The sequence below is a fragment of the Nocardia ignorata NBRC 108230 genome (assembly GCF_001612905.1).
Classification (GTDB): Bacteria; Actinomycetota; Actinomycetes; order Mycobacteriales; family Mycobacteriaceae; genus Nocardia; species Nocardia ignorata.
This window is the reverse complement of record NZ_BDBI01000011.1, coordinates 283002-340021: the sequence shown is the minus strand read 5'-3', so window position 1 is coordinate 340021 and position 57020 is coordinate 283002. Positions and strand designations below refer to the sequence as shown.

General features: G+C 67.7%; 58 protein-coding genes and 1 tRNA gene (2 of these 59 cut by a window edge). 22 read left to right on the top strand and 37 right to left on the bottom strand.

The features are described 5' to 3' along the window. Positions 1-123, bottom strand: partial view of an AMP-binding protein gene (locus tag NI2_RS10990; protein ID WP_067489053.1) — the 5' end (the start) only. It extends 1530 nt beyond the left edge of the window; 123 of the gene's 1653 nt are visible here — the first part of the coding sequence; its start codon is at positions 121-123; its stop codon lies beyond the left edge, outside the window. Between the two features lie 214 nt (positions 124-337). Between NI2_RS10990 and NI2_RS10985 the strand changes: the two genes are divergently transcribed. Genes NI2_RS10985 through NI2_RS10970 form a run of 4 tightly spaced genes read left to right on the top strand, consistent with a single transcriptional unit; the run spans position 338 to position 5357 of the window. Continuing rightward, positions 338-1576 carry a cytochrome P450 gene (locus NI2_RS10985; RefSeq protein WP_067489051.1) on the top strand — a complete coding sequence of 413 codons (1239 nt, stop codon included), beginning with the start codon at positions 338-340 and terminating at the stop codon, positions 1574-1576. After that, complete coding sequence (locus NI2_RS10980; protein WP_067489049.1) at positions 1573-2796, top strand: cytochrome P450; 1224 nt, start codon at positions 1573-1575, stop codon at positions 2794-2796. Before NI2_RS10985 ends, NI2_RS10980 begins: the two co-directional genes overlap by 4 nt. Further along, the gene (locus tag NI2_RS10975; protein WP_067489046.1) at positions 2793-4085 is read left to right on the top strand and encodes an NAD(P)/FAD-dependent oxidoreductase; all 1293 of its coding nucleotides are present in this window, start codon (positions 2793-2795) and stop codon (positions 4083-4085) included. Before NI2_RS10980 ends, NI2_RS10975 begins: the two co-directional genes overlap by 4 nt. A 24-nt stretch (positions 4086-4109) precedes the next feature. Then, positions 4110-5357, top strand: coding sequence for a cytochrome P450 (locus tag NI2_RS10970; protein WP_067489044.1), 1248 nt, complete (start codon positions 4110-4112; stop codon positions 5355-5357). Positions 5358-5376: 19 nt separating this feature from the next. Here the strand turns inward: NI2_RS10970 and NI2_RS10965 are convergent, their stop codons facing one another. Next, a complete protein-coding gene (locus tag NI2_RS10965; RefSeq protein WP_067489042.1) occupies positions 5377-5994 on the bottom strand; it encodes a dienelactone hydrolase family protein in 618 nt (205 codons plus the stop codon). Positions 5995-6225: 231 nt separating this feature from the next. After that, positions 6226-7089, bottom strand: a complete 864-nt coding sequence (locus tag NI2_RS10960) for an NAD(P)-dependent oxidoreductase (RefSeq protein WP_067489040.1) — start codon at positions 7087-7089, stop codon at positions 6226-6228. A 150-nt stretch (positions 7090-7239) separates the two neighbouring features. On the opposite strand from NI2_RS10960, the gene NI2_RS10955 reads away from it, so the two are divergent. The 3 genes from NI2_RS10955 to NI2_RS10945 all read left to right on the top strand — a co-directional run bounded on the left by NI2_RS10955 (position 7240) and on the right by NI2_RS10945 (position 10168). Next, the gene (locus NI2_RS10955; RefSeq protein WP_067489038.1) at positions 7240-7539 is read left to right on the top strand and encodes a winged helix-turn-helix transcriptional regulator; all 300 of its coding nucleotides are present in this window, start codon (positions 7240-7242) and stop codon (positions 7537-7539) included. A gap of 154 nt (positions 7540-7693) precedes the next feature. Further along, complete coding sequence (locus NI2_RS10950; protein ID WP_067489036.1) at positions 7694-9115, top strand: cytochrome ubiquinol oxidase subunit I; 1422 nt, start codon at positions 7694-7696, stop codon at positions 9113-9115. A 3-nt stretch (positions 9116-9118) separates the two neighbouring features. Beyond that, positions 9119-10168 (top strand): cytochrome d ubiquinol oxidase subunit II, encoded by a 1050-nt coding sequence (locus NI2_RS10945; protein ID WP_067489034.1) that lies wholly within the window; start codon positions 9119-9121, stop codon positions 10166-10168. Here NI2_RS10945 and NI2_RS10940 read toward each other — a convergent pair. Further along, the gene (locus NI2_RS10940) at positions 10157-10720 is read right to left on the bottom strand and encodes a DUF6968 family protein (protein ID WP_067489032.1); all 564 of its coding nucleotides are present in this window, start codon (positions 10718-10720) and stop codon (positions 10157-10159) included. The genes NI2_RS10945 and NI2_RS10940 overlap by 12 nt on opposite strands. A gap of 136 nt (positions 10721-10856) precedes the next feature. Next, entirely contained in the window at positions 10857-11888 is a 1032-nt protein-coding gene (locus NI2_RS10935; RefSeq protein ID WP_243749971.1) for an alpha/beta hydrolase, read from the bottom strand. Positions 11889-12232: 344 nt separating this feature from the next. Between NI2_RS10935 and NI2_RS10930 the strand changes: the two genes are divergently transcribed. Continuing rightward, on the top strand, positions 12233-12904 hold the full coding sequence (locus NI2_RS10930) for a nuclease-related domain-containing protein (protein ID WP_166655791.1): 672 nt from the start codon (positions 12233-12235) through the stop codon (positions 12902-12904). A 108-nt stretch (positions 12905-13012) separates the two neighbouring features. On the opposite strand, the gene NI2_RS10925 is transcribed toward NI2_RS10930, so the two are convergent. Further along, on the bottom strand, positions 13013-14146 hold the full coding sequence (locus tag NI2_RS10925; protein ID WP_243749969.1) for a metallophosphoesterase: 1134 nt from the start codon (positions 14144-14146) through the stop codon (positions 13013-13015). Between the two features lie 116 nt (positions 14147-14262). Between NI2_RS10925 and NI2_RS35090 the strand changes: the two genes are divergently transcribed. Beyond that, a complete protein-coding gene (locus NI2_RS35090) occupies positions 14263-14385 on the top strand; it encodes a hypothetical protein (protein ID WP_255284011.1) in 123 nt (40 codons plus the stop codon). Continuing rightward, entirely contained in the window at positions 14382-15695 is a 1314-nt protein-coding gene (locus tag NI2_RS10920; protein WP_208115365.1) for a replication-associated recombination protein A, read from the top strand. The genes NI2_RS35090 and NI2_RS10920 overlap by 4 nt, the downstream gene beginning before the upstream one ends. A 158-nt stretch (positions 15696-15853) precedes the next feature. On the opposite strand, the gene NI2_RS10915 is transcribed toward NI2_RS10920, so the two are convergent. The 9 genes from NI2_RS10915 to NI2_RS10875 form a co-directional block, all read right to left on the bottom strand. Then, positions 15854-17164 (bottom strand): FAD-binding oxidoreductase, encoded by a 1311-nt coding sequence (locus NI2_RS10915; RefSeq protein ID WP_067489026.1) that lies wholly within the window; start codon positions 17162-17164, stop codon positions 15854-15856. Between the two features lie 178 nt (positions 17165-17342). Beyond that, a complete protein-coding gene (locus tag NI2_RS10910) occupies positions 17343-18683 on the bottom strand; it encodes a UDP-glucose dehydrogenase family protein (protein WP_067489024.1) in 1341 nt (446 codons plus the stop codon). Beyond that, positions 18676-19626, bottom strand: a complete 951-nt coding sequence (locus tag NI2_RS10905; protein ID WP_067489022.1) for a glycosyltransferase family 9 protein — start codon at positions 19624-19626, stop codon at positions 18676-18678. Before NI2_RS10905 ends, NI2_RS10910 begins: the two co-directional genes overlap by 8 nt. Before the next feature lie 64 nt (positions 19627-19690). Further along, positions 19691-20254, bottom strand: a complete 564-nt coding sequence (locus NI2_RS10900; protein ID WP_067489020.1) for a D-sedoheptulose-7-phosphate isomerase — start codon at positions 20252-20254, stop codon at positions 19691-19693. Positions 20255-20257: 3 nt separating this feature from the next. Next, positions 20258-21355, bottom strand: coding sequence for a glycosyltransferase family 2 protein (locus NI2_RS10895; protein ID WP_084476352.1), 1098 nt, complete (start codon positions 21353-21355; stop codon positions 20258-20260). Continuing rightward, positions 21352-22974: a carbamoyltransferase family protein gene (locus NI2_RS10890; RefSeq protein ID WP_067489016.1), complete on the bottom strand. Its 1623-nt coding sequence runs from the start codon at positions 22972-22974 to the stop codon at positions 21352-21354. The genes NI2_RS10895 and NI2_RS10890 overlap by 4 nt, the downstream gene beginning before the upstream one ends. An 80-nt stretch (positions 22975-23054) precedes the next feature. Beyond that, the gene (locus NI2_RS10885; RefSeq protein ID WP_067489015.1) at positions 23055-24017 is read right to left on the bottom strand and encodes a UDP-glucuronic acid decarboxylase family protein; all 963 of its coding nucleotides are present in this window, start codon (positions 24015-24017) and stop codon (positions 23055-23057) included. Beyond that, entirely contained in the window at positions 24014-25225 is a 1212-nt protein-coding gene (locus NI2_RS10880) for a glycosyltransferase (RefSeq protein ID WP_067489013.1), read from the bottom strand. The genes NI2_RS10885 and NI2_RS10880 overlap by 4 nt, the downstream gene beginning before the upstream one ends. Before the next feature lie 30 nt (positions 25226-25255). Continuing rightward, positions 25256-26224, bottom strand: coding sequence for a glycosyltransferase (locus NI2_RS10875; protein WP_067489232.1), 969 nt, complete (start codon positions 26222-26224; stop codon positions 25256-25258). Between the two features lie 177 nt (positions 26225-26401). Between NI2_RS10875 and NI2_RS10870 the strand changes: the two genes are divergently transcribed. The 4 genes from NI2_RS10870 (at position 26402) to NI2_RS10855 (ending at position 30073) form a co-directional block, all read left to right on the top strand. Further along, a complete protein-coding gene (locus NI2_RS10870) occupies positions 26402-27277 on the top strand; it encodes a glycosyltransferase family 2 protein (protein ID WP_067489011.1) in 876 nt (291 codons plus the stop codon). 3 nt (positions 27278-27280) lie between these two features. Continuing rightward, positions 27281-28177 (top strand): glycosyltransferase family 2 protein, encoded by an 897-nt coding sequence (locus tag NI2_RS10865; protein WP_067489009.1) that lies wholly within the window; start codon positions 27281-27283, stop codon positions 28175-28177. Positions 28178-28281: 104 nt separating this feature from the next. Then, a complete protein-coding gene (locus NI2_RS10860) occupies positions 28282-28467 on the top strand; it encodes a DUF2795 domain-containing protein (protein WP_067489007.1) in 186 nt (61 codons plus the stop codon). Positions 28468-28915: 448 nt separating this feature from the next. After that, positions 28916-30073 (top strand): hypothetical protein, encoded by a 1158-nt coding sequence (locus tag NI2_RS10855; protein WP_067489005.1) that lies wholly within the window; start codon positions 28916-28918, stop codon positions 30071-30073. Here the strand turns inward: NI2_RS10855 and NI2_RS10850 are convergent. The 8 genes from NI2_RS10850 to NI2_RS34405 form a co-directional block, all read right to left on the bottom strand. Further along, a complete protein-coding gene (locus NI2_RS10850; protein ID WP_133734092.1) occupies positions 30048-30587 on the bottom strand; it encodes a hypothetical protein in 540 nt (179 codons plus the stop codon). The two genes, NI2_RS10855 and NI2_RS10850, sit on opposite strands and share 26 nt — an antisense overlap. A gap of 352 nt (positions 30588-30939) precedes the next feature. Next, a tRNA-Pro gene (locus tag NI2_RS10845) sits at positions 30940-31013 on the bottom strand. 57 nt (positions 31014-31070) lie between these two features. After that, the gene (locus NI2_RS10840) at positions 31071-32162 is read right to left on the bottom strand and encodes a mechanosensitive ion channel family protein (protein ID WP_067489002.1); all 1092 of its coding nucleotides are present in this window, start codon (positions 32160-32162) and stop codon (positions 31071-31073) included. A gap of 43 nt (positions 32163-32205) precedes the next feature. After that, positions 32206-32526: an LLM class oxidoreductase gene (locus NI2_RS34640; protein WP_174552195.1), complete on the bottom strand. Its 321-nt coding sequence runs from the start codon at positions 32524-32526 to the stop codon at positions 32206-32208. 328 nt (positions 32527-32854) lie between these two features. Continuing rightward, positions 32855-33265 carry a DUF3592 domain-containing protein gene (locus tag NI2_RS10830; protein WP_067488998.1) on the bottom strand — a complete coding sequence of 137 codons (411 nt, stop codon included), beginning with the start codon at positions 33263-33265 and terminating at the stop codon, positions 32855-32857. 80 nt (positions 33266-33345) lie between these two features. Continuing rightward, complete coding sequence (locus NI2_RS10825; protein WP_067488996.1) at positions 33346-34284, bottom strand: alpha/beta hydrolase; 939 nt, start codon at positions 34282-34284, stop codon at positions 33346-33348. A gap of 181 nt (positions 34285-34465) precedes the next feature. Continuing rightward, positions 34466-35728, bottom strand: coding sequence for a PucR family transcriptional regulator (locus tag NI2_RS10820; protein WP_067488994.1), 1263 nt, complete (start codon positions 35726-35728; stop codon positions 34466-34468). A gap of 194 nt (positions 35729-35922) precedes the next feature. Beyond that, a complete protein-coding gene (locus NI2_RS34405) occupies positions 35923-36084 on the bottom strand; it encodes a hypothetical protein (protein WP_166655790.1) in 162 nt (53 codons plus the stop codon). Positions 36085-36436: 352 nt separating this feature from the next. On the opposite strand from NI2_RS34405, the gene NI2_RS10810 reads away from it, so the two are divergent. After that, positions 36437-37990, top strand: a complete 1554-nt coding sequence (locus NI2_RS10810) for an acyl-CoA carboxylase subunit beta (RefSeq protein ID WP_067489229.1) — start codon at positions 36437-36439, stop codon at positions 37988-37990. A gap of 54 nt (positions 37991-38044) precedes the next feature. Here NI2_RS10810 and NI2_RS10805 read toward each other — a convergent pair whose 3' ends face one another. Further along, positions 38045-38416: an STAS domain-containing protein gene (locus NI2_RS10805; protein ID WP_067488991.1), complete on the bottom strand. Its 372-nt coding sequence runs from the start codon at positions 38414-38416 to the stop codon at positions 38045-38047. A gap of 163 nt (positions 38417-38579) precedes the next feature. Here NI2_RS10805 and NI2_RS10800 point away from each other — a divergent pair, with 163 nt between their 5' ends. After that, positions 38580-39026, top strand: a complete 447-nt coding sequence (locus tag NI2_RS10800; protein WP_084476323.1) for an ATP-binding protein — start codon at positions 38580-38582, stop codon at positions 39024-39026. A gap of 6 nt (positions 39027-39032) precedes the next feature. Here NI2_RS10800 and NI2_RS10795 read toward each other — a convergent pair whose 3' ends face one another. The 6 genes from NI2_RS10795 to NI2_RS10770 all read right to left on the bottom strand — a co-directional run bounded on the left by NI2_RS10795 (position 39033) and on the right by NI2_RS10770 (position 45152). Then, a complete protein-coding gene (locus tag NI2_RS10795; RefSeq protein ID WP_067488980.1) occupies positions 39033-39476 on the bottom strand; it encodes a response regulator in 444 nt (147 codons plus the stop codon). Continuing rightward, the gene (locus tag NI2_RS10790; protein WP_067489226.1) at positions 39473-41026 is read right to left on the bottom strand and encodes a sensor histidine kinase; all 1554 of its coding nucleotides are present in this window, start codon (positions 41024-41026) and stop codon (positions 39473-39475) included. Before NI2_RS10790 ends, NI2_RS10795 begins: the two co-directional genes overlap by 4 nt. Positions 41027-41064: 38 nt before the next feature. Continuing rightward, complete coding sequence (locus tag NI2_RS10785) at positions 41065-42267, bottom strand: PP2C family protein-serine/threonine phosphatase (protein WP_371851959.1); 1203 nt, start codon at positions 42265-42267, stop codon at positions 41065-41067. A gap of 266 nt (positions 42268-42533) precedes the next feature. After that, positions 42534-43454 carry a LysR family transcriptional regulator gene (locus NI2_RS10780; RefSeq protein ID WP_067488978.1) on the bottom strand — a complete coding sequence of 307 codons (921 nt, stop codon included), beginning with the start codon at positions 43452-43454 and terminating at the stop codon, positions 42534-42536. A 34-nt stretch (positions 43455-43488) separates the two neighbouring features. Further along, positions 43489-44574, bottom strand: a complete 1086-nt coding sequence (locus tag NI2_RS10775) for a PE-PPE domain-containing protein (protein ID WP_067488976.1) — start codon at positions 44572-44574, stop codon at positions 43489-43491. Between the two features lie 32 nt (positions 44575-44606). Continuing rightward, positions 44607-45152, bottom strand: coding sequence for a DUF4822 domain-containing protein (locus NI2_RS10770; protein WP_067488974.1), 546 nt, complete (start codon positions 45150-45152; stop codon positions 44607-44609). Positions 45153-45315: 163 nt separating this feature from the next. Here NI2_RS10770 and NI2_RS10765 point away from each other — a divergent pair, with 163 nt between their 5' ends. Then, complete coding sequence (locus NI2_RS10765; RefSeq protein WP_067488972.1) at positions 45316-46086, top strand: ankyrin repeat domain-containing protein; 771 nt, start codon at positions 45316-45318, stop codon at positions 46084-46086. 129 nt (positions 46087-46215) lie between these two features. Beyond that, positions 46216-46455, top strand: a complete 240-nt coding sequence (locus tag NI2_RS33010) for a hypothetical protein (protein ID WP_084476315.1) — start codon at positions 46216-46218, stop codon at positions 46453-46455. 2 nt (positions 46456-46457) lie between these two features. Here NI2_RS33010 and NI2_RS10760 read toward each other — a convergent pair whose 3' ends face one another. Next, positions 46458-46814 (bottom strand): Rv0313 family protein, encoded by a 357-nt coding sequence (locus tag NI2_RS10760; protein WP_067489220.1) that lies wholly within the window; start codon positions 46812-46814, stop codon positions 46458-46460. Positions 46815-46921: 107 nt separating this feature from the next. Between NI2_RS10760 and NI2_RS10755 the strand changes: the two genes are divergently transcribed. Beyond that, positions 46922-47608 carry a ZIP family metal transporter gene (locus tag NI2_RS10755; protein WP_067488970.1) on the top strand — a complete coding sequence of 229 codons (687 nt, stop codon included), beginning with the start codon at positions 46922-46924 and terminating at the stop codon, positions 47606-47608. Between the two features lie 4 nt (positions 47609-47612). Here the strand turns inward: NI2_RS10755 and NI2_RS10750 are convergent, their stop codons facing one another. Then, a complete protein-coding gene (locus NI2_RS10750; protein ID WP_084476313.1) occupies positions 47613-49661 on the bottom strand; it encodes a heavy metal translocating P-type ATPase in 2049 nt (682 codons plus the stop codon). A gap of 89 nt (positions 49662-49750) precedes the next feature. Continuing rightward, a complete protein-coding gene (locus NI2_RS10745) occupies positions 49751-50074 on the bottom strand; it encodes a hypothetical protein (protein WP_243749967.1) in 324 nt (107 codons plus the stop codon). 138 nt (positions 50075-50212) lie between these two features. Here NI2_RS10745 and NI2_RS10740 point away from each other — a divergent pair, with 138 nt between their 5' ends. Then, positions 50213-50905, top strand: coding sequence for an LmeA family phospholipid-binding protein (locus NI2_RS10740; RefSeq protein ID WP_067489214.1), 693 nt, complete (start codon positions 50213-50215; stop codon positions 50903-50905). On the opposite strand, the gene rph is transcribed toward NI2_RS10740, so the two are convergent. The 4 genes from rph to NI2_RS10720 all read right to left on the bottom strand — a co-directional run bounded on the left by rph (position 50902) and on the right by NI2_RS10720 (position 56004). Then, entirely contained in the window at positions 50902-53487 is a 2586-nt protein-coding gene (gene rph / locus NI2_RS10735) for a rifamycin-inactivating phosphotransferase (RefSeq protein WP_067488966.1), read from the bottom strand. The two genes, NI2_RS10740 and rph, sit on opposite strands and share 4 nt — an antisense overlap. Before the next feature lie 233 nt (positions 53488-53720). Further along, a complete protein-coding gene (locus NI2_RS10730) occupies positions 53721-54755 on the bottom strand; it encodes a medium chain dehydrogenase/reductase family protein (protein WP_067488964.1) in 1035 nt (344 codons plus the stop codon). 72 nt (positions 54756-54827) lie between these two features. Further along, positions 54828-55397, bottom strand: a complete 570-nt coding sequence (locus NI2_RS10725; RefSeq protein WP_067488962.1) for a TetR/AcrR family transcriptional regulator — start codon at positions 55395-55397, stop codon at positions 54828-54830. Between the two features lie 94 nt (positions 55398-55491). Next, complete coding sequence (locus NI2_RS10720; RefSeq protein WP_067488960.1) at positions 55492-56004, bottom strand: ArsI/CadI family heavy metal resistance metalloenzyme; 513 nt, start codon at positions 56002-56004, stop codon at positions 55492-55494. 99 nt (positions 56005-56103) lie between these two features. Here NI2_RS10720 and NI2_RS10715 point away from each other — a divergent pair, with 99 nt between their 5' ends. Together NI2_RS10715 and NI2_RS10710 are read left to right on the top strand one after the other, a co-directional pair. Then, entirely contained in the window at positions 56104-56463 is a 360-nt protein-coding gene (locus NI2_RS10715) for an Rv2640c family ArsR-like transcriptional regulator (RefSeq protein WP_067488958.1), read from the top strand. A 149-nt stretch (positions 56464-56612) separates the two neighbouring features. Next, on the top strand, positions 56613-57020 hold the 5' portion of the coding sequence (locus NI2_RS10710; protein WP_243749966.1) for a cutinase family protein. 264 nt of this gene lie beyond the right edge of the window; only the first 408 of its 672 coding nucleotides appear in the window; its start codon is at positions 56613-56615; the stop codon falls past the right edge of the window.

Genomic DNA, 57020 nt, shown 5'->3' with positions numbered 1-57020 from the left:
CTGCATCTCGGCGTTGTCCAACTGCTCCGACACCGACCAGAACGTCGCCGTGACGCGCGGCCGTTCGGCGGCGACCCCGGCCAGCAGGGTGATGAGCGTGTCGCTCGAACGCGAGGAATTCATGCCGGAAACGACAACAGTGCCAGCTGACATCGCGTTGAACGAATAACGAATTACGCGCGCCGATAATCACCGTCGATCGTCCAATTGCCCTGCCTGATAAAGATATTCGGCTATCGCCCGATCGGAGCAGGCAATACTGCGCGAATTCAGGGCCACCGCGCGACGACGATGAGCGGCGAAATCCCCGCACCGAAATCGCCCCTAGGAGCTGCCGGTGACTTCCGATCATGTCGCGGTCGACGACCCGACCCCGGTGCAGATCGCGGTGTTGGAGAGCGTCGCGCCGCACTGCCGCCACGACCCGTATCCCAGCTACGAAACCCTGCGTGCCGCAGGGCCGTTCGTGCCGGGCCCGCGCGAAACGCACCTGGTGCCCCGACACGCGCAGGCCCAGGCGATCCTGAGTGATCCGCGCTGGAGCCACGCCGAGGAACCGGACCTGCTGCACGGCGACAGCGAGGTGGAGCTGCCCGGCTCGTTCCTGTGGATGGAACCGCCGGACCACACCCGTCTGCGCGGCCTGGTCGGCAAGGCGTTCACCGCCCGCACCGTCGCCGGCCTGCACGAGCGCGCCGACCGGCTCGTCGACGGGCTGCTCACGGCGATGCTGGCCGAGGGTGAGACCGACGTGCTCGAGGCGCTGGCCTACCCCGTGCCGCTGACCCTGATCTGCGAACTGCTCGGCGTCCCCGCCGAAGCCCACGCCCACGTGCGGGAGATCTCCGCCCACATCGCGCGCGGCCTCGACCCCGACACCCTGCTGAGCCCCGAGGAGCTGGCCGCGCGCACCGAGGCGGTGCACGCGTTCGACGCGTTCTTCGGCGAGCTGGTCGCCCAACGCCGCGCCGATCCGCGCGACGATCTGATCACCGCGCTGGTGCACGCGGAGGAGGCCGGGGTCCGGCTGACCAGGACCGAACTGATCGGCACCCTGCTCATCCTGGTGGTGGCCGGGCACGAGACCACGGTCAATCTCATCGGCAACGGACTGCTCGCCCTGATCCGCCATCCCGACCAGTTCCGGCGGCTGCGCGAGGACCCCGCACTGTGCGCGCCCGCCGTCGACGAGGTGCTGCGCTACGACCCACCCGTGCACCTGACCACCCGCACCGCTCGGCACGAGATCGAGCTCGCCGGAAAGACTTTCGCGCCCGGCGACGCGGTGATCGTGCTGATCGGCTCGGCCGCCCGCGACCCCGAAGCCTTTCCCGAGGCCGACCGCTTCGACATCGGCCGCTACCTGCCGGGCAAGCGACCCGAACGGCACCTGTCGTTCGGTCTCGGCCTGCACTACTGCCTCGGCGCGCCGCTGGCCCGCCTCGAGATGCAGGCGGTGCTGCGCGCTGTCGCCACCCGGGTCGAGCGGATGCACCTGCTCGCCGAACCGCCGTACCGCCCGAACGTGGTCGTGCGCGGCATGTCCGAACTGCGAATCAGCCTGGAGGGCCGATGAGTACCGCTGTCCCCGCCGACCTCACCTTCGACGCCTTCGCGCCCGACCACCGCGCCGACCCGTATCCCGCCTACGCCCGGGTCCGCACCGCCACCCCGCTGTTCCCGTACGAGCTCGGCGAGGTGCCGGTGCGCCTGGTGACCCGCTACGAGGAGTGCGCGGCGGTGCTCACCGGCGCCGACTGGGGTCACGGCTACGCGGCGGGCATCAGTCCCTTCCGGGACACCAGCGCCGCCATCCCCGGCTCGTTCGTCCGCATGGACCCGCCCGAGCACGGCCGCTACCGCAAGCTGGTGGCCAAGGCGTTCACCCCGAAGATGATCGGCGAGATGGCACCGGTGGCCGGCACGGTGGTCGACGGCCTGGTCGACGCGGCACTCGAGCGCGGCGAACTAGACGTGCTCGAGGATCTGGCGGTCCCGCTGGCCGTCGCCATGGTCGCGGTCCGGCTGCTCGGCGCCGACGCCGCCGACGGCCCCAGCTTCCGCGCCTGGCAGCTGGCCATCGCGCGCGGCAGCGACCCCGACTCGCTGCTCGGTCCCGACGACATCAGCGCCCGCACCGACGCGGCCATCGCGTGCATGGGCCATTTCGCCGGACTCATCGCCGAGAAGAAGCAGCGGCCCGGCACCGACCTGCTCAGCGAACTGGTCGCGGCCAGCGTGGACGGCGACTTCCTCACCGAGCCCGAGGTGATCGGGATGTCGCTGCTGCTGCTCGTGGCGGGCATGGAGACCTCGATCAACCTGATCGGCAACGGCATGCTCGCCCTGCTGCGCCATCCCGATCAGCTCGCGCTGCTGCGCGCACAGCCCGAACTGATCGGGCCCGCCATCGACGAGATGCTGCGCTACGACGCGCCCACCCAGTTCACGATCCGGGTCGCGCTGGCCGACACCCGGGTCGGCGAGCACAGCTTCCGCCGCGGCGACGGCGTCGTCGTGCTCACCGGCTCGGCCAATCGCGACGAACGGGTCTACCACGACCCCGACACCTTCGACATCACCCGCTTCACCGGAAACCGCCCGCCGCGTAAGCATCTGGGCTTCAGCCTCGGCATCCACTACTGCGTCGGCGCGCCGCTGGCCCGCATCGAGGCCGAGGCCGCGATCCGCACCCTGCTCGACCGGGCGCCCGAGCTGGCGCTGGCCGAGCATTCGATCGAGTACCGGCCCAGCCTGATCCACCGCGGCGTCCGCCACCTCCCGGTGACCCTGTGACCGCGCCGCGGCAGCACGCGCTCGTCATCGGCGCCGGGGTCGCCGGGCTGCTGGCGGCGCGGGTGCTCGCCGAGCGTTTCGACCGGGTCACCGTGGTGGAACGCGACGAGCTTGACGCGAAAGAGGCTGTGCGCCGCGGTGTTCCGCAGGCCTGGCATCTGCACGGCCTGCTCGACCGGGGCCGCCGGATCATGGAGGAGCTGTATCCGGGCTTCACCGAGGAGGCCGTCGCAGACGGCGCGACCGTTGCCGAGGTGCTCGTCGGCACCCGCTGGTATGTCGGCGGTTCCCGGCTGGCGGCGGGCGCGACCGGACTCACCTCGCTGATCGCGACCCGGTCGCTGCTCGAAACCGTGCTGCGCAGGCGCACCCTGCGGATGCGTGGCATCGAACTGCTGACCAGGACGACCGTGCAGGGCCTGATCGGCGATGCCCAGCGCGTGCGCGCCGTCCGGGTGACCGGCCCGGCGGGGGAGCAGACCCTGGCCGCCGATCTGATCGTCGACGCCAGCGGCCGCGGCTCACGAATCACCCTGTGGCTCACCGCGATCGGTGCGGAGGTGCCCGACGAAGAACGACTGGAGGTCGATCTCGGCTACGCGTCGCGGTTCTTCCGGCACCGGCCGGGCCAGCTCGACGGCCAGGCCTCGGTGATCGTGTCGACCGGCGCGGACGGGCGCGGTGGCGGCGCGGTGCGGGTGGAGGGCGACCGCTGGCACGTCACCCTCGCCGGGATGCTCGGCGATCATCCACCGACCGACGAGCAGGGCTTCCGCGCGTATGCCGCGTCGCTGTCGGCGCCCGATATCCACACCATCGTCGTCGGCTCCGACCCGCTCGGCGAACCGGTCCCGTACCGCTTCCGCACCGCCGTGCGCCGACGCTTCGACCGCCAGCGTGCCGCGCCCGCGGGGCTGCTCGTGCTCGGTGACGCCCAGTGCGCGTTCAACCCGCTCTACGCCCAGGGCATGACCGTGGCCGCGCTGCAAGCCGCCGCCCTGCGGGACTGCCTCGACGCCGACGACCTGCCTGCACGCTTCTACGCGGCCGCCGCCGACGCCGTCGCGGTGGCCTGGCAGTTGGCCGCCGGCTCGGATCTGCGCAATCCGGGCGTCGAGGGCAGGCGCACCCTGCGCACCCGGCTCACCGACGTCTTCGTGGCAAGGGTGCAGCGCGTGGCCCACCGCGATCCGCGCGTGGCCAGGACCTTCCTGCGCGTCGCCCACCTGGTCGACGCACCCGCCGCGCTCACCGCGCCGGGCACGCTGCGCCGCATCCTCCTGCCCTGACCACCCCCACGAGGAGACCAACCCATGACCTCCACGATCGACACCGACGCCGTCCAGACCGCCCTGATCCAGCTGTTCGGCCCCGACGGCCGCGCCGACCCCTACAGCCCCGCCCGCGTACTGCGGGAAGCGGGCCCGATCCACCAGACCCCACTCGGCCACCACGTGCTCACCCGCTACGAGGACTGCGCGGCGGTGCTGTCGACCACCGCGTGGAGCCACGCCGAGGAAGCGGCGATGATGCACCCGACGGTCTCGCCGGAGAACGCCCCCGAGGAACTGCCCACCTCGTTCCTGTGGATGGAGCCGCCGGACCACACCCGCCTGCGCAACCTCGTCACCAAGGGCTTCACCCCGCGCATGGTGACCCGGCTGCGCCCGCGGATCGAGCAGCTGTGCGAGCAGCTCGTCGACGACGCCGTGGCCGCGGGCGAATTCGACCTCGTCGAGCTGATCGCCTACCCGCTGCCGTTGATCATCGCCTGCGAACTGATCGGTGTGCCGAAGGAGGCCTACGACCAGGTGCACCGCTGGTCGCAGGACCTGGCCCGCGGCTTCGATCACGACTACACACTGCCCGAGGAATGCCTGCGGGCGCGCAGCGCGGCCTCGCGCGGATTCATGGGCTACTTCCGTGAGCTGCTCAACGAACGCCGCGTCAGCCCGCGCGACGATCTGCTCAGCGCGCTGTCCCAGGTCGAGGATCGCGGTGACGTGCTCTCCGAACAGGAGCTGCTCGCCACCTGCATCACCACCTTCGTCGCCGGGCACGAGACCACCGCCAATCTCATCGGCACCGGCATGCTGCGCCTGCTGCGCAACCCCGACCAGATCCAGGTGCTGCGTGAACGTCCCGAGATGCTCGCCCACGCACCCGACGAACTGCTGCGTCTCGACCCGTCGGTGCAGATCACCACGCGCGCCGCGACCCGGCCGATCACCGTCGCCGGCCACCGGTTCGAGCAGGGCGAAGGTGTTGTGGTGCTGATCAATTCGAGCAACCACGACCCCGCCGCCTTCCCCGACCCGGAGCGGCTGGACGTGACCCGCTACTCCGATCCGAAGAACCCGGCCAAGAAGCACCTGGGCTTCAGTCTCGGCATCCACTACTGCCTCGGCGCCCCGCTGGCACTGCTCGAGATGGAGATCCTGCTCGACGTGCTGTTGCGCAAGGTCGGCTCGCTGGAACTGCGCAGCGACAATCCGCCGTTCAAGCCGAATGTGGTCATCCGCGGCCTGGAATCGCTGCCGGTGGCGGTCACCCCGGCCTGAACGACGAGTTGGTCGGCGACTACCGGGAGCCGCCACCGTTGCCCAGCGCGCGGCCGAGGAGGGGGAGCAGCCGGTCCCAATGACGTCGCAGTGCGGAGGGATCGAAGTCGTCGGTGTCGGACATGGTGAAGCCGTGGACGGTGCCGGGGTAGATCTCGGAGGTGTATTCGACGCCCGCGGCAGCCAATGCCTGGTCGAGCCGACGGAGATCCTGGGGCGTCAGATCGGTTTCGGCGTGGCCGAAATGGACTTCGGCGGCGAGTTCGGAGAGTTTGTCGAGTCCGTCGGCGCCTACGGGGGCGTGGAATGCGGCGAGGGCGGCCACCCGGCCGGGGTGGGCTACAGCGGTGTGCACCGCCAGTAGCCCGCCTATGCAATAACCCGTCACTGCGACGGGTCCGGCGCTGACCTCGGGTCGGGTGGTGAGGAACTCGAGGTAGGCGTCGGCGTCGCGGAGCGCACGTTCGGCGGTGTCGTGCCCGGCCAGTTCCTCGGCCATCTCCCGCAGCGCGGGCCGTATACCGAAACCGTCCGGGTACATCAGTACGCCCGGATACTGCTCCCCGGAGTCGGGGAAGGCGGCGAACGCGTCCGCGTGGCCATCGAGGGTAGGGATCTGCAGCGTCTTGGTATGCATGGATTCTCCTGTCGCGGTTGATGTGTGGAGCCTGTGATCAACACGAAGGAGGCGGAGCCCGCGCAGCGGCGCTGGATCTTCGATCGGACATCGGGCCACGGGCCCGTGCGGTGCTCAGAAGAGCGCCGGGTCACCGATCCGTGGGTGGCGCAAGGCCGTCCCGGTAGTCATCGACACGAACTATGGCCCCACGGGAACAGTCGCCGCCGCGCACCGACAGGAGCCGCTCGATCAGCGGCGTAGGAGGTCGACGACGCCGGTGGTCGACTCCTTCCCGCCGCCCTCGGCGACTCGACGTTCCATCAGTGTCATGAAGGGCTCGAGAAGTTCCGGGCTGACGCGCTGTTCCAGGGCGGTACGTCGCAGTGTGTCGTTCGTCGTGGCCATCATCGCCAGGTTCGACTCCACGTCCTGCGTGTAGTCCCCGCTCGCCAGCTGCGCGGCCGTGCCGAAGGCGTAGCCGGCCATCGCCTGCTGGTAGGCCACCATGAGTGGCGCGAATTCGACCGGTGAGATGTTCTCGCCACCGATGAGAGCGAACGCGTGTGTGGCGCCCGCGAACATGCCCCACATCGCACTGAGCAGCGCGATGTCGTACAGCGCTGCGAAGCCGGCGTCGGTGCCGACGTAGGTGACACCGGCGGGCACCGCCAAGGCCTCGGAATGGGTCTCGTGCAGCCGCGCCGAACCGCTGTAGAAGACGTACGCACCCGAGTCGGCTGCGCCGATCATGGAGGGGACGGCCATGATCCCGCCGTCCAGGAAATTCCCGCCGCGCGCGGTGATCCACTCGGCGAGCGCACGGGCCTCGGCGGGTGTGCTCGTGGTCAGGTTGACGATGTCGCGGCCGGTCAGATCGACGCCGTCGAGCGTCGCGCGCACCGACGCGTCGTCGAGGAGACACACCACCACGAGCGCGTTCGCGCCGACGGCATCGGCAACGGTCGCGGCGACCGCCGCCCCCACCGGGGCCCGCCGGGGACTGCGGTTCCACACGGTGACGGTGTATCCCGCCGCGAGCCACGAACGGGTGAGGGCCGAGCCCATGTCGCCGAGCCCGAGGACGGTGAGCGTTTTATTTTTGTTGTCGGACATGCGGTTTAGTGTTGGCGTGGCATCCGGGCCGAACAAGTACGCACACCGAAGTGGGTACGCACTTCCGGGATAGCGAACAGGTAGAGGAAAGGAACCATCGTGCCGATCACACGCAGGCCGGGCGCGTACCGTTGCGGAATCGACGCCACCATGTCGGTACTCAACGGCAAGTGGAAGATGATGATCCTCTGGCCGCTGAGCGAACGCCCCTACCGCTTCGGTGAGTTGCGCCGTGAGGTGAACGGCGTCACCGAGAAGGTCCTCACCACGCAACTGCGCGAATTGGAGGCCGACGGGATCGTCCATCGCACGGTGTACAACGAGGTGCCACCCCGCGTCGAGTACTCCCTGACGCCACTCGGCGAGCTCCTCAACAACGCACTGCTCCCCTTGGAGGCGTGGGGTCGCGAACACCTCATGGGTGAAGAGGTCGTCCGGTCCGGTGCCTGAGCCGGTTCAGGTCGGGGACTACGGAGAAGTGGGGGTATCGGTGGTTTTGGGTGCTCCGGTGCGGGCATCTCGCAACATGTCGCGCAGTGGCCGAGTTCGATCGTGTGGGCCCGGGTGACGAACTGACCTGTCACCGGGGGCGAAAGGGGCTGTGATGGTGTCGAGCACAGTGGTCTCGCTCCTGGCGGCGAGTGGGGAGGGCCCGCCGGGCTTGTTGCCCGCTCGGCAGCAGATGGCGTTCTCGTTGGGCTGGCACATTGTGCTGGCCTGTTTCGGTGTCGCCTTTCCCGCCATGATCTATGTCGTGCATCGGCGCGGCCTGGTCCGGGAGGATTCCGTCGCGCTCGGGCTGGCCAAACGGTGGGCGACGGTCTCGGCGATCCTGTTCGCGATCGGCGCAGTTTCGGGGACGGTGCTCAGTTTCGAAATGGGGCTGTTGTGGCCGGGGCTCATGGGCCGCTACGGCGATGTGCTCGGTCTGCCGTTCGCGCTGGAGGGCCTGTCGTTCTTCATCGAAGCGATATTTCTCGGGATCTATCTGTACGGCTGGGGGCGGATGCCGCCGCGCAGGCATCTCGCGATGCTCATCCCGATGGGGGTGGCGGGCGTGGTCGGCACCTTCTGCGTGGTCAGCGTCAACGCCTGGATGAACAACCCCACGGGATTCCGGATCGTCGACGGCGAGGTCACCGACGTCGATCCGTGGCGGGCGATGTTCAACGACGGGGCTGTGCTGCAATTCGCGCACATGTGGGTCGGGGCGTTCATGGTGGTCGGCTTCGTCGTCTCGGGCGTCTACGCGGCCGGAGTGCTGCGGGGACGCCACGATGCCCACCACCGGCTGGGCTTCACGGTTCCCTTCGTCTTCGCGACCGTCGCCGCACTGATGCAACCGGTCATCGGGCACATTCTCGGAATGCGGGTGCACGACAGTCAGCCGGCGAAATTGGCCGCGTTCGAACTGGCCACCACCACCGAAAGCCCGGCTCCCTTGCGTCTGGGCGGAGTGCTGGTGGATGGTGAGGTCCGCTGGGCGCTCGACATCCCACGTCTGGGTTCGATCATCGCCCGCAATTCCTTGACCGCGCCGGTGCCCGGTCTGGACTCGGTCCCGGTGCACGACCGGCCGCCGGTCAACATCACCCACCTGGCATTCCAGACCATGGTCGGCATCGGCACCCTGCTGGCGCTCGGGGTGGTGGTGTTCTGGCTGATGCGGTGGCGCCGCCACGACCTGCTGGGCAACCGGTGGTTCCTGCGCTTCGCCGTCGTCGCGGGGCCGCTGGCGGTGCTCGCGCTCGAATGCGGCTGGATCGCCACGGAAGTCGGCAGGCAACCATGGACCGTGTGGCAGGTCCTACGCACGGAAGACGCCGCGAGCACGAGTACCGGGCTGTGGTGGAGCTACGCCGGTGTGCTGCTGGTCTACCTCGGTATGACGGTCGGGGCCGTCGTCGTGTTGCGTTCGATGACACGGCGCTGGCGCGCAGGCGCCGAATCGATCGCGGCTCCCTACGGTCCCGGCGCCTCGCCCGTCGACCAGGCGCAACGGGAACACGACCGCGGAGGGCGGTGACCGATGGACCTGTCCGATGTCGTCGCGACCGCGATGTTCACCGGGGTGGTGCTGTACGCGCTGTTCGCCGGCGCGGACTTCGGCTCCGGTTTCTGGGACCTGACCGCGGGTGGGCCGGCCCGTGGCGGCCGCCTGCGGGTGCTGATCGACCACAGCATCGGGCCTGTCTGGGAAGCGAACCACGTGTGGCTCATCTACATCCTGGTCTTCCTGTGGACCGCCTATCCCACCGCGTTCGCGGCCATCATGACGACGCTGTTCATTCCGATGAGCCTGGCCCTGCTGGGAATCGTCCTGCGCGGGGCGAACTTCGCGTTCCGCAAGTACTCCGCGACGATGACCCAGGCACGCCTGTTCGGCGCACTCTTCGCCGGGGCGTCGCTGATCGCCCCGTTCTTCTTCGGCACCGTCGTCGGTGCGATCGCCTCGGGCCGTGTGCCCGCGCAAGGTTACGGCGATCGGGTGAGTTCCTGGTTGAACCCGACCTCCTTGCTCGGTGGCACGCTGGCCGTCGGTACCTCGGCGTTTCTGGCGGGGGTGTTTCTCACCGCGGACGCCGCGCGCTCCGGCGATGTCCGGCTCGCGGAATACCTGCGCCCACGCACCCTCGCGGTCGGTGTCGTGACCGGCGCGATCGCGATAGCCGCGATCGCACCCATCCGGCGAGACGCCCCGACCCTCGGTAGCGAACTACTCGGGCGGGCGCTGCCCTTGATCGTGCTCTCCGCGGCAGCCGGGGTACTCACGCTGGCTCTGGTGTTCCGCCGCAGGTTCGGGTGGGCGAGAGTGTCCGCGCTGATCGCCGTGGCCGCGATCGTCATCGGGTGGGCGGTGGCCCAGACGCCGTGGATACTGGTCGACCAGATGCTGATCGCCGACGCCGCGGGAGCACGTTCCACACTCGTCGCGCTGCTCGTAGTGGTCGCGATCGCGGCCGTGACTGTGCTACCCGCTCTCGGCTACCTGTTCTGGCTCACCCAATCAGAGGCCTGGGGACATGAAGAGGAGCCCGGCGTACAGGACCAACGACACACGAGTGGCTCATCGAGTTGATCGTGATAGCAGAAACCCCTCTGGCACAGTGTTTTCCGTCGGCGCGAGCCAGTTGCCCGGTATCCCCACGATCGCGCCGACGCTGCGGATCGCTGACATCACCGCCTGGATCTCATTGAATCCTTGCCCGAAGGCTTCGGTGCGGTCATCGATTCGGAAGGGGCACAGGTAGGTGTGTGGACGGTTCGGATCCTGGCGCGGCCGCCCGATGGTGATCACGACCGGGCCCGCGGAAGTGTGGACTGCGCGGGCTCCCAGCGGGGCGCCGAACTCGCGGGCGTCGGCCACTACCGCGCGTGCGGCGTGCCGTAGCCGACCTACCCCCGGCACGGCTCGGGCCGCGGCTTTTTCGGCCTCCAGCAGCGCCACGTAGACGGCGGCCAACCTGTCCGGTCCGCGGACCGTGTGGTCACGGCTGCCGTCGATCCGATATGTGCACAGCCAGTCGTGCGCAGAGTTGTCCTGTCGCGGATCGCTTACCTCTATGCACACCTCCCGTTCGCCGTTCACCACGGTGGTCGCGACGACTACTTGGCCTAGTTCGTTGTTCATTGATCCTCCCGATTACGGAACCGACTCCGCGTGTGTACGGCGATGCATGCCCGGTCTGCCGTCGGCCAGGGCCGCGTCGGGGAACGGAGGTTCGGCGCGCGCCACTCCGGATTCCCGCGATACGGTTGGTTCGGGCTCAGGGTGTCCGGCTGCCGATAGATTGCGCCAGGAACGGCCAGGAATTGCGCAGATCGTCTTCCCAGTAGCCCCACGAATGCGTACCTACCGGCCGCTCGTCCAGAGTCACCGGGATATCCAACTCGCGCAATCGATCTGCGAGGTTCATCGTGCAGAAGTGCACCGCGGCCTCGATTGGACCGCCGAAGGCGATCTGGATCGGCAGCGGAATTCTGCCGTCCCGCACGCGCGGATCGGTCGGCGTGTCGTGAGGTGCGGCGGGGATTCCGGTCCCGGTGCTCAGGTAGATCGCGGTGCCGCGCAGCCCTTCCGCGTTGACCAGCGGGTCGTTGGCGCGCCACAACGGCCCGGTGCGTGGGCCCCACATGTTCTCGACGCTCTGCCCGCCGCCCCAGTTCTCCACCGTGATCCGCACGAATTCCTGCCCGATGGGGTCCGAGGTCTGAGCGCAGCCGCTGTAGGAGGCCACGCTGCGCCAGAACCCTGGTTTGGCGATCGCCAGATTCAGCACCGAGGTTCCGCTCATCGAAACCCCGACCAGGGTTCGGTTGCCGTCGGCGCGCAGGAAGTCCTCGATCACCGGCGGCAGCTCCTCGTTGAGGAAGGTCTGCCACTTGTTGCGCCCCAGCGCCGCATCGTCGCGCACCCAGTCGGTGTAGTAGGAGCTGGCGCCGCCGACCGGGGTGACGACGTTGACGTCCTTGTCACGCAGGAAGCTGACGGCATCGGTTTGCGCGTCCCAGCCGCTTCCACCGGGGCCGCCTTGTGAGCCGTTCAGGAGGTACATCGTCGGCCGCGGATTCGAGGTGTCGGCAGCACGGATGACCTGCAGCGGAATCGGTCTGTTCATGGCGGGGGAGTACACCGTCACGTTGAGTTGCCGGTCGTCGACCGCGTCGGCGGACAACACCCTGGCCGACTCGGGTGCCGCGGTCGCGGAGGTGACCGAGCCGCCGAGTGTGGCGGCGATCAGGAGGCCGACAAGGGTCGATCGCAGGGTTGCTGTGCGGGTGGGACGATGTTGTCGCACTGTCGAGAACCTCTCGTGCCGGTCGCGTCCTCCGGATGAGGACATCACAGGGTGTGCCAGGGGCGGATCGGCTACCCGAAACGGCCCTAGCGGAAGTTCGCGCTGCCCCCCTCCGCGGTTTGGTCCTTCGGATATCTGGTGCAAGCAATATCCGGCGCGCCAGGTCATCGCTTCGGCGCCACTGTTCATCGCGATGATCCCAGGTCGGTGTCCGCGGCTGTAAACCTCTGTGTGCGAACGACTTCGGGGCATCGGTGCGGCGTGCGACACTGGCACGGAGGTAGAGATCGGTGCGCGAGACCGGCCTGATGAACCCGCGAGGCCGGTCTATCGGGGAGGTCGTTGTGTTGCTGTTGGTCGACCCGGATTCGGAGTTGTCATCCGCCGAGGAGCGTTTCGCCGACTGGATCGAGTGGAGTCCGGCCCAGCCCGGTGTGGTGTTGCTCGACGTCAACGTTCCGTACCGTGGTCACAGCCGTCGGCTCGACGCGCTGATCTTCACCCGTCAGCGGTGTATCGCCGTCGAGATCAAGGGATTCCGCAGCGTGCAGCACGGGACGTTGATCATTCCGCCGAACGGGCCGTGGGTGATGGACGACGGTGAGGTCGCCGACATCTACGGCAACGGCTACGACCACGACCCCGTCAAACAAGTCCGCGCGAACTCTCTTGCGGTGAAGAACTGGGCCACCAGCGCGACCCGGCGGCCATGCTTCGTCTGGGGCCTGGTCGTGGTGATGCTGCTCCCCGGCCAGGATGTCCCGGCGCTGGAGGTCGACGCCCATCCGGAGAAGACCGACATCATCGTCGAAGACTTCGACGTGTTCCGGTATTACCTGCACCGATTGGACGACCAGAAGGTGCAGTGGGACGCGGACCGGGTGCATACCCTGCTGACGCGCCTCGGTGTCGCGCATCGCTACGACGGCCGTCGGGAGACGATCGCTGCCGCGCTCGGCGAACCTGTCTACCCCGACGACGGTGTTCCCGGTGCGCCTCCACTGCGCCGCTACTGAAAGGGCGGAACAAGCCTCTGCTCGCCGCAGCGTCTGAAGCCTGTGTAATCGTCCTCGGTGAGCATCGGCTGCCGCGAGATCAGCGGGGGCTCGGGAGCTGTCGCACCTTCACTTCTGGGGATGCAGGACCAGCACGGTGATCTCGCTGGGCGCGAACACTCGCATCGGCGGCCCCCAGTACCCGGTACCACGGCTGGTGTAGAGCTGGGTGCCGTTCGCGTGGCTGCTCAATCCGGAGACGACCGGCTGGTCGAGTCGGACCAGGTAGTGGAAAGGCCAGATCTGACCGCCGTGGGTGTGTCCGGAGATCTGCAGTTCCACCCCAGCCGCCGAACTGTCGGCGACCTGGCTGGGCTGATGTGCGAACAGAACCACCGGCAACCCCCGGTCGGTGCCCGCGAGCGCGGCCGCGAGATCAGGGCCGTGGCCTGGCACATCGTCGCCCGTAGGATCGTCGATCCCGGCAACGGTCAACCTGTCCCCGTCGCGTTCGACGGTCCGGTGCGCGTTGTGCAGCGGCTGCCACCCGATGGAGGTCATGTAGTCGAGCCACGACTGGGCGTCGCCGAGGTACTCGTGATTGCCGGTGATGTAGAACCGCCCCAGCGGCGCCCGCACCCCGGCGAGCGGAGCAACCTGATGGCGCCGTTCGTCCACCGAGCCGTCGACGAGGTCACCCGCCAGTCCCACGATGTCGGGTCGCTGCGCGTTGACTTCCTCGACCACCCGTCGCGACCAGCCCTCCCGGTCCAGCGCGGCGAAGTGGGTGTCGGTGAGGACCACCACCCGCAATCCGTCGAGGCCCGGCGCCAGCCGCGGTATCGCGACGTCGACGGTGCGCACCTGCGGCACCCGCCGCGCCTCGTAGACGCCGTACCCGGTCAGCACCACCGACACCACCACCACGGCGAGCGCGACTACTCGACTCGCACGAACTCCCCGTGCACCGATCATCCGCAGCCCACCACGGACCACCAGCCCGATCACCGACCAGCTGAACAGCACCCACACCACCCCGAGCAGGACGTCCCCGACGATCGCTGCCGAGTCGATCTGCGGCGGCCCGTGCCCGAGGATCAGCGCGGCCGGCAGGCAGATGTACCCGGCGACGAAAGCCGCAGTGCCGACCCGGTACAGCAGACCACTGCGTTCGGTGGGGGCAGCGATCAGCGCCCACCACGGCACAGCGAGCATCACCGCCGGAATCAACACGATCAGTACCAGAAAGACAGCGGAGCTCACGAAATCCCGTTCTTCACAAGGCACCCCCGGGCCGGGACGCGGTTTCGGCGTGACACGGCTATTGTGCGACAACGCGAGATGTCGATGACGACCGGTAGCTTCGGAAAGGCAGAGCGATGACCCTCTCGGGGGAGCAGCTTCAGCAGGTCACCCGCGAGACCGCGGGGGCGCTCGCCCACGTCGGCCACGGGCGGCCGTTCACCCCGCACCTCGATGTGGACCCAGGGAAGAAATCGTGAGCGAACAGCCGCCGTCGCTGTTCGAGGCCGACGACGCTTCCCGCCCCTTGGCGGAGCGGTTGCGGCCTCGGACCCTGACCGATGTCGTCGGTCAGGACCATCTGCTGGCCGAGGACGCCCCGATCGGCCGGATGGTCGCCGCGCACCGGTTGGCGTCGATGGTCCTGTGGGGCCCGCCCGGCTGCGGGAAGACCACCATCGCCCGGCTCCTCGCCGAACGGACCGACCTCACCTTCGAACCGTTGTCGGCGACGTTCTCCGGTGTCGCGGACCTGCGGAAGGTGTTCCACGCGGCACAGCGACGGAAAGAGGTCGGACAGGGCACGCTGCTGTTCGTCGACGAGATCCACCGCTTCAACCGTGCGCAACAGGACTCGTTTCTGCCCTATGTCGAGGACGGCACGATCGTCCTCGTCGGCGCGACCACGGAGAACCCCAGCTTCGAACTCAACGGCGCATTGCTGTCGCGCTGTCAGGTATTCGTCCTGAGACGCCTCGACGCCACCGCCCTGCGCGCGCTCATCGGTCGGGCCGAAACCCTTCTCGGCCCGCTGCCACTCGACGAGGACGCCCGGCAGGCGCTGGTCGCGATGGCGGACGGGGACGGCCGGTACTTGCTGAACATGATCGAGCAGGTGCAGGCGTTGCCCGCCCCCGTCGACCCGCTCGCCCTCGCCGCCGCGGTGCAGAAACGGGCACCGCTGTACGACAAGTCGCAGGAAGGGCACTACAACCTCATCTCCGCGCTCCACAAATCGATGCGCGGCTCCGACCCCGATGCGGCGCTGTACTGGTTGGCGCGGATGCTCGACGGTGGCGAGGACCTGTTGTTCATCGCCCGCCGCATCACCCGATTCGCCACCGAGGACATCGGCCTCGCCGATCCCGCCGCGGTGCAGCAGGCTCTCGCCGCGTGGGATGTGTACGAACGGCTCGGCTCGCCCGAAGGCGAACTCGCGATCGCGCAGGCGGTTCTCTATCTGGCGACCGCGCCGAAGTCGATCGGGGTGTACCGCGGCTTCGGCAAAGCCCGCGCGGCGGCGAAACGCACCGGCTCCCTGATGCCACCGGCGCACATTCTCAACGCCCCTACCCGGCTCATGAAGGACCTGGGTTACGGCGCGAACTACCAGTACGATCCCGACACCGAGACCGGCTTCTCCGGGGCGAACTACTTCCCCGACGGCATGCCACGGCAGACCTTCTACGAGCCGACCGCCGGCGGGTACGAGGCAGTGATCACCGAACGACTCCGCCACTGGGCGCGACTCCGCAAGGCCAGCGACACCGGCTCCAACACCGACTCATGACGTGAATCGTAGCTTGGCTCAACCGAACGGTGACAACCACTTTCGGCAGTCCACTGCGGCAAGCCCGCATCGATCGTGGCGTATTCGGACCTCGCGGCTGTCGATCACGACGACCTCGGAGAACCCACGACGCCTGCGGATTCTCCGAGCCTCGGATTTCAGTGGTGAAGTGGGAAGTTGGCTCGGATGGTGTTGTGCGGATCGCGGGTGATTTTGATCTGTCGTAAGCGCGCAAGGGTTTCCGGGTCGAAGGCGGCTGAAGCCGTCTCGCCGGGGGCGAGGAAGGTGTAGGGCTTGGAGCCGGTGATGTGGGGGCCGAGGGCATCGAGGATTTCGGCGAATCGGGTCTGGATGTCGTCGAGCAGGTGCGGAAGGCCGAGGCCAAGCATGTAGAGCGCGTACGGCTCGGTGACGGGCCCGCGGGCGCCACCTTCGGGCCGGGGTTCGGCGAGGGCGCCGCCGAGGCCGCGGAGCTGGATGTTGAGCAGCGGTGCCACCGGAGCCTCGATGAGGGTTTTGATCACCGCGTCGTCGAGGTCGGTGAGCAGTTCACCGCGCGACAGCGACGGGCTGGGATCGGTGGGTTCGGCGGTGATCCGGCCGATCTGAGCCGGGGTCAACGCGCCTCGGGTGTCGGCGAGGATTCCCTCGATGCTGTCGAGCCGGGCGGTCAGCGCGCGGCCTTCGTCCGGCTCGCCGAGGTAGGCGAAGTCGATGGCGACGGTCGGTGCGGCGCCGGGGATCTGGTAGCGCTGCAACCAGACCGACAGTTCGGGGGGTGCGTCCGTGGTGAGCTCGGTGAAGAGGTCGAATACCGCGCGGGTGCGGTCGGCAGGCCACATCACGCGGCCGCCGTAGAGGCGCGACAGCGGGAACAGGTCGAACTCGATCTCGGTGACGATCGCGAAGTCACCGCCGCCGCCGCGCAGTGCCCAGAACAGCTGCGGGTCGGAATCGGCGGTGATCCGAGCGCATCGGCCGTCGGCGTCGACGATCTCGAAGGCGCGCACCGCGTCGGCGGCCCAGCCGTATTTGCGTGCCAGCCAGCCGAATCCGCCGCCGAGGGTGTAGCCGGTGACGCCGACGACGGGATTGCTACCGGCCAGCCCGGTCAGTCCGTGCGTGGCGGCGGCGGCTTGGACGGCACCCCATTGCACGCCGGTACCGACTCTGGCCGTCCGGCGCTCGGCGTCGATCTCTAGACGGTCCAGGGCGCCCGTGCGGATGAGGATCGCATCTTCGATTCCGCCGGTCGCGCCGTGCCCGGTTGTCTGCGTGACTAATTGCCGGTTCGCGCTGCGCGCGAACTTCACCAAGTCGGCGGTGTCGTGGGCGTGGGCGACAGCGACGACGCCCGAAACCGGCTGCGCCACCGCCAGATTCCACGGCTGAACCGCCTGGTCGAATCCCGCGTCACCGGGCAGCAGCACACGTCCACGGACCGCGTTACGCAATTCCTCGATACCCATTGCCATGTCCTCGCTTGTGTTGCTGTGGTCTCAGGTTGCTGCCTGGTTGACGACGTAAGGCAGGCAAGTGTGACATGCGAGGGGTGAACCGGATTTTGGCCTGGACGTGGTCGGCGGACCCAGCCGTTCTTCCATCGCGCTCAGGACGAAAGACGCAAGGGCGCCGCACCTACCCCGGCTACTTCGACCGATCCGTGAATCCGGCAGGGGCGGATGACCCGATGCCCGCCACCGTGAAACCTGTGCCGTCCAGTAGTTGTTCATCGAGCAGGTTGCGGGTGTCCACGATGACGGGGTGTTCGACGGCGTCGGCGATCTTCTTCCAGTCGAGCGTTCGGAACTCGGGCCACTCGGTGAGGATGAGGATCGCGTTGGCGTCCTTCGCGGCGAGGTAGGGGTCGTCGACGACCTGGATCGCATCGGGGCCCGCCGCGAGGTCGTGTGTGCCGGATTGCGGCACACAGGGGTCGTACGCCGTCACGAGGGCATCGTGGTGGGCGAGCTGACGAGCGATGGCGACGGCGGGGGAGTCGCGTAGGTCGCCCGTCCCGGCTTTGAACGCGAGCCCGAATACCCCGATCCGCGTCCCCGCGAGGGAGCCGTCGACCGTGCCGGTGACCGCGCGACGGACCTTGCGCAAGACCATCGCGCGCTGGTGGTCGTTGGCACGCACAGCGTCGCGGACGATGGCGAAGTCCACACCGGACGCCTGTGCTACCGCCAAGAGTGCACGGGTGTCCTTGGGCAGACACGAACCGCCCCAACCGGGTCCGGGTGCGAGGAACGACGGCCCGATACGCGCGTCCTTGCCCATCGCGTCGGTGACCTTCGAGATGTCGGCGTCGACGTGTTCGCACAGTTCGGCCACGGTGTTGACGAAGGAGAGTTTGACGGCGAGAAACGCGTTGCTGGCGTACTTGGCGAGCTCGGCGCTGGCCGTGTCGCATCGCAGGACCGGCGCATCCGTTCCCTCGTAGAGTCCGGCGACGTGCTCGGCTGCCTCGTGATCCGGCTCGTCCGCACCGACGACGACGCGGTCGGGGTGCAGGAAATCGTGCACGGCGTAACCCTCGCGCAGGAATTCCGGATTGCTGACGACCGGATGCCGGTGACCGGTCAGCGCGGGGATGCGCGTGGCGGTGCCGACGGGGACGGTGGACTTGGTGACGAGCACGCAACCCGGGGGCAGGATCGGACTCAGCGTCACCAGCGCGTCCTCGAGGATACTGAGATCCGCTGTGCCGTCGGTCCCCATGGGTGTGGGCAGGCACAGCATGACCACTTCGGACTCGGCCAGTGACTGCGGGTCGGAAGTGAAGGTCAAGCGGTCTTCGGCCAGTCCTTCGCGGACCAGTTCCGGTAGGCCCGGCTCAACTATCGTGACGGTGCCCGCCCGTAATGCTTCGACCTTGGATTCGTCGTTGTCCAGACAGGTCACATGATGGCCCAGATGCGCCAGGCATGCGGCACTGGTGAGACCGACATAGCCCGCACCGACCACACCCACGCGGTTACCCATGGCGCGCCTCCTGTCCGATCAGTGTCGCCGCGGTCGAAAGCACTTGTTGCGGTGTGATGGAGAGCAGTCCGGGATTCGGCCGGTCGGCATGTGGATCGCCGACTACACCGGCCCAGAGCGTGATGTGGCTGCGCGCGTCGGGGGGTGGACCCCACACACGCGGTGGGGTCGGTCCGAACAGCAGGACCGACGGTGTGCCGAAGGCGGTGGCGAGATGACCGACACCGGTGTCGCCGCATACCACCAGAGCCGCGTCGGCGACGATCGCGGCGAGTTCGGCCAAGTCGGTACGGCCGGCGTATACCGCGGAGGGCGGTAGTCCCGCATCGCGTGCGACCGCGGTCGCCAACGAGAATTCAACCGCCGAACCGGTGACCACCACTCGATGACCATCGGCGCTGAGCTTCCGGGCCACCGTCGCGAAATGTTCAGCGGGCCACCGTCGCGCGTTCGACGCCGCTCCGGGATGGATCACGATCACGTTCGACTCCGCGGCGGCGATATCCGGCTTGGGCAGCGCCAGCGCACGCGGATCGGTATCGATACGCGCGTACGCAAGCAGTCGGCACCACCGCTGCACCTCGTGCAATTCCGCGGACCACCGGGGTCCGGGGAGCTCAGGAAAATCCGGGTGCCGATGAGTCAGCATCGTGGCGGGGCGCACCGCCGTCAGGTCCCGAATGCTCTGTGGCCCACTGCCGTGCAGGTTCACCGCCATTCTCGGTGATGCGCCGCTCCACCGCAGGGCGCCCAAGCCCGGAGTCGGCAGCAACTCGTCGACCGCGTCGATCAGGTCGACCAAGGGGCGCAGGGGCTCGGGCGCGGCGAGCACCACGCGATCGTCGGGGTACGCGGTCCGCAGCCCACGCAGGGCGGGCACGATCGTCAGCAGGTCGCCGAGGCCGAGCGCGCGGAGCACGAGAATCGAGCCGGTCAAGGCCACGACCCCGCTTCGGTCGTGCGCCGTGGGTACCACTGCGAGCTCGCGCCGACCACGACCAGGGGCTTCATGTCGGGATTCCCAGCGCCTCGTCGAGCGACTCGCACAGCGCGTGCACCATGACCAGATGAACCTCCTGCACGGTAGCCGTGCTCGGCGCGTCGACCGGCAGCGCGTCGTCGCAGAGCGCGGCGAGGGGATTGGGCGCGGGTCCGGTCATCGCCCAGGTGGTGACGCCTATCTCCTGCGCGGCCTTGGCCGCCGCGACCACGTTCTGGCTGGTTCCACTGGTGGACAGCAGCACGAGCACGTCCCCGGTCCTGCCGTGTGCCCGGACCTGACGCGCGAACAATTCGGCCTCGCCGTAATCGTTCACGATCGCGGTGCCCGCGGAGGTGTCGGCGTGCAGCGCGATCGCCGAGAGCGGCCGTCGTTCGTTGCGGAAGCGCCCGACCAGTTCCGCGGTCAGATGCTGGGCTTCGGCGGCGCTGCCGCCGTTGCCGCAGGCCAGCAATCTGCCGCCGTTGTCGAATACCGCGGCCAGTTCGCGACCCCATCTGCGAAGTCCCGGTGCCAAGGAACGGTTCCGCTCCAACGCGCTGGACAAGACGGCGAAATGATCCTCGTTCAAGGCCTACCTCCTGTTCGTGGACTCACTTCCGGCGGTGAGTTCTTCTGCCACCGAGACCATCGACGGATCGGCGAGGTCGGGAACGTCCCCGAGGACGGTGTCGCCCCGGTCGAACAGCAGGGCCGGCGGCGAGCAGGGCGTCGCGTTGCGATGCCGTATCTCGCCGCGGAACCGATACCAGCACGCGGCGGGCGGGATCAGCGCACTGGTCACCACCATTCGCCCGATCTCACCCGCGGTTCGAGGACCCTGCACGATCCGGCGCGTGGCGAATTCGGTCGTCAGCGCCGCCCATGCCGCCGCGAAACCGAGAGCCCAGCGCTGACGGCCCGCCACGCCTGAACCCACGGCGGCCGCGCCCAGTGCGGTGGTGAACGCGTGGCGGCCGAGCATGCCGGGTCTTTCGCCGATCCGCTGCCGCCACCGAGGGCCGAACTTTCGCCGCATCAGCGCGTTGTCGAAGTTTCCCCGTTGGGCTCGAACACTGGCCATCGGCCCCGACCTGCGCGTCGGATGGGTGGTGACCCTCTCACCCTGGGCGATCCGGTAGCCGGCCAGGCACACCCGCATCGCGAGGTCGGCGTCTTCGCGAAAGGCACGGGGAAAGCGTTCGTCGAAACCGTCCACGGCGAGTAGCACCGCTCTGCGGTAGGCCATGTCGGCGGTGATCCAGCGCGCGACGGTCAAGCCCGCCGTTCCCCGTTCCTCGTCGGTCGGTTTGCGATCGGTCGGCAGCGGCACCTCGATGTGCGCGGTGGAAGCGGCCGTCGTCTCATCGAGACCCGCGAGGTCCTCGGCCAAACGGTGGGGCCAATCGGGTGTGGTGACGACATCGTCGTCGAGGAAAGCCACCCAGGTACCCGATGCGTGCCGCCAGCCGACATTTCTCGCGGCGGCCGGTCCGCGACCACCGGAGTGGAGCACCCGCACCTGCGGCGAGGTATCCACCAGGGGAAGTTCTCCGCCGTCCGGGCGATCGTCGACGACGATGATCTCCCTGGGCGGCGGACCGGTGGCGGCAGCGAGCGCGCGCAGCAGTACCCGCAGGCTCTCGCGGCCTGTGGTCGGGATGACGATGCTGTAGTCGATGGGTGGATTCATCGGCGCCACACCAGGAACGGGCCGATGGCGAGCAGGTCGATCGGCGCGGAACCGAAGCATTCGAGTGCGTCACGGGGGGAATCGACCATCGGTCTGCCCGCGGTGTTGAGGCTCGTATTGACCACGACGGGCACACCGGTGCGCTTGTCGAATTCCGAGAGCATCCGGGCCAGTAGCGCATTGTCGGCGGGGTCGACCGTCTGCACCCGCGCGGTGCCGTCGACGTGGGTGACCGCCGGAATCCGGTCGCGCCAGTCGGCGGCGACATCGTGGACGAACAACATGTAGGGACTGGGCAGCGGCCCACGCGAAAAGATCTCGGGCGCTCGATCCGCGAGCACCATCGGGGCCACCGGTCGGAACTGCTCGCGGCCCTTCACATCGTTGAGACGCTCGAGGTTCGCGGCCCGACCGGGGTGGGCCAGCAGGGAGCGGTGCCCGAGCGCACGCGGGCCGAATTCGGCACGGCCCTGGAACCAGGCGACGATGCCGTCGTCGGTCAGGGCTTGCGCCACCTCGGCCGCCACATCGTCCGAGCGGGTGTAGCGGACCTTCGCCGCACGCAGAATGGATTCGAGTTCGGAGTCGCTCCATTCACGGCCGAGGTCGGCACCCCGCATCGGGGCGACGGGCTCACCGAACTCCGTGGCCAGCTGCAATGCCGCGCCCAGCGCGGTGCCCGCGTCGCCCGCGGCCGGCTGGACCCAGACGTTGTCGAACGGTCCTTCGTCGTGCAGGCGCGTATTGGCCACACAGTTCAAGGCGATACCGCCTGCCAGCGTGAGGTTGCGTTGACCCGTTTGCCGATGCAGCCAGGTGATCAGCTCGAGCAGCACGTCCTCCAACCGGCGCTGGACGCTTGCGGTCAGGTCGGCGTGTTCGCTCCCGAAGTCACCGCCGTGTCCGGCCGGTGCGAAGCTCTCCCACGGCACCGGTTCGGTACGGAATCCGCCGTCGCCGGTGGTGTACAGCAGTTCCCGGAACCGGTCGAGAAATCGCGGCTCGCCATAGGAGGCCAGGGCCATGACCTTGTACTCGTCGCTGGAACGCTCGAATCCGAGGTGCTGGGTGAGATCCTCGTACATCAACCCCAGCGAATGCGGCAGCCGCTGCGACGCCAGTTCCACGAATTTGCCGTCCCGGTATTCCCCGGCCAGATAGGACGTGCTCTCCCCGCGTCCGTCGGCGACCAACACCGCCGAATCACCCAGCGGCGCCGCCAGCGCCGTCGACGCAGCGTGCGCGACGTGATGGCGGACGAAGCGGACGATCGATGGATCCAGACCGGGTAATGCGGCGCGCAGAAAGGCGGGCGCGCGGCGGGCGTAATCCGTGCGAGTCTGCTCGCTCTGCTCATCGAGACCGTCGAGCGAATGATCGACCAGCCCCGGATCGTAGGAGTAACCCACCGCGTCGAGCTGATCGGGACGTATGCCCGCCTGCGCCAAGCACCACGCGGCCGATTGCTCGGGCAGCTCCCACGTCGAGAACGGCACCGGCCTCTTACCGTGCTTGCGGCGGCTGAACCGTTCCTCTTCCGCCGCCGAGACGATTTCGCCGTCCACGATCAGCGCTGCGGCGGGATCGTGGAACACTGCGTTGATTCCGAGAATGCGCAACGGCTCGCCTTTCTCATCGAGGCGGCGGAAGATTGCACCCCCGCCGGTACCTGCGTACGCGCTACCCGGTTAAGTCGGGGCTAAACCGTCCGCGCCACGCATCGCTGCCGGGCGAACCACTCGATCGTGCGTCGCAACCCCTCGGTCCGGGTGATCATCGGCTGCCAGCCCAATTCGCGTTGTGCCAGCGAGATGTCCGGGCAGCGCCGCTTGGGATCGTCGACCGCCTCCTCGATGTATTCCAGCGTCGACGAGCTGTCGGTGGCGATGCGGATCTCTTCGGCGAGCGCCCGCACGGACAACTCGTGCGGATTACCGATGTTGATCGGTCCGGGATGATCGGACCTGGCCAATGCGCGCAACCCGAGCACGGTGTCCTCGACGTAACACAGCGAGCGGGTCTGCTCACCGGTGCCCGCCACGGTCAGCGGTGCGTTCGCCAACGCCCGCGCGATGAACGTCGGCACCACCCGGCCGTCGTCGGCACGCATGCGTGGGCCGTAGGTGTTGAAGATCCGGGCGATGCCGGTGTCGACCCCACGCTCGCGGCGGTACGCCATCGTCAACGCCTCGGCGTACCGCTTGGCTTCGTCGTACACGCTGCGCGGGCCGATCGAATTGACGTTGCCCCAATAACTTTCGGGCTGCGGATGCACCGCGGGATCGCCGTAGACCTCGCTGGTGGACGCGAGTACGAAACGCGCGTGATCCCGCTCGGCCAGTTCCAGGGCGTTGGTCGTGCCCAGCGAGCCGGCTCGCAGCGTCTCGATCGGTAGCCGCAGATAGTCCGGCGGCGAGGCGGCCGACGCGAGATGGTAGACGACGTCGAAGGAGCCGATGTCGGGCAACGGCTCGGTGACGTCGTGTTGGAGCAGTTCGAAGCCCGGCCGGTGCAGTAGACCCGCCACATTGTCGGGGGTGGAGGTGGCGAAGTTGTCGACGGCGACGACGTCGGTGCCCGCCGCGAGGAGTTGCTCGCACAGATGGGATCCGACGAAACCGCAACCGCCGGTGACCAACGCGCGCGTCGCGGCGGTACTCACTGTGCTTGCTTTCGCTCGTCGGCGACGCGTGCGCCCGCGGTCCGGCGATAGGCGCGCAGCGTCTCCACCGCGACCCGGTCCCACGAATAGCGCGTATGGACGCGCTCGTGCCCGGCCGCACCGTACCGGCGCCGGAGTGCGGGCGCGTCGATCAGTTCGCGGATCGCCGCTGCCAGCCCGGAGGGATCGCGTGGGGGAACCAAGGTGCCGGTGCCGCCGTCGACGACGGTGTCGATGAGACCGCCGACGGCGGCGGCCACGACAGGAACACCGCACGCCATGGCCTCGAGGGGGGTGATGCCGAACGGCTCGTACCACGGTGTGCACACCGCGACGTCGGCCGAACGCAACAGGGGAGCCATCTGCGTTCGAGGCACCTGGCCGAGCATGTGCAGCCGGTCGCCGACGCCGAGATCGTCGGCCGACCGCAGCAGCCGCTGCGCTTCCGGGTCGTCGGCCAGTCGGCCGTCCGGTCCGCCGACCAGTACCAGTTCGGTCCCGGCCAGCTCGGCGAGGGCGGTGACGGCGACGTCGAAACCCTTTCGCGGCACGAGTCGCCCCACACTGATGAGGCGGTGTTCGGCTGTTCTCGCGGCTTTCGGGCCCTCGGGGGAGAACTGGTGCAGGTCCACGCCGCAGGGAACCACCGACGTCCGGTGGCGCGGAACACCCATCCGAGCGAGTTCGAACACTTCGTCGGTGCAGGTGGCGATGATTCGGTCTGCCTGCTCGGCCACCTGCTGTTCCAGTCGCAGCCGGTCGGGCGGGCTGGTGTCGGCGTTGCCTTGATACCGACGTTTCACGACACCCAGTGCGTGAAAAGTCTGTACCACCGGGGTATCGGTGTCGCGAACCGCTGCCAGAGCGGCCAGACCCGACATCCAGAAATGGGCGTGCACCACATCGGGACAGTCGTCGCGCCACCGCGCGCGCAGGAAATTTCCGAATTCCGGCATATAGGGCAGAAGTTCGTCCTTCGGCACGGGATGCGCGGGTCCCGCCGGAACGTGCACCACGCGATAGCCCGGTGCGGTGGTGACAGTGTCGGGCACCCGCGCGCTCTCGCGCCGTGTGTACACCGTGACGTCGTGACCCTGCCGGCACAGGGCTGCGGACAACTCCGCGACGTGCACGTTCTGCCCGCCGGCGTCGACGCCACCCAAGGTGGCGAGCGGGCTGGCGTGTTCGGACACCATCGCGATCTTCATGTTTCCGCCTTCCTGACCTGGATGCCGCCCTTATTCGGTGATCTCGGCCAGTAGGCCATCCCAGCGATGCAGGAAGCTCTCGAGGCCGTAGTGCTCCAGCGCGAACTGCCGTCCCGATTTCCCCGCGAGCACCGCCAGATCGGGTTCGTGCAGCAATTCGCGAAATCTCGCGGTGAGAGCGGTGACGTCCGTGGAGAGAGCGCCCGCCTCGGGCGGTACCGCGCTGACGGCCTCGGTGGTCGCCAGCGCCACCACCGGCATTCCCAGGTGCATGGCTTCCAGCAGCGACAGCCCGAGCGAAGTCCACCGCGCGGTGTGCAGGTAGACCCGCCTCTTGGCCATCTCGGGGTGCAATGCCGACTGCCGCAGATCCGCTATCCCGTTGACCGGATGCGCGGTCGGCCCTTGCGGCCGGAAGTCCTGCGCGCCGATCCCGTAGAGATCGACCGGCCCTTCGCGCGCGAAGCGGGTCAGCAGATCGCTGCCGGTGATCCGCCCGCGCCGCATCGGCTCGTTGATCAGCGCGACACCGTGGGGCAGTTCGCCGGTGTAGAGCTCACCAGGATCCACGATCCCGTGCGGGATGACACGCGTGGGCGCCGTGCCGTTGTCCCACATCACCTCGTTGAAATGGGTGACGTGCACGACCGGTATATCGCTTCGCTCCGCCATCGGATGCGTGGTCAGCGCCGCGCTGGGACGTGGGGTGTTGTGCTCTACATAGACAGCGGGGATGTCGACGCCGGGTCGACGCCCGAGCCATCGATGCGCGAGTTCGATCTCCTCGGGACGCTGCAGCACGATCACATCCACTTCGATGTCGCGCAACGCCCCGACGGTGACCTCTTCGGTATTCGGCCAGTCGCGTCCGCAACGGCCAAGGCCCCAGGGCCCGCGCTCGTCGGTCACCGGTAACAGGTAGCGATGCGGCCCTTGGACGAAGGCGGTAGTCCACGAGCCGTGCACATGCCACAGAAGAATTCTGCGCGGACTGATCATGCCGTAGTTCTTGCCGTTCGCCGCGTGATCAAACCGCGCGGTGCCCCGCTGATTGGCGCGGCGGACACCGGGTATGTGTCGAGGCATGTGCGTATTCGTCATCGGATGGGCAAACTTCTGCACGATGGACGCATCGATTTCGGAGTCGCTCGAGGAGCTGCTGCCGGGGCGGGCGTCATGAGTACGAGCAAGATCACGGTCGTCATCGCCACTCGAAATCGCGCGACGGAATTGGCGAGAACGCTCACCGAGTTGTGCACGCTTCGACCGCGCCCGGCGATCGTCGTACTCGACAACGCATCCGACGACAACACCGCCGACACGGCCGAAAAATATCCGGGTGTACACGTTGTCCGGTTGGCCGACAATCGTGGAGCGGCCGCCCGCAATCTCGGCGTGGCGATCGCCCGAACACCGTACGTCGCCTTCAGCGACGACGACTCGTGGTGGGCAAGCGACGCGCTCGCCGAAGCCGAACGGATATTGGACTCCTATCCACAGGTGGGCCTGATCGCCGGCCGCACCCTCGTCGGCTCGGAACATCGAGACGACCCCGTCAACGAACTGATGGCCGACAGCCCGCTCGGACACGATCCGGACCTGCCCGGTCCGTCGGTTCTCGGCTTTCTGGCGTGTGCGGCGATCGTGCGGAAAGAGGCGTATGCGCAGGCCGCCGGATTCAGCCCGCTGCTGCATTTCGGTGCCGAGGAACGCTTGCTCTCGCTCGACCTGGCCGCCCGCGGTTGGCATCTGTGTTACGTGCCGACGGTGCGGGCCCACCATCACCCCTCCACCCACCGACCCCCGCAGGCGTGGCGGCGGCGGGCCGAACAGCGCAACAACGCCTTGATCACCTGGATGCGGCGACCACTACGGCACTGCGCCGCGGAGTCGCTCGACCTGGTTCGCCGGATCGTGCGCGAGCCGCAGACGCTCTTGACCGTCGCCCAGATCGTCCAACGGCTGCCGAAAGCGTTGGCACAGCGGCGTCGTCTGCCCCCGGAGATCGAAACCCGAGCCAGGACACTCGAACTCGCCCACACAAGGAGCTGACCGATGTCGACACACCGGATGACGGTTGTCATCATCACCCGCGACCGGCGTGACCAGCTGCTGCAGACCCTCGCGCATATGACCGCGCTGCCCGACGCGGCCCCGATCATCCTCGTCGACAACGGTTCCGCCGACGGCACGGCCGACGCGGTCGCGGCGAACTACCCGCAGGTGCAGTTGATCCGCTCCGTCGAAAACCTGGGCGCTCTCGGTCGAAACCTCGCCGTCGAGCGGGTGCGAACGCCGTATGTGGCCTTCTGCGATGACGACACCCGCTGGCAGCCCGGTGCGCTGACTCGCGCGGCGGATCTGCTCGACGAGTATCCCGGCCTGGGATCGGTGACGGGACGCTGTCTCGTCGCACCCGACCTGCGCGAAGACCCGATCACTCCCGAATTCCGCGATTCGCCGATCGCCGGCCCCGACTGGCTGCCCGGGCCCGCGCTCCTGGGAGTGATGGCCGGTCTGTCCGCCTTCCGTGTGCGCGCGTTCGAGGAGGTGGGTGGCTTCTCCCGGCGCCTGTGGTTCGCGGGCGAGGAAGAGCTGCTCGCGTTGGATCTCGCGGCACGCGGATGGTGGATGTGCTGGGTGGAGGACATGATCATCCACCACGAGCCCTCCCGCACCCGCGACGCCACCCACCGTCGCGGGCTCGGAATCCGCAACACGCTGTGGACCCTGTGGCTGCGCCGACCGGCCCGCAGCGCGGCCCGCCGTACCGCCGACATCCTCAGATCGGCCCCCGCCGACCGTACGACAGCCGCCGCCGTATTCGCGGCCCTACGCGGGCTGCCATGGGTATTGCGCGAACGAAAGGTCTTGCCCGCCCAGGTCGAGGCGGGCCTCGTCCTGCTCGAAGCCTCCCAACGCAACTCCACCGCCCGCCGCTACGTCGGCTAGTCGGCGTGCCTCACGAACCATCGACCTCTTCGCACCTGCTTAGAAACCGAGCGCGGTGGTAAGGCCCCCACGTTGTCCGCTAATCCAACCGAAGGGAGCACAGCATGAGCCAGATCAACCCGATCCAGGTCCAGAAGTACCTGTCCGGCATCGACTACCCGTGCGATCGCGACGGCATCGTGAACACCGCCCGCAGCAACGGTGCGGATTCCGACATCCTCGACGCTTTGCAGGACCTGCCCGACCGCACGTTCGACGGGCCCAACGCCGTAAGCCAAGCGATTTCCTGACTACGCGATCACGCCCGCGAACCGGCCGGACCGACCCGGTCGGTTCGGCCGGCGAGCAACAAGCGCGTCCTCGCGGTGATTGCGCGGTCACGAGCGCTACGCGCCGGGCGCCGGCTCGCGCCCTAGGCAGGCGACGAAGTCCAAAAACGTTCTCTGGACTTTGACCGACGTCGAAACGGCAAGAAGCGAAATCCCTCTGACTCGGTGTCAGAGGGATTTCGTCGTGCGTCTTGCGGTGCGGTTGCGTCGTACGCGTACTCGGTGGCCGTCGGGCTCGTAAGGGCGGTGGTGCCTCTGCTGAGACGGATTCCCGTCGTTCACGCGATGAGGCGCGGAAGGCACCGTCGGCTTGGGACAATCGTTTTCGGAGCCGGTCGGCGAGGCAAATGGGGGTGGTCGTTCGATGACGAGGATGCGTGGATCGAATGGATACGGAGGTGGAGCCGAGGTGCCCGACATCGCGCGCCGGTCCGGGCCTACGCCGCTGCCGGAGCCGGTGTCCGTGCTGCACGATCGAATCCTGTTGCACGCCAACATGCATACCGCCCGCGCGCTCGTGTCCCTTCCCACCCCTGTCGCTGGGCTGGTGCTGACGGGCAAGACGGCGGCCGCCGGAATCAAGACCCTGCGCCGCGAGCATCCGGACCTGCTGCTGCTCCGGGATCCCGAAGGGTACCGCCGTGCCCTGGCCACCGAGCAAGAGCCTTTCGTGCTCGATGACGACGAGTCGCAACATCTGTTCCCGCTGTCGCTCGACGACTACTTGCAAGCTCAGCGCGACTGCGGGGCGGACCTGGCGCTGACGCCGACCGGCTACCTCGGCGCCGGGAATGATGACGCGCTGAGGGCGGTGATCCGTACGGCCGACCGGATCGGGCGCGACGATGTCATCGTCAGTCTGCCGATCGATATCGCCTGGCTGCGCGACGATCACATCGACCACCTCATCACGGCAGCCGCCGGGCTCGACCGGCCCAAGGCGGTGCTGCTCGGTGGACAGTTCGACCCTATGCGAAGAAACGCGGAGGCGGTCCAGAATTTGCGTCGACTCGTGGCCGAGGGAGGCGATGTCGCCGTGCTGCGAACAGATCTCACCGGCTTCGACGCCATGAGTCACGGCGCCTACGCGACGTCCCTCGGCACCGGCGGCAGCCTTCGCCACGTCATCCCCTTCGGACAGCGGTCGTTCGGCGGGGGGAACGACCCCTCACCGAGCGTATTGCTCGCCGAACTGATGTCCTTCTACAAGGGCTCGACGCTCGTCGAGCGGTTCGCCGACAGCCGGCCGCCGGTGTGTGCGTGCCTGTCGTGTCAGGGACGGCCGATGGACCGGTTCGTCGGCCGGGACGAAACTCTCGACGCGCACCGCCACAATGTGCACGTGTGGGCGTCGTGGGCGAACGACCTCTACGACCAGCCGACAGTGGACGGGCGGGCCACCTGGTGGAAGACCCTTTGCTCGGCAGCCGTGGATTACGCCGCGGTGCTCAATGCACGGATCAGGCAGCCCGGTGCGTTCCAGCCGCCGAGTACTCTGCGTTCCTGGGCAGAGCTACCCGAGTGGTGGCCGATGCCGGGAACTACCGCGCGAGTTCGGACGCGCTAGTCTTCTCGTACAGCTTCTCGGCGAACAACCACTGGCCGCACGAATGTCGTTGTCGCACATACAGTTGCGGTTCGACGAGCGTTCGCGGCCCGGATGCGTCGGACACGCAGATGCCGATCCCGAAGAACGAGGCTTGCATCTGCGCTTCCGCGAGATCGGTCGGGATCGATCGCAGGAGCATCGCACGGCTACAGAACGGGGCGAACCGACCCGCCGAGCGCAGCCCTTCCTGCCATGTTCGGCTCGCCACCACGGCCAACCGGGCCGATATCGGCGCCCTGGCACGTCGGACGTAGTTGCCGCCCTCGACCTCGACGACGCCGGCCGGCGCCTGCCCGATGACCCGGCGCTCACGGCTGGTGAGATCACCGACGGAGATCGGCAGCCCGACCGGCAAATTCATCACAGCGTCCAACAGGTCCAATCGGGTGACCGCGCCGAGACCGAGCCGTCGGCGGCGTTCGATTTCCTGGACGTCGGGTAGATAGGCGATCCCCACGGTGGCGTCGAACATCCTCACGACGGCATAGGCACACGGCTCCGACGAGCCGGCCGGGTGCTGTGCGGACAAGGCGACGCGTGCTGCCTCGACCACACCGCTTCTACTCACGAGACTGCCGCCGTCCACGTCACAGATCGGAGCGTAGCCGCAGCGCTGAACCGCCGTACGACGACGTGTCACTGTCCGGAGGAGGTCGGCTGCTGACCGGTTGTTCCACCTCAGCTCTACGCGAACGGGCCCCGAGAACGGCCCTCTACCGATCGGTTCAAGCATTAATGTGGGATTTCTGTGCGGTTCGGGCAAACCACGTCGAATCCCGGACACAAGAAAACCCCTCCGACTCAGGTCAGAGGGGTTTCCACTGTCGGGCTGACAGGATTTGAACCTGCGACCACCTGACCCCCAGTCAGGTGCGCTACCAAGCTGCGCCACAGCCCGTTCCTTGCCCCCGTCGCCGGGTGCTCGGAAAGATTACCGCAACAGTCCGTGTGAGTACTAATCGGCTGGTAGATGGCCGTTTCGGGACGAGGTCGAGACTGGTTCGGGGAGTGTGTCGGTGGGGTTGGTGATGAGGGTGGGGATTTTGGGGAGGGCGTGGGGGTGATGGTCGGAGAGCCAGGTGAGGAGTTGCTCGCGGACGGCGCAGCGCAGAGTCCAGGCGTCGTCGGCGTCGGCGGCGGACATGGCGGCGCGGACGACGATGTTGGTCGGGGTGCTGTCGGTGACGAGCAGGCTCCAGGTGCGGCCGTCCCAGTCGGGGCGTTGGCGCAGGTAGGTGTGCAGGTGTTCGCGGAGGGCGGGGATGGGGGTGGAGTGGTCGAGGTGAAGGGCGACGGTGCCGGTGACTTCGGAGCCGCCGCGTGACCAGTTCTCGTAGGGCTTGCTGTTGAAGTAGGAGACCGGCATGGTGAGGCGGCGGTCGTCCCAGATGCGGACGGTGAGGAAGGCGAGGGTGATGTCCTCGACCACGCCCCATTCGCCTTCGACGACCACCGTGTCGCCGATCTTGACCGAGTCGCCGAAGGCGATCTGCAGCCCGGCCATCAGGTTGCTCAGGGTGGATTGGGCGGCCACGCCCGCGATGATGCCGATGACGCCCGCCGAGGCGAGCATCGACGTGCCGAGTGTGCGCAGGCTGGGGAACAGCAGCAGGATCACGACCGCCGCGGTGGTGACGACGAGCACCGAGGTGATGATGCGGCGCACCAGTCCGAGTTGGGTGCGCAACTGCCGCACCCGTGAAACCTCGGTTGTGCGTTGGGCATAGCGGCGCAGCAGATGCTCGGCGACGGCATCGGTGGCGCGAATCACCAACCACGCCGCCGCGATCAGCGCGGCGGTGGCGAGGAAATTCTGGACCACCGTGTCGCGGCGTGGATCCACGTCGGCCAAGGGGTAGAGGGCACGCAAAAGCAGTGTGCCGAGCAGTAATTGGAGGGGCACCCGGACCCGGCGTACCGAATTCAGGTGGACACCGGGACGGCGGCGGGCGCTGTAGCGCAGCAGCCGGTCGATCGCCAGGCCGGCGGCCACGGTGATCGCGATCGTGCCGAACACCACGAGCATCGGCCGCAACAGGTCTTCCACGAGATCGAACTCCTCTCGTTCTCGACTCGCCTCAGCCGGTTGCTTACCCGGGACTCGCGGCCTCAGACATGACATTCTGATGGCAGCGGAGCCCCGTCTGGCCATTTCGCCCACTAGGGCGGTGGTCGGCCGGGCCGGTGAGGTCGGTCGCGGTGAGGACGACTTCGGTGGCGCCTGCGTCGAAGTAGCGGCCGATGCCCGCGGCGACGGTCTCCTCATCACCGATCAGTGCGAGTTCTGCCGCTCTGGCGACTCTTTCGAGGTCGAGGACGCGGCGATAGGACGGGATCTGCTCATAGAAGGCAAAGTGCCGCAACGCTTCGGAATGGGCCGACTCGACATCCGCGGTGACGACGGCAGGCACGAAAGCGACGATCCGCGGGGAATGGTTGCCGCCTCGATGATTTCGGGAACGATGTGTTCGCTCAGCGTCCTGGGTCCGGCAGGTGCCTCACGTTCGACGATCGCGGCGAGGATGGGGAAGTTGTAGTCCATCCGCTGCCCGAACCACACCGCGGGCATACCCTGTTCGGCGACACAGCGTGCCTGCTCGACGATGTCGTCGACGTAGTTGGTGGCGTTTTCGACGGCGAGCGCGATTCCGAGAGTCATGCCCGGTCCAGCCGGGCCCTCGGGAGGCTTTGTTCCGAAATGCCGCTATCTGATCACCATGAGCGAAAGGGCCGCCGGGCTCAGAAAGCCGCCGCCAGGCACACTGCGAGAGTCACGCCGAGTACACCCGCGCCAAGCAGGCAGAACAACCATTCCGAACCGGCGCTGTAGCCCTCGATGACCATCTTCGCCGGGCGATCCGGATCGTAATGGACGAGTACCGGCGTACCGGGCCGGAAATTCACAATCCACGACTTACCCATGACGGCGCGTTCCTCCACGGTGCGCCCATCAGCCGTCACCCACCGGACCACCGGGTGATACAGGGTGCCGTTCTGTCCCGAACTGGTCGCCAATCGGACTACGGTGCCGACCGCTTTCGCGCCGGAACTCTTCAACTTTCGAGTACGGCGAATCAAGACCAGGCCGATAACGAAGAAGACCGAGCCCAGGCAACCCGGAATCAGAGCGAACAGCCATTCCGTCGACACAGTCTTCCCTCCCCATGATATTCACGCGCATCCGGCTCGCGATGCCGAGCAGCCTCCGTGAGCCGGCGGTCCGGCACCGATCAGCCGACGCCCACGGAGCGCAACAGATCCCGCAGCGCCCAGGACATCGCCGACGACCAGGCCGGCCAGTCGTGTCCGGCCCCTGCGTCGTAGCGTTCCCTGACATCCGCGCCGGGCGTGTTCTCCAGTTTGGCGACGAAGCGCGAGTTCTGCTCGTAGACAGCGGATTCGACGAGCCCGTTCTTGCCGTAGCTGACGAACAGGGGGATACCGGTCAGCTCGGCTGCTTGGGTGTAGGGGTTGTTCTGCTCCCAGATGTGGCGCTGGGCCGTGTAGTCACCCCAGACGCGTTTCCAGTCCGCGGCGCATCCCTGGCCGGGCTTGTCCGGTTCGCCGGGAGCGTCCGAGTCGTGCAGCGGGTCGACGTTGCCGCTGAAACTGGCCGCCGAACGGAACCAACCCTGGTACTTCGCGGCGAATTTCATCGCGCCGAGACCGCCCATCGAGTTGCCCGCGATGGCGCGGGTGGTGTTGGCGCGGTAGGTCGATTCCAGCAGGGTCCGCACGTCGCCCATCAGGTATTTCTCCCAGGCGGGCGCGCCGTAGGAACCGTAGTTCCACCAGTCGGAATAGGCGCTGCACCAACTGGTTTCGGGGAGCACGTAGATGGCGTCGGTGTTCGCGGTGAGGGCTTCGAGATCGCCCTTGTCGGTCCAGGACTTGTGATCGTCGAACCCGCCGTGCAGAACCCAGATCGTGGGCCAGGTACGGGTGGCGTCTTTCGACCAGCCGGGTGGGAGCAGCAACCGCACCACCTTCACCGCGAAGTCGGGCCCCTCGAGGTTCGGCGAGGAGATCCCGATGTCGCGGATGCGGTCACTGACCCGCGCTTCCCACCGCACCGTGGCCGCGGCCTGTGCGGGAGCCGGGATGAACGAGGGTGCCAGGGCGACCAGAGCGGTGACGAGGGTCAGGATGACAAGCCGGAGTCTGGACAACGGGGTTCCTCTCGATCGCCGAACCGGTGATCGAGAGAGCGATCACGGGTGCTCGGACAGGTGCCCACGCTCGCTGTCAGCCCCGGTGAGGCTCGCGCGACGCGACAGTGCACCCTTATCGAAGAACGATCCCGTTCGTAGGAAAGCGCGGCCAGACCCCAGAAATGGGGGCACACGGCCCTCAGCCGGCGCGGGAACCCCGGTCAGGGGAGATGTCGCTCGACGCCGTTCCTCGGTGTGCGCGGATGAGCAGCGCCGCCCGCAGGTAACACAATCCGGTGACGTCGTTGAGGTCGAAGCCCGTCATCTGGCTGATCCGCTTGAGGCGGTAGTCGACGGTATTGGTGTGGATGAACATCTTCCGGGCCGTGCGTGAGCGCTGCATATTGGTGGCCATGTAGACCTCGAGGGTCTGCATGAGCTCCGGATGCGCTTCGAGCGAATCGACGACCGAACTCAGGTAGTCGCGGGCGGGCCCGGGGCGGGTGAGCTGGTATTCGAAGGCCAGTTCGTGCGGGCGGTAGACCTTGCTCGGGCCGCCGAGGCGGTGCACGATCTCGACGAGCTCGTGGACTTGTTCCGCGGCGCGCGGGATCTCGCCCGGCGCGGCCGACATCACCACGGCGCGCACCGGCACCTGGGCGGCGGTGGACAGGTGCACGATCAGCTCGTCGAGCTCGGGCTCGGTGAACTCGGTGGCGGGCAGCAGCAGGGTGCCGCCGTCGACGCTGAGCAGCGACAGCACCTTGCCGTCGCAGCGGTTGGCGAGTTCGGCCTGCACGCGCCGCAGCTTGCGCCGCGCAACGACTTTCGCGTTGAGGCCGGGCTCGGATTCCTCCGGGTGCGGTGGCAGTTCGAGGGCCATCACGTGGTATTCGTCGGCGACCTCGATGCCGCATTCGCGGGCCATCGTCGAGGTGTTCTGGCCGCCGAGCAGCGCGGAGGTGAGGGTGTGCACGGCGGTGTGGTGCTCGCTGACGACGGCGCGAAGCTCGCGCACGTAGGCCGCCGAGACGGCGGAGGTGATCATGTCCTGGGCGTCCATCAGGCGCCGGGCCACGCCGACCACGGTGTCGTAGTCGTGGTTGGTGACATTGGTGATCACCAGGTCGAAGCCGAGTTTGAAGCCTTCGTGGACGGCGTGGTGGATGGTGTCGATCGGGATGCCCTCGCGCGCCCAGTCGGCGGCGGCGGCCTGCACGCGCTCCACCCGGCCGGGGAGGTCGCGACCGTCGAGCATGCTTCGGGTGAGCTCGAGGCAGACCCTGGTGACGGTGGTGACGTCGCCGTCGAGCGCTTCGCCCGGCAGCGTCGCGCAGGGGACGACGTTTTCGATGAAATGCACCACCATCTGGCGCGAGATTGTGCGCACGTCTTTCAACGGGGTTGACACCGGGCGGCCCGAAGCGGTCAAGAACGGTTCGATGGAAGTTGTGACAGCCATGATGAATCCTTCCCACCCAGATCGCTGGGCAAGTGACCAAACTACCGCGTAGGCCATTGTCACGTCCGGGCTTCGCTTGTGACAAAGGTCAAGAGAATAGCGGAATGATTAGGGTTACGACGAGTACCGGATACACGCCGGTGTGGGCGGCCCCGACGCCCGCCCACACCAGCTCACCGCACCGATCTAGCCGGTCAGAGGCACAGGCTCAGCTCGAGCGGGCCCAGCGGCAGCGGCGCGCACACCTCGACCGACCCGGCGACGGGGCCGGCCGCGGTCGCGGTGCCGGTGCCGAGCGCGGCGGCCGAGAGGGCAAGGGCGGCAAGGGCAATCGGGCGGGCAATTCTGGAGTTCATACGTACTTCCTCGCATTCGGTGAACATCCCATGTTCGGGACATCTCGATCAGATCACGGCGGCAATCTCGAATTCACATGTCGGCGACGGCTTTTGACGTTTCCATTTGGTTCGACGCGCCATTCTCGGAGAAATCCACAACAATTCGGCGCGGTCGCCATATCGCCTTGTGCCGCGCGATCAGGTATGGACCGGTGGTTCGGCGCGGACCACAACGGGGTTGTCGGAACCACGAGGGATCGCCACCGATCACTGTGACCTGTCCACATACCGCACACAGGCGTCGTGTGCGCGCGCGATTGGGCCTAGGTTCGCCCGGAGTACTACAGGTGGTTGGAAGGTGGCAGCGAGCGTGGCGACAACGCAGGCGAAGCTCGACGAGTTGGTCAAGATCCTGGCGATCGCCGCGGAACCCGCGGGTGCGGCCGGCGTCGCGAAGCGGGCGAAGAAGGGCGTGCCGAGCGTGCGGGAGCGGCTGAACATGCTGCTCGATCCCGGGACGTTCATCGAGGTGGGCGCCTTGGCGCGCCAGCCCGACCAGCCCGACGCGCTCTACGGCGACGGCCTGGTCACCGGGCGCGGCCTGATCGACGGGCGGCCGGTGGTGGTGATCGCGCACGACCAGACCGTGTACGGCGGATCGGTGGGTGTGGTGTCGGCGCGCAAGTTCATGCGGGCGCTGAAGCTGGCGTTCGATTCCGGCTGTCCCGTGGTGACGATCAACGACTCCGGCGGTGCGCGCATCCAGGACGCGGTGGGGTCGATCGCGTCGTTCGGTGACATCTCCCGGGTACTGGAGAAGCTGTCGGGGTATGTGCCGCAGGTGTCGATCATTCTCGGCAAGTGCGCGGCGGGGTCGGTGTACGGGCCGATCAATACCGATGTGCTGATCGGGACCGAGGATTCGTACATGTTCGTCACCGGGCCGGAGGTGATCAAAGCCGTCAACGGTGAGGACATCAGCGCCGAAGACCTCGGCGGGGCCGCGGTGCAGGCCGAACGTGGCACGCTGCACCACGTGGCGAAGACCGAGGCCGATGCCTACGCCTGGGCGCGGGCCTACCTCAGCTACATGCCGTCGAGTTGTCTCGAGCAGCCGCCGATCGTGAATCCCGGTCTGGAGCCGGAGATCACCGGCTCGGACCGTGAGCTCGACACGATCATTCCCGACTCGGATCGCATCGGCTACGACATGCACGAGATCCTGCTGCGGATCTTCGACGACGGCGAATTCCACGAGATCCGTGCGGCTTTCGCCCCCAACCTCATCACCGGCTTCGCGCGGGTGGACGGGTATCCGGTCGGCGTGATCGCCAATCAGCCGCTCGTGCTGGGTGGTTCGATCGACGCGGCGTGCTCGGACAAGTCGACCTACTTCATCCGGCTCTGCGATGCGTTCAACATCCCGCTGGTGTTCGTCGTCGACACGCCCGGTGTGCTGCCGGGGCTCGATCAGGAAGCGGCGGGCGTGATCATCCGTGGTGGCCGGGTGCCGAGGGCGATCATCGAGGCCACCGTGCCGATCATCAATCTCGTGGTGCGCAAGTCCTACGGCGGTGCCTACGGGATGATGGCGGCGCGTCAGGTGGGCGCCGACGTGAGCTTCGCGTGGCCGACGGCGCGGATCGCGGTGATCGGCGCCGAGAGCGCGGTCGACCTGATCGGTAAGCGGCAGCTGGCGGCGGTCCCCGAGGAACATCGCGCCGCCGCACGGGAATTCATGATCAACCAGTACAACGAGACGGTCGCCACGCCCTGGATCGCGGCCGAACGCGGCTATATCGATGCCGTCATCGAACCGGCGCGTACCCGGCTCGAGATCCGCCACGCGCTCCGCCTGTTGCGCGACAAACCGCCTGTGGCACGGGAATTCAACCCGCGCAAGCACTCGGTCTATCCGATGTGAGTGCCGCGGTGCCCGGATCGCATACGACCGATCCGGGCACCGCCCGGCGTGCGCTTACAGCGCGGAGGGTGCCCCGTCGGTGGCGGCGACGGCCGCTTCGAGAGTGCTGTACACGGCGAGGAGCTTGTCCAGGCCGGTCAGCTCGATGGGGCGGGCGACCTCACGGGACGCGACCACCCGCAACTGGCCCGGTGCCGCTTTCGACACGACGAGCAGTGCGCTGAGTCCGGCCGACCCGAGGAATCCCACCTGGGTCATGTCGACGACGAGCGTATTCCCACCCTGCTGTGCCTTTTCCAGCGCGGCCTGCAACTGCGGCGCCGATGCCATGTCGACTTCGCCGCGAACGGTGAGGATTTCGAATCCGTCTTCGGCGCGTACCTGCACATCGAGGTCGGGGATTCCGTTCTGGTCGCGATTCGCCACTTTCCACCTCTTGCCTCGGTGTCGCCGGGGTCGGCGAACACATCTTACTCAACTTACCCGATGAAAGCGGACCTTACAGAAGAGGTCTCATGTCTCCGCGCTATCCTCGCCGGAAGTATGCATCACACTTGCGCCCTGCTTAGCAGTGGATCGGATGGGGTAAATGCCAGAAGCGAGACCGACAGCACACAGCTCGGTGCCGAGGCGCCCGTCCGGTCAGGAGAACACCCTGAAACCTTTCTATCTGGAATTTTCTGCGAAGGCTGATCGTTTGGTCGAGGTCCGTCGTGCGCTGCGTACTTGGCTGAGCGACATTCCGGCGCGGCAAACACTGGTCGACGATGTGGTTCTGGCCGCGGGAGAGGCGTGTACCAATGCTGTCGAGCACGGACATCGCGGTGATGGTGGACCGGTCGAAATCGGCGCGTCGGTCACCGACGGTCACATTCGTGTGGTCGTCACCGACCACGGCAGCTGGCGGCCGGGTGCCGCGGTCACCGACGAGTCGCGCGGCCGGGGACTGACCATCATGCGCGCGGTGAGCAGCGAATTCGACGTCGAGACAACCGAATCCGGCACCGTCGTCACCATGCTCATCGCCTGCTTGTGAAGCCGGTCAGCGCACCCTCGGCAGCCGGACGACTTGCACGAAGAATTCGTCGATCTGCCGGATGGCCGCGATGAACTGGTCGAGGTCGACCGGTTTGGTCACATAGGCATTGGCATGCAACTTGTAACTGCGCAGAATGTCCTCCTCGGCGGCGGATGTGGTCAGCACGACCACCGGAATCGGTGACAACTCGGGGTCGGCCTTGATCTTCTCCAATACCTGCCTGCCGTCGTATCTCGGGAGATTCAGATCGAGCAGGATCAGGTCGGGTGTCGGCGCATCCGCGTAGTTGCCGTTACGGTAGAGAAAGTCGAGGGCCTCCTCACCGTCTCTTACCACATGCAGGGTATTGCCGATTTTGTTGTCTTCGAACGCCTCTCTCGTCATCAATTCGTCGCCGGGGTCGTCTTCGACGAGCAGAATATCGATGGGCTGGCCGGGAACGGTCACGCGATAGCCTCTTTCCGGGCGTCGGATGCGGTGGTGGATTCGTCGAGGGTGGGCAGGGTGAAACACAGGCGGGTGCCGTTGTGATAGTCGGTGTCGATCCAGATCCGGCCGCCGTGGAATTCCACGATCTTCTTGCAGACGGCCAACCCGATGCCGGTTCCGCTGTAGGCGTCGCGGGCGTGCAGGCGCTGGAAGATGACGAAAACCTTGTCCGCGAATTCGGCGTCGATGCCGATGCCGTTGTCGGCGACGCTGAACTGCCAACCCGAGCCCGTGTCGTCCGGTGTGCAGGTGATCCGGATCAGCGGCGTCGAGCCCGGGGTGCGGAACTTGATCGCGTTGCCGATGATGTTCTGCCACAACATGACCAGGAGTGTCGGTTCGCCCTCGACTCGTGGCAGCTGCTCCGGTCGCTCGATCACCGCGCCGGTCTCCTCGATGCTCGACGACAGCGCCGTGAGCCCGGCGTCGAGACTGTCGGCGAGCTCGACGGGTTCGGTGCCGTCGGATACGCGCCCGACTCGCGAGAAGGTGAGCAGGTCGTTGATGAGTATCTGCATGCGTTTGGCCCCGTCGACGGCGAAGTCGATGTACTGCTTGCCGCGTTCGTCGAGCTGGTCGCCGTAGCGTTTGTCGAGCAGCTGGCAGAACGAGGCGACCTTGCGCAGCGGCTCCTGCAGGTCGTGGGAGGCGACGTAGGCGAACTGCTCGAGTTCGGTATTGGAGCGCCGCAGTTCCTCCGCCTGGTCGGCCAGTTCCTGTTTCTGCTGGTGCAGCACCGATTCCTGCACGCGCGAGGAGGCGAGTTCGGCGACGATATGGTCGCGCATGTTCTCCACGGCGGCGCAGACGAGCGCGATGTCGGAGGGGCCGACGGGATCGATGCGGGAGTCGAATTCGCCTGCCGCGACGCGGCGGGAGGACTCCGTGAGATAGCCGAGCGGCCGGACGACGAGGCGGCGCACCAGGACGGTGAGCGCCGCTCCCGTCACCAGGAAGGCGACCACGATGCCCGACAGCACCAGGTTGCGGGTGGTGCGGGCGGTGTCGAGCCGGCTGTTGTCGCGGTCGACGGCGGCGGTGAGATTGTCGTTCTGGGTGGCGAACCGTGATCGCAACTCACCGAAGTAGGTGATGCCCATGTCTGTCCCGTTCGGCGCGCCACCCTGGGCGATCACCGGCTCGGCATACGCGGTGCGCCACAGGTCCGCGGCGGTCAGCAGAGCGGTCAGGTCGGCCTGGAGTTCGGGACGGCTTTCGATCAACTGCTCGAGCCGCTCGACGGCTTTCGCCTCGTCCTGCCTGGCGCTGGTGTAGTGCGACACGAACAGGGGATCACGGGTGAGCACGTAACCCCGGATGCCCGCCTCCTCGTTCACCAGCGCGCCTTGTAGTCGCGCGGCCTCGGCGGCGGCCGGAAGCGTTTGGGCCACCAGCCGGTCGGTGACGCGGTTGGTGTGGGCGATGACCTGGGCGCCTGCCACGGCACCGACGATCACGGCGACGATCATCGAGGCGAAGACGAGCTGGAACCAGCCCTGAGCCGTCATCCGGCTGATCAACCGTTTCCGGTCGTGGGCTGTGGTCGTCACTGCGCAAGCCTTCCGTTGTCGCGCCATCGCACATAGAGGATGGCCACGTCGTCGTCCAGGCCGCCCGCGGTGGCGGCCTGGTCTTCTACTCGTTCGATCAGCGCGTCGACGAATTCGTCCGGGTGTGCGATGGGCAGGGTGTTGGCGAGTTCGAGCAGGCCGTCCTCGCCCAGTCGTCGGCTGCCGTCGCCGACGTGGCCTTCGAACAGTCCGTCGGTGAACAGCATCAACGCGGCGTTCTCGGCAAGACTCAGCTCGTGCGCAGGCCACTGCCCGTGGCCTGGGACGAATCCGAGGGCCGGGCCACCGTCGACTTCCAACCAGCTCGAGATGCCCGCCGCGCGCCGCAGCATGCCCGGATGGCCCGCTCGACGGACCTGAACCAGCCTGGTCACCGGGTCGAGCCGCAGCACGGTCGCCGTCGCGAAGGTTTGCTCGTCGCGGCGTTCGGCCACGAGAAGTTCCTCGAGCAAAGAGAGCTGACGGGCACCGGTGACGCCGCTGAGAACCAGTGTGCGCCAGGCCAATCGGAGCGCGACGCCTGTTGCGGCGGCGTCGGGGCCGTGACCCGCGACATCGCCGATCACCACGTGCACCACGCCGTCGGCGTCTTGGACGGCGTCGTAGAAGTCACCGCCGAGCAGGGAGTGGTCGGCGCCGGGTCGATACCGGGCGAGCACCTCGACGGCGCGGTCGGCACCGAGCAGGGGAGTGGGCAGCAGGCCGCGTTCCAGGCGTGCGTTCTCCTGCGCCCGCATCTGGCTGGCCCGCAGGGCGGCGGTCGTGCGCTCGGCGTGCTTACGCTGGATGGCGTAACGCACCGCGCGACCGAACAATTCGGGCTCCACCCGGCCCTTCACGAGGTAGTCCTGCGCGCCCGCGGCCAGGGCGTTGAGCCCGGTCTGCTCCTCGTCGAGCCCGGTCATCACCACGACGGCGATCTGGTCGTCGATCTGGTGCAGTCGCGCCAGTGCCTCGAGCCCGTTGGCATCGGGCAGGTGCAGGTCGAGCAGGACACAATCGGGGGTGTCGGTGCGCAGCCGTTCGCCCGCCTCGGCCAGGGTGCGCACCCACTCCAGGCGCGGTCCGGCGCCGAGATCGGCCACCAGCTCCTCTACCAGCAGCGCGTCACCCGGGTCATCCTCGACGAGCAGGATCCGGGCTGCCCGGCCCGGCAGGGCCGCGGCTTCGGTGACCAGGAGATCGGCGGCGGTTGTGTCACTGCGCGGCACGGCGACCCGTGGGAATGCCGGTCCTGACGCTCACACTGTTTCGGCGAGTGGGTCTTCTCCCGCAGGTGGACAGCCGAAATCCAGCGGTGTGCACGAATGTCTCCGATCCCGAGCGCCCGCAGCGCAAACTGGCTCCTTCAGCCGCTGGCTGGACCGAAAGAGCTCTGCGATCTTATCCGATCACCGAAGCGCTCGGCGCCCACCCGATTCGGGGTGCCCGGCCGCCCGGTGAATCACCAGGTCGGCGCCGCCTCGCGAAGGCGGGTGCGGACGAGTGCGACGTGGGGGCGTTCGGTGCGAGTGGAACGGCCGACAAGGTAGGCGGTGTTGATCGGCGGGTCTTCCGGATCGAGAAGCGCGACAACGGTTCCGGCAGCCAAGGCGGACGCGCACAGATAGCGTGGCAACACGCTCACGCCGCCGCCTGCTGTCACCATGGCGAGGACCGCGCGCAGGTCGGGAACGACGACGGCGGGGCGGCGTTCGAGGCGGCGCCCGAAGACGTGGCGCCAATAGCGGCGCAGGATCGGCAGATCGGGGGCATAGCTCACCAGGGAGACGTGGGCGAGTGCGGTGGCGTCGCCGCGTTCGAGGCGTCCGGTGTCGATGCGAGCGGCGGTGGCCGGGTTCGCGACGAGGACGAATTCCTCGTCGGCCAGGGGTTCGGCGACGACGGCCCGGCCGCGCGGCCGGATGGCGGAGATGACCAGATCCAGAGCGCCGGTGCGTAATTCGGCGAGCAGGTCGTCGGCGAGGCCGGCTACCACCTGCAATCGCACGCCCTCGGTGATCAGCGGTGCCAGGGCGGGCAGGGCAAGGGTGGCCAGGATCTCGGCGGGCCCGCCGAGCAGCACGGGTGGTTCGGGCGGCGGGTGACCAGTGGTGGTGCCGGTGACTTCGGCGAGGGCGTCGAGCGGGTCCGCGATCCGGGCGGTCAGTTCGTGAGCGGCGGGCGTAGGGGAGACGCCACGGGGGAGGCGGTCGAAAAGTGGTCGGCCCACGGCTTTTTCGAGGGTTTGCAGCTGGCTGGTGACGGTGGGCTGGGACAGGCCGACCTGGGTGGCGCCCGCGGTGAGCGAGCCGGAGCGGTAGACGGCCAGGAAGGTTCGCAACTGAACCAGGTCGAGACTGCCATCGCCGTGCCGATGCTTCATGCGTCCAGTGTATTGGTGAACGAATAGCAGCTGGTCAGGGTGCGGCCGGAAGAAATTCGCGGACGAGCGACACGACCGGATCAGGTGGGAGCAGATCCTCCATGTTGGCGAGGACCGTCTCCACCGGCAGGGTGCGGTCGGTGTTGTGGGTGGGGTTCTCGATTTCGGCGGGGAGATCGGTGGCCAGCGTCGCGGTCTTCTGCGGGTTGAGCGGCTGGTCGAAACGCAACGGTGTCGGCGCGGAGTAGTCGGTGCGGTCGTAACCGGTTTCGACGAGTACGCGCAGGGCGGGCTCGGCCAGCGCGGCGGCCGGTTCGGTGAGATCGGTGCGGTTCGTGTGCTTGCCGATGGCGCGCAGCGGATACAGCAGCGGTAGTGCGCCCTGAGGGTTCGGAATGGTGACATATGTTGTGTCGCCGTGGTTTTGACAGTGCTGTGGAAGCTCGTCGCAGTTCTGTTGCGCGATGAACTCGGACCGGTCCGGGTATCCGTAGATCGCGGCGCCCGCCTTCGGCTCACCTCCCGCGCCGTTGCCCTTGGGCTGCAGATAGGACGGGTGGATGAGTAGTGTGCCGAGCAGCGCGTTGGCGTCGGCGAGCACATTGAGCGGGTAGGCCGGGAAATCGGAGATGCCGTCGTACTGCATGGCGATGTCGGTGGTCGCGATGCCGGTGTCGGTGGGTGTCGGTGGCCCGAAGGTGATGTCGGCGACCGGTATCCCACCGAAAAGGACCGGGCGTTCGATGATTCCGCCGTTGGGCCGGTTCGGATTCGCGATCAGCACGAACGACAACCGGGCTTTGTCCTCGGGCGAGAGCCGGGCCAACGCTGCCTTTTCCTCACTGGCGACCGTGGCACCCTGCGAGTAGCCGAACGCGGTCGCGGTACCCGGCGCGCCGAGCTGCCGGCGGGTGAGCTGATCGAGTGTGGCGACCCCACCCGCGACCGAGGTGTCCCATTTCGCGGACGACGCCCTCGGCCCCTTGGACGAGATCACCGGCCACAGCGAGGCGTCGTAGGCGACCGGAACGAAATCGACACCCGGGCAGGCGTTGTCGGCGCAGCCCTGCGCACCGGGATCGATGAAGTTCTGGTAGGCGTTTGTGGCAGCCGGGGCCACCGGGGTACAAGCATGTGTCCGGATTGTCTGGACTACCGCTGCGGTTCAGGGTGGTCGGTAGGTGTGTGGATGATGTCGACGTACTTCGACTTGTCGTTCTGGTCCGGGTAGGTGCGGTAGGTGAACATCGAATCGGTCAGTTCGGTGATCTCGGAGTCGCGCTCGAACATCACCGTGCCGTCGTCGTTCCTCGCGACGATATGGCGGGTCTTGCCGTCGGCGGAGACGGTCCAGTCCCCGTGCATCTTCGGCTTGTCGTCGAGGGTGTACATATCGAACGTTCCGTCGGCGTCGAAATAGGCGAAGCCGACGTAGTTCTGGACGTTCGCGTCGGTGAGCGACAGTTCGTTGCCGTCCTGGTCGACGGCGCCGGTGGTCTCCCAGGGATGCGCGGACAGGATCTGCGACGGTGTCCGCGCCGGGTTTGCGGTGGTGGTCGCCGCCGAGGTCGACATCGCCGAAGTGGTCTCGGCCGAGGTGGTGGCGGCGGTGTCGGAACTGTCGTCGGAGCAGCCCGCGAGGGGCACGGCGATCAGGGCGGCGGCGGTGATGGCGGAGGCGATCTGGGCGATCTTCACGGGTAACCTTTCCGCTGATGGCTCGTATCGCGTCGGTCGACGTAGCGTCGAGCGTAGCCATCGTGGGTGGTCAAGGGCGTGAACTCGACCGGCGAGCCTGTCCACCGGGGCCGGAGCAGGTCGGCTCGCCGATGTACCGGATGCTCGGCGCAGGAGGCTCCACATGATCACCTCGATCCGCATGGCAATGCTGGCGCTCGCCGGGACGGCGGTGCTGTCCACCGCGTGCTCGACCGACTCACCCACCGGGTCTGACGCGCCGTCGACCACGCAGACGACCACCACAGCGGCTACGACCACCGCCGCGGGTCCGACCGGCGCGCCGACGTCGGCACCGTCCGATCCCGCGCTCGCCGGACCGCTGCACGAGGCCGCGGCCGCCGACGACGGGATTCGCGTGCGAGAACTGCTCGACCGCGGCGCACCCCTGGAAGCGCGCGACGACGAGGGCCGCACGCCACTGGTGACGGCCGTGAAGACTCAGGCCACCGCCGCGGCACGAGTCCTGATCGATGCGGGTGCCGATGTCAACACCAAGGACGACATGCAGGATTCGGCCTACCTGTACGCGGGCGCCGAAGGCTACGACGAGATCCTGACGATGACCCTCGCGCACGGTGCCGACGTGCGCAGCCTGAACCGATACGGCGGCACCGCGCTGATCCCGGCGGCCGAGCACGGATTCGTCTCGACGGTACGGATCCTGATCGAGGCGGGTGTCGACGTCGACCACGTGAACACACCCCGCTGGACGGCCCTGCAGGAAGCCGTGATCTACGGCGACGGCTCCCAGAGATACCAGGACACGGTCACCGCTCTCCTCGATGCCGGCGCCGACCCGAACATCCGCGACGCCGAAGGCCACACGGTGCTCGAGAACGCGGAGCGGCTCGGCCAGACCGCGATCGTCGAGATCCTGCGCAACCATTCCTGACCCGGTGCACTCGTCTGCGGGTGACATGGCGGGGCCCAGGCGTCGCCGGCGACGATCCGGCCGACAGCCGGTTACGCTGGACCGGTTGATCGCAGAGGTAGCACTTTCCACCACGAGAAGGGGCTCACGTTGTCGACTCACACTTTCGCCACCGCCGCGGCGGTCGGAGTTCTCACGGTCCTGCTGGCAGGCGGTGCGGCGAGCGCCCATCCTGTCCAACCCGTCCAGCCGTCGGTCGCCGCCGCCCAAGACGAGGGGACCGTCGTCGACGAGGAGAAGGAGCCCGGCGGAAAAAGTGAGGGCAAGGGGAAAGGTAAGGGTAAAGGCAAAGGGAAGGGAAAAGGTAAGGGCGGCAAGGGAACCCAGTAAGGTCAGGGCGCGTCGAGCACGCTGACCGGAACCCCGTAGGGCAGAAAACGCACCCGACGATGCTCATCGGTGTTGTCGCGATGCGCCCGCAGCGCCTCGAGTTCGCTCGGAAACACCTGATCCACCCGCGCCTGCCCGTCCTCGTCGATGGTGTAGATCGCCCACACCCCGCCCCCGGTATCCCCGGTGGTCTCGGGTTCGGGCGCGTGCTGGGGCCCGGTGAACTGCCCGAACAGCGAATTCAGCACCGACTGATCCAGGAATCCCCCCGCCTTTCCGAGCAATCCGCGGATCTCATCGCTGGCCCCACGCAGAACCCGTTCGAAATCATCGGCATCGAATGGCCTGTCATCCGCCATGATCACTCCTCCTCGGAACATCGGCGTATTTGTTCCCAAGTGTCCTCGCCGAACGCGCCACGCGCCATGAACCCCGGCGGCGGCCACTGTCTCGATAGGCTCTGCGCATGCTCACTGCGCTGCTCTACGGGCTGGGAACCGTGGTTCCGCTGATGATCGGGGTGGCGATCGGCGTGCGGTGGACGCTGCCTCGGCCGGTGCTGGCGACCCTGATGGCGTTCGGCGCGGGAACGATGATCGCGGCGGTGTCGGAGGAGTTGTTCGCGCCCGCGTTCCGGCGCGACGGGGCGGTGATCGCGGGAATCGCGCTGTTCGCGGGCGCCGGCATGTATGTGGTCGCCGACCATCTGATCGAGAACAAGCTGGGCGGGGCCGCGATCGGGTGGGCGCTGTTGCTCGGCACGGTGCTCGACGGAATTCCCGAGAACACGGCGCTGGGTGTGTCGTTGGTCGGGGGTGGGGGACTGGTGCTGCTGGTCGCCATCGCGGTGGGCAACGTGCCCGAAGCGGTGAGCGCGGTCGCGTTCCTGCGCGACCAGCACGGATTCTCACCGGGCCGCACGTTCGGTCTGTGGGCGATCACCTCGGCCGTACTCGTCGGGGTCACCGTGCTCGGCAACGCGCTGGCCGACACCATCTCCGGCACCGCCATCAGCGCGGTGCAGGCGTTCGCGGGCGGTGCGACGATCGCGATGCTCACGGATTCCCTTGTGCCGGAGGCATATCGGGAGGGCGGCTGGTGGGTCGGAATGGCGACGGCGGCCGGATTCTTCGTCGCCTTCGCCATCGGATGACGGCTCACTCCCGCACCACGGTGGCCGGGTCGAGGTCGATGCGCCGCAACAACTGAGCGTTCAGCGCGACGACGATCGTGGACGCCGACATGAGCAGCGCCCCGACCTCCATCGGCATGGTGATACCCCAGGGCGCGAGCACACCGGCGGCCAGCGGCACGGCGATGATGTTGTACCCCGCCGCCCACACCAGATTCTGGATCATCTTGCGGTAGGTGGCCTGTGACAGCTCGATCACCGAGACCACCGCGCGCGGGTCGTCGGAGGCCAGGACCACACCCGCGGAGGCGATGGCCACGTCGGTGCCCGCGCCGATCGCGATACCCACATCGGCCTGCGCGAGGGCGGGCGCGTCGTTGACACCGTCACCGACCATGGCCACGGTGCGCCCGGCCTCCTGCAGCGAACGCACCTTGTCGCCCTTGTCCTTGGGTAGGACCCCGGCGAACACCTGGTCGATATCGAGCTGCTCGGCGACAGCACGGGCCACCGGTTCGGCGTCACCGGTGATCATGGCGACGTGGATGCCCCGGCGATGCAGCGCCTGGATCGCCTGCGCGGATTCGGGGCGTACCTCGTCGGCCAGGGCGAGCGCGCCGATCAGCTCGCCGTCGCGCAGTACGTGCAGCACCGTCGAACCCTGCGCGGACCAGCGGGCGGTGGCCTCGGCGGGCTCGAGGTGGTGGCGATGCAGCAGGGCGGGACCGCCGACCTCGATCGTCGAACCGTCGACCGTCGCACGCACACCCACACCGTTGTGGGCGGTGAACTCCGTGGCGGCGGGGACGTGGATACCGCGTTCGGTCGCGGTGTCGACGATGGCGCGTCCGAGCGGATGCTCGCTCTCGGATTCGGCGGCCGCGGCCAGGGCGAGAACTTCGTCGTCCGCGAGGCCCGACCGGGTGGCGGTGGTTCCGACGACGGCGGGCGCGCCACGCGTGAGGGTGCCGGTCTTGTCGAACAGGATCGCATCGACAGTGCGCATCGCTTCGAGCGCACGGCGATCGGTGATGAGCACTCCGGCTTTCGCGGCGCGTTCGGTGGCGATCGACACCACGAGCGGAATCGCCAGGCCGAGGGCGTGCGGGCAGGCGATGACCAGCACGGTGATGGTCCGGGTGACGGCATCCTCGGGTCGGCCGAGGGCCAGCCAGACGACGGCCGTGATCGCGGCGGACCCGGCGGCGAACCAGAACAGCCAGCCCGCCGCCCGGTCGGCGAGTACCTGGGCGCGTGAGGAGGAATTCTGGGCTTCGGCGACCAGCCGCTGGATGCCGGCGAGGGCGGTATCGGCACCGACGGCGGTGACACGCACCCGCAGCGCCGAATCGGTGGTGACCGTGCCCGCGACGACCTTGTCGCCCGGTTCGCGACGCACGGGCCGGGATTCGCCGGTGATCATGGACTCGTCGACATCGGCGCTGCCCGACTCGACGAGCCCGTCGGCGGGCACCCGACTGCCCGGTCGCACGACGACGCGGTCACCGGCGCGTAGTTCGTCGACCCGGACGGTGTCGGTCGAGCCGTCGTCGCGGACGCGTTCGGCCTCGTCGGGCAGCAGCGCGGCCAGCGATTCCAGCGCGCTCGAGGCCTGCCCGAGCGAGCGCATCTCGATCCAGTGACCGAGCAGCATGATCACGATCAGCAGCGCCAGTTCCCACCAGTAGTCGAGCTCGTGGTGCAGCACGCCGAGCGTCGAGCCCCAGGACGCGAGGAAGGCCACGGTGATGGCCAGCGAGATCAGCAGCATCATGGCGGGTTTGCGCGCCCGGATCTCGTCGACGGCTCCGGTGAGGAACGGCCGGCCGCCCCAGAAATACATGACGGTGCCGAGCACCGGCGACACCCACCGCAACCCCGTCGGCACGGTGTAGCCGACGAGTTCGGCGAACATCATGTCGGCGGCGACCACCGGCACGGCTAAGGCGAGCATCACCCAGAACAACCGCCGGAACATGGCCACGTGTCCGCCGTGATGATGCCCCGAAGACATGTCGTGGTGCTCGTCGTGGATCGTGTCCGAACCGCTGCCCATCCGGTGGTCGTCGGCCATGACGCCGACGCTACCCCGGGGCGCCGCGGGGGCCGCACAGGAAAACGCCCCCGGCCTGACACAGGCCGGAGGCGTCGAGCGCGGCTCGGCTAGTGACCGCGTTGATCGGTGAGATTCAGGCCTTCCTTGGACTTCACGCGCCGGTGTTCCAGCAGCAACCAGGTGACACCGGCGACGGCCAGCGTCGCGGCGGCCACGGCGGCGATGGCACCCCAGCCCGCGAAGCCGTATCCAGCGGCCGTCAGGCACAGGCCCAGGGCGATCACGGCCATAGCGCACAGGACGATGCCGGGGAAATTGTATCCGTCCTCCAGGCCTTCACCGGCGTGGCTGCGGGTGGTTCGGGCGTGGTCGGGGAATTCGCGCCCGGTGCGGCGCGACATGGGGGAGCGTTGGTGGGCGGGGTACGCCATGGTCGATCCTTCCCTCCGATGGACTGCGTATGGACGGCAATACCCACTGTGTCGCGGTCCAATCGGGCCGGACGAACCGGCGCCCGCGCCGTAGCATGGGCGACCACTGGCTACACCGGTGCGGCGAAGGGATTGAGCGTGCGCACGTTGTTGACGTTGCTGATCGTGGCGGCGATCGCGCTGGTCGCCGGCGACCGGGTCGCGCTCGTGCTGGCACAGAACGCGATCGGACGCCAGATCGCCGCCGAATACCAGCTCACGCGACAGCCCGATGTCGACATCCGTGGTTTCCCGTTCCTCACCCAGGCGCTCGACGGCCGGTATCCGGTGATCGACATCGCGGTAGGCGACTGGACCGGTGACGACATCACCGTGCGCGACCTCGACGTAACCCTGCAGGATGTGTCCGCACCGCTGGGCGATGTGCTCGGCAACCGGACCTCGAACCTGGCGGCGGCCACGGCCACGGCGACGGCTGTCGTCCCCTACGACGTCGTACGAGGGTTCGCTCCCGACGACGTGGACTCCATCGAATTCGGGGCGGACGGTTTGAGCGTGGCGGGCCGGTTCCCGGTCGCCGGGATCATGGTGCCCGCCACGGTCATCGTCACCGTCGCGCCGACCGCCGACGGCATCGAGGTGACGCCCGTGTCCGTGCGTCACGCGGCCGGGGGTCCGACGATTTCTCTCGGCCTGATCCAGCGGAGCCTGACCTTCGTCGTTCCCTTGCAGAGTCTGCCGCTCGGGGCGCGTATCACCGCGATCACCCCGGCCGCCGACGGTCTGCATGTCACCGCGGCGGCCGCGAACGTGCGTCTCGCCGACGGCTAGGTCAGGATTTCGACATAGCCGTCGGCGCCGTTCACCCGGATGCGCTGCCCGTCGCGGATCAGGTCGGTCGCGTGTTCCACCCCGACCACGGCGGGTAGCCCGTATTCGCGGGCGATGACCGCGCCGTGGGTCATCAGGCCGCCCACTTCGGTGACCAGGCCGGCGATACCGACGAACAGCGGGGTCCAGCTGGGGTCGGTGTAGGCGGTGACGAGAATGTCGCCCGCTTCCAGATCGGCCTGACCGATGTCGAGGACCACCCGGGCCCGACCTTCGATCGTTCCCGCCGAGACCGCCATCCCCGGCAGAGCGCCCTCGGGTAGGTCTTCGCGTCGATACGCGCCGGTCACCGCCTCACCGTCGGAGGTGAGCACCCTTGGCGCACTGAGCGTCCGGAAGATATCGAACGCATCTCTGCGCTGGGCGACGAGGGCCTGGTCCGCATGCTGGACGCGCACCACCTCACGCAATTCGTCGAACCGCAGGTAGTAGATGTCGTCGGGTTCCTGGAGTACGCCGGCCGCCACGAGTCGCTCGGCTTCACGCGACAATGCCTGCTTGTACACGAAGTAGCGGCTGACCATGCCGTACTTCGGGTACTCCCGGTAACCGGCGAAGGTGCGGACCCGGTCGATCATCCGCTCGGTTTCGGAGGCCTTGCTCTCCCCGTCGGGCAGCGCCCGCAATTCCCGCAGGATCCGTGCCCGCTGCGCTTCGGCGTCGCGCAAACCGTCCTCGAAACGTTCTGTGCCCGCGCCGTTTCCGAAGTTGCGCACATTACCGAGGATGGTCGGCACGAGAGTGGTCGGGTCCTCGCTCCACCGTGTCCGGGTGATGTCGATTTCGCCGACGCACCGCATGCCGTATCTGTCGAGGAATTCGGTGATCGCGACCCGCGCCGTGGGCCCGCCCGGACGCTGCTCGAGTTCATCGAGGAAATCGTTCGTGCCGTTCTCCTCGACCGCACGCAGATACTCGATCACCTGCGGGTGCGGGCGGATGGCATCGGCGACATCGAGCAACGCCAATCCCATTTCCGAGGTGACATTGCCCGGCACCGACTGGGTGAGCGCATCGGCGGCGTTCTTCTCTCCGAGCCATTCGCCCAGGCGGTCGTTGAGCCATTCGGTCGCCTCCATGGCGGCCGTGATGATCTGCAATCCGCGCGGGGAGAACAACACTCGGCGCAGCTCCGCGATATCGGTGTGGATGAAATCGAGCAGGGCGGAGCCGGACAGGGGGGCGATGTCGCGTTTCAGCACGGCGAGCGAGGCCTCGCAGTCGGCGATCAGTTCGTCGACGATCGCCGGGTCGGTGTCGATCGGAGCGGGTGCGGGCGGCGCGGCAACCGGATCGGTCTGCGGCACAACGGGAACGAAGCCGCGCTCGAGCACGGTGCGCAGTGCGTCGCCCATCAGCGGATCGGACTTGCCGAGCGCCTCGGCCAGCGCCGGACCGACCGTCGGCGAGGCCAATCGCTCGGTGACGTCGACGAACAACCGCCCGCCCGCGTCACGCATGGCCGCGTGGCTGGTGAGCTGCCACAGCGAAATCCCGAGGGGTTTCATCGCGTCGGTCATCATCTGCTGATGACCGACCGACACATACACGCGGTGGGCGTCGTCGGCCGCCTCGGGAATCGGGAACAGGGTGGTGATCGGCCTGCTCTGTACGAGCCGGATCTCGTCGTCGAGACACCACTCGATGTCCTGGGGCGAGCCGAAATGCGCCTCGATGCGCCGGCCCAATTCGGCCAGTCGCAGCACCTCGGCATCCGAGAGGACGGGTTCGTTGCGGCGGTCCTCGTCGATATCGCGCACCTCGGTGCCGCCCGTGTCCACCGGTTCGACGGCGATCTTCTTGGTGGCGATGGTCTTGCTGACCTCCCCGTCGCGCACCTTGTACACATCGGCGTTCACCAGACCGGAAACCAGTGCTTCACCGAGACCGAAACCGGCGTCGATGGAGACGACGGTCCGATCGGACGTCACCGGGTCGGCCGTCATCAGAATGCCCGACGCACGCGGGAACACCATCCGCTGCACCACGACCGCCATCCGGATCATGGTGCTGTCGAACCCGTTTCGCAGGCGGTAGGTCACCGCACGGTCGGTGAACAGCGACGCCCAGCACCGGCGGACATGATCGAGCACCTCCGCCGCGCCGATCACATTCAGGTAGGTGTCCTGCTGGCCGGCGAACGACGCGGTCGGCAGATCCTCGGCCGTGGCGCTGGAACGCACCGCGTACGCGGCGTCGGTGCCGAGCCGGGCATGCGCGGCGACGATCTCGGCCGCCACGTCCTCGGGCACCGGCAGTTCCTCGACAGCCCCGCGGATCGCCGCACTTGCCGCGGCGATCCCCGCCCGGTCGTCGGGCGAGAGGGCCGCCAGTTCGCCGATCCGTTCCCGGACCGCCGACGCGCCTGCCAGCGCCCGGTCGAACGCCTCGGTCGTCACACAGAACCCCTCGGGCACCCGCACCCCCTCGATGCGCGCCAGCTCACCCAGGTTCGCACCCTTGCCCCCGACGATTCCCACCTGTGACCGGTCGATCTGCCCGAACTCCAGAACAACATTCATAACCCACTCCTCACCTGCGATTTCAGCAGTACGCGAGCGATTATGGACCACATTTCGATGTCTCATGAGCGGCCGCGATCGTGTATACAGTGAGAAGGGGAAGGGAAGCGCAGCGAACCGCCGCGGAACAGGGCTCGACGACGAGTCCGGAACCGTTGGGGGAACGACAGCGTTCGCAAGTTCTCGTCGGCCACTGCCGAAATCGGTGCCGTGATGAGCACCAATAGGAAATCTCAGGACTCGGTGTCGGCGACCAGGACGACTTTGCCGACGACGGTGCGAGATTCGGCCAGCCGCATCGCTCGCCCGGCCTCCGACAGCGGCACGCGCGCACCGATCTGCGCGCGCAGCACACCGCGCGCGGCGAGATCGAAAACGGCCGACAGGTCCTCGGCGATGCGGGCACGGAAACGCGGCAGATCGCGCTTGCCCGCCCACAGATTGAAGAAATGCGCATTGCGCTTGTTGGGCAACGCGTTCCACACCAGCAACCGGACGAGCAACCGCAGGACCGGAAGCCGCGAATCGCCCTCGTCGTCCTTGGTCGACGCGGTGCCGTAGGACACCAGGGTGCCACCGGGCGCGAGCAGTGCGAACGAATCCGCGATCCCCGGGCCGCCGATGTGATCGAACACCGCGTCCACGCCACCGGGTGCCAGCGCCCGGACCTGTCGACCCACATCGCCGCGATAGTCCACCCAACTGGCGCCGAGCGCACGCACCGCCTCGGCATGACGCGCCGACGACGTGCCGATGACCTGAATGCCCTTCGAGCGGGCCAGCTGCACCAGTGTCGAGCCGACGCCCCCGTTGGCGCCGTGCACCAGCACGGTCTGCCCGGTGCGCGCCTTCGCGATGCGGAACAACATCTGCCAGGCCGTGATGCCGTTGACGACAAAGGTTTCCGCCGCATCGGCAGCGAGCCCGTCGGGCACCGCGACGAGATCGGCGGCATCGAGCACGGCGTGACTGCTCCATCCGCCGATCTTGGTCAGCGCGGCCACCCGGCGGCCGACCATGTCCGGCTCGACGCCGGCACCGACCGCGGAGACGGTACCGACCAGGTCGTAACCGGGAACGAAGGGGAAAGGTGGCTGGTCGTAGTACTTGCCGCGCCGCATCTGCTGCTCGGCGAACGAGACGCCGCTCGCCTCGACCGCGACCACGGCCTGGCCGGGACCGGGGGCGGGCAACGGACGCCGGGTCACCAGCAGACCATCAGGATCGACCCGATCGGGCAGGACGATTTCGGTGGCGACGACAGACATGATTCTCCTAGTGTGTGACTGGTCAATCACTCGATGGGTCGAAAAAATGCCCCGCGAGGGGGCATCGGTTGGTCAGCCGGCGTCCGGGTGTCGGATGCCCGCGGTGACGATCCTCGCCCACGGGCTGTCGTCGCCGTCGAGGCCGAGAGTGGTGATGAGGTGGCAGAGCTGGCCGAAGGCGATGAACCGCTGGACGTGCTCGTCCGCGGCGCCGGAGCGGTGTTTGGCTAGTTCGGTGATCCGGGCGAGCCCGGCACGCATCGCCGCGCCGATCTCGGGCACCTCGGCCACCGATTGGGCGTGGACCTGCAGCATGAGCAAGCTCCGATCGCTGATCAACTGCGCATAGGCGCCGCCCATGTCGTAGAGGATCTGCTCGGGGCTGTCGCCGGCCGACTGTGCCGCACCGGCCGACATGGCCGCCGCGATCCGGTCGAAGCACCGCTCGAGCGCGGCGACGAACAGGGCGACCTTGCCGGGGAACAGCTTGAATACATAGGCAGGGGAGATCTGTGCCGTCGCCGCGACCGTGCTGATCGGGGTGCCGTGGTAGCCGGTGCGGGCGAACTCGAGGATCGCGGCGTCGACCACGGCGTCGCGGCGGATGTCGGATCGGGAGAGTGTTGCTCCGCTCTTGCTCATGTGAGTGACTGTACACTCACTCTTTCGGACGCGTCAACTCCGCGGAACATCGAGTTCTGGCCCGGCTCAGGCATTCCCGCACCGGGCCGACTCGTCAGCTGCAGCAACTCGCGCCCGACGCCACCGCCTTCTGCTTGGCCTCGGTGCCGCAGCAGGCGCCTTCCGCCTCGGCCTCCGCTGCGGTGCCGCAGCACGCGTCGCCCTGCTCCACTTCGGCGAGTTGCGGTGCGCTACCGAAGGTTTCGCTGTCGGCCAGGACGGTGTAGACCTCCCACCGCTCGGCGTCGGGCGCGCTCACCCACACCTTGTCCTGGGTGGCGAAGCAACAGGTCGTGGCGATCTGCTCCTCGGTGAACAACCCCGCCTGCGACAGGCGCGCGATCTCGCCGTGTACCTGCTCGGACGACTCGACCTCCACGCCGAGATGGTTGAGGCTGCCGCCCTTGCCCGCGTTCTCGATCAGCACCAGCTTGAGCGGCGGGTCGGTGACGGCGAAGTTGGCGTAGCCGGGCTTGCGCTTGGCCGGCTCGGTGGCGAACAGGGTCGAGTAGAAACGCACGGCCTGGTCGAGATCGTCGACATTGAGGGCCAGCTGAATTCGGGACATGATCGAACCTCCACTTGTGAGACATATGTCGAAGAACTTGCGAACTCGAGTGTGCTCACCTTTTCGACATATGTCAATACCGAGCGTAGAGTCGTCGACATGCCCAAGGCGCTACCCGTGATCGATATGTCCGCTCCCGTCTGCTGCGCACCCGTGGCGGCGGCGCCGGTCGACGATGCCGCCGCGCTGGAGGTGGCGTTGCGGCTCAAGGCCATCGCCGACCCGGTCCGGGTGAAACTGCTGTCATTGCTGCTCACCACTCCGGTAGGGGAGAGCAATGGTGGTGACCTGGCCAGTGCCGTGGAGCTGAGCGAGTCGACCGTCTCGCATCATCTCGGGCAGTTGCGTAAGGCCGGTCTCGTCGAGTCCGAGCGACGTGGGATGAACACCTTCCACCGGGCACGCCGCGAGGCGCTGTCGGCGCTGTGCACGGTGCTCGACCCCAACTGCTGCAGCTGAGCCGACGGCCCCTGGAAATCGGTGACCGAACAGTGGCGTGGTCGTTGCATTCGGTGTGAACCGGGCCAAAAGCGCGTGCCGTGCACCGTTCGGCCCGGGTCGGTCCGCATACGCTCTCGACCATCGACGACCGATGCGAAGGACGAGCCGTGATCGACATCCGCGCCCGCGTGGGCCTGGCACTTTCCGCCGCCGTACTGGCGGGCACCATGACCAGCGTGGTGGGTACCGCTCCCGCCCAGGCGGCGGGCTGCGTAGACGTACACGTCGTCGCCGCGCGCGGAACCAACGAACCCGGCGGCCTGTGGAGCCAGTACTGGCTGGGCTCCGTGGTCGGCAACCCGGTGTACGCGGCCATCGATGCCGCCTTGTCGCAGTCGACGAACGCCTACCGGGTGCAGTACCCGGCCGGTTACGACCAGCCCGCCTCCGTGCAAGCAGGCAACCGGGACCTGGTCGATCATGTGGTCGAACGGGCGGCGGCCTGCCCGGATCAGAAGTTCGTGCTCGTCGGCTACTCCCAGGGCGCCAACGTGGTGGACAACTCGATCGGGATC

Coding starts and splice junctions, on each gene's coding strand:
- NI2_RS10980 (WP_067489049.1), top strand. CDS start 1,573: ATGAGTACCGCTGTCCCCGCCGACCTCACCTTCGACGCCTTCGCGCCC.
- NI2_RS10970 (WP_067489044.1), top strand. CDS start 4,110: ATGACCTCCACGATCGACACCGACGCCGTCCAGACCGCCCTGATCCAG.
- NI2_RS10965 (WP_067489042.1), bottom strand. CDS start 5,994: ATGCATACCAAGACGCTGCAGATCCCTACCCTCGATGGCCACGCGGAC.
- NI2_RS10960 (WP_067489040.1), bottom strand. CDS start 7,089: ATGTCCGACAACAAAAATAAAACGCTCACCGTCCTCGGGCTCGGCGAC.
- NI2_RS10955 (WP_067489038.1), top strand. CDS start 7,240: ATGTCGGTACTCAACGGCAAGTGGAAGATGATGATCCTCTGGCCGCTG.
- NI2_RS10950 (WP_067489036.1), top strand. CDS start 7,694: ATGGTGTCGAGCACAGTGGTCTCGCTCCTGGCGGCGAGTGGGGAGGGC.
- NI2_RS10945 (WP_067489034.1), top strand. CDS start 9,119: ATGGACCTGTCCGATGTCGTCGCGACCGCGATGTTCACCGGGGTGGTG.
- NI2_RS10940 (WP_067489032.1), bottom strand. CDS start 10,720: ATGAACAACGAACTAGGCCAAGTAGTCGTCGCGACCACCGTGGTGAAC.
- NI2_RS35090 (WP_255284011.1), top strand. CDS start 14,263: ATGACCCTCTCGGGGGAGCAGCTTCAGCAGGTCACCCGCGAGACCGCG.
- NI2_RS10915 (WP_067489026.1), bottom strand. CDS start 17,164: ATGGGTATCGAGGAATTGCGTAACGCGGTCCGTGGACGTGTGCTGCTG.
- NI2_RS10910 (WP_067489024.1), bottom strand. CDS start 18,683: ATGGGTAACCGCGTGGGTGTGGTCGGTGCGGGCTATGTCGGTCTCACC.
- NI2_RS10895 (WP_084476352.1), bottom strand. CDS start 21,355: ATGAATCCACCCATCGACTACAGCATCGTCATCCCGACCACAGGCCGC.
- NI2_RS10880 (WP_067489013.1), bottom strand. CDS start 25,225: ATGAAGATCGCGATGGTGTCCGAACACGCCAGCCCGCTCGCCACCTTG.
- NI2_RS10875 (WP_067489232.1), bottom strand. CDS start 26,224: ATGATCAGTCCGCGCAGAATTCTTCTGTGGCATGTGCACGGCTCGTGG.
- NI2_RS10870 (WP_067489011.1), top strand. CDS start 26,402: ATGAGTACGAGCAAGATCACGGTCGTCATCGCCACTCGAAATCGCGCG.
- NI2_RS10865 (WP_067489009.1), top strand. CDS start 27,281: ATGTCGACACACCGGATGACGGTTGTCATCATCACCCGCGACCGGCGT.
- NI2_RS10860 (WP_067489007.1), top strand. CDS start 28,282: ATGAGCCAGATCAACCCGATCCAGGTCCAGAAGTACCTGTCCGGCATC.
- NI2_RS10850 (WP_133734092.1), bottom strand. CDS start 30,587: ATGTTCGACGCCACCGTGGGGATCGCCTATCTACCCGACGTCCAGGAA.
- NI2_RS10820 (WP_067488994.1), bottom strand. CDS start 35,728: ATGGCTGTCACAACTTCCATCGAACCGTTCTTGACCGCTTCGGGCCGC.
- NI2_RS34405 (WP_166655790.1), bottom strand. CDS start 36,084: ATGAACTCCAGAATTGCCCGCCCGATTGCCCTTGCCGCCCTTGCCCTC.
- NI2_RS10800 (WP_084476323.1), top strand. CDS start 38,580: ATGCCAGAAGCGAGACCGACAGCACACAGCTCGGTGCCGAGGCGCCCG.
- NI2_RS10790 (WP_067489226.1), bottom strand. CDS start 41,026: ATGACGGCTCAGGGCTGGTTCCAGCTCGTCTTCGCCTCGATGATCGTC.
- NI2_RS10780 (WP_067488978.1), bottom strand. CDS start 43,454: ATGAAGCATCGGCACGGCGATGGCAGTCTCGACCTGGTTCAGTTGCGA.
- NI2_RS10765 (WP_067488972.1), top strand. CDS start 45,316: ATGATCACCTCGATCCGCATGGCAATGCTGGCGCTCGCCGGGACGGCG.
- NI2_RS10760 (WP_067489220.1), bottom strand. CDS start 46,814: ATGGCGGATGACAGGCCATTCGATGCCGATGATTTCGAACGGGTTCTG.
- NI2_RS10755 (WP_067488970.1), top strand. CDS start 46,922: ATGCTCACTGCGCTGCTCTACGGGCTGGGAACCGTGGTTCCGCTGATG.
- NI2_RS10750 (WP_084476313.1), bottom strand. CDS start 49,661: ATGGCCGACGACCACCGGATGGGCAGCGGTTCGGACACGATCCACGAC.
- NI2_RS10745 (WP_243749967.1), bottom strand. CDS start 50,074: ATGGCGTACCCCGCCCACCAACGCTCCCCCATGTCGCGCCGCACCGGG.
- rph (WP_067488966.1), bottom strand. CDS start 53,487: ATGAATGTTGTTCTGGAGTTCGGGCAGATCGACCGGTCACAGGTGGGA.
- NI2_RS10730 (WP_067488964.1), bottom strand. CDS start 54,755: ATGTCTGTCGTCGCCACCGAAATCGTCCTGCCCGATCGGGTCGATCCT.
- NI2_RS10725 (WP_067488962.1), bottom strand. CDS start 55,397: ATGAGCAAGAGCGGAGCAACACTCTCCCGATCCGACATCCGCCGCGAC.
- NI2_RS10720 (WP_067488960.1), bottom strand. CDS start 56,004: ATGTCCCGAATTCAGCTGGCCCTCAATGTCGACGATCTCGACCAGGCC.
- NI2_RS10715 (WP_067488958.1), top strand. CDS start 56,104: ATGCCCAAGGCGCTACCCGTGATCGATATGTCCGCTCCCGTCTGCTGC.